The 56,772-nt window shown below is 61.6% G+C and carries 50 protein-coding genes, 2 tRNA genes and 1 pseudogene (1 of these 53 only partly in view); 20 read left to right on the top strand and 33 right to left on the bottom strand.

Annotation, left to right across the window (positions count from 1 at the left end):
* Positions 1-3,173, top strand: partial view of a PAS domain S-box protein gene (locus ACQ4W6_RS02045; RefSeq protein WP_436565753.1) — the 3' portion only. It extends 223 nt beyond the left edge of the window; only the last 3,173 of its 3,396 coding nucleotides appear in the window; the start codon falls outside the window, past its left edge; its stop codon occupies positions 3,171-3,173.
* A 145-nt stretch (positions 3,174-3,318) separates the two neighbouring features.
* On the opposite strand, the gene ACQ4W6_RS02040 is transcribed toward ACQ4W6_RS02045, so the two are convergent.
* From ACQ4W6_RS02040 to ACQ4W6_RS02020, 5 genes are all read right to left on the bottom strand, one after another.
* The gene (locus ACQ4W6_RS02040; RefSeq protein ID WP_436565516.1) at positions 3,319-3,783 is read right to left on the bottom strand and encodes a copper chaperone PCu(A)C; all 465 of its coding nucleotides are present in this window, start codon (positions 3,781-3,783) and stop codon (positions 3,319-3,321) included.
* Between the two features lie 20 nt (positions 3,784-3,803).
* Complete coding sequence (locus ACQ4W6_RS02035) at positions 3,804-4,400, bottom strand: SCO family protein (RefSeq protein ID WP_436565515.1); 597 nt, start codon at positions 4,398-4,400, stop codon at positions 3,804-3,806.
* 106 nt (positions 4,401-4,506) lie between these two features.
* Positions 4,507-4,902 carry a DUF2946 domain-containing protein gene (locus ACQ4W6_RS02030; protein ID WP_436565514.1) on the bottom strand — a complete coding sequence of 132 codons (396 nt, stop codon included), beginning with the start codon at positions 4,900-4,902 and terminating at the stop codon, positions 4,507-4,509.
* A gap of 36 nt (positions 4,903-4,938) precedes the next feature.
* A complete protein-coding gene (locus ACQ4W6_RS02025; protein WP_436565513.1) occupies positions 4,939-5,535 on the bottom strand; it encodes a helix-turn-helix transcriptional regulator in 597 nt (198 codons plus the stop codon).
* A 62-nt stretch (positions 5,536-5,597) separates the two neighbouring features.
* Positions 5,598-6,293: a Crp/Fnr family transcriptional regulator gene (locus tag ACQ4W6_RS02020; RefSeq protein ID WP_436565512.1), complete on the bottom strand. Its 696-nt coding sequence runs from the start codon at positions 6,291-6,293 to the stop codon at positions 5,598-5,600.
* Positions 6,294-6,434: 141 nt separating this feature from the next.
* Between ACQ4W6_RS02020 and ACQ4W6_RS02015 the strand changes: the two genes are divergently transcribed.
* Positions 6,435-8,069: an acyl-CoA synthetase gene (locus ACQ4W6_RS02015; protein ID WP_436565511.1), complete on the top strand. Its 1,635-nt coding sequence runs from the start codon at positions 6,435-6,437 to the stop codon at positions 8,067-8,069.
* Between the two features lie 35 nt (positions 8,070-8,104).
* Here ACQ4W6_RS02015 and ACQ4W6_RS02010 read toward each other — a convergent pair whose 3' ends face one another.
* From ACQ4W6_RS02010 to ACQ4W6_RS01995, 4 genes are all read right to left on the bottom strand, one after another.
* A complete protein-coding gene (locus ACQ4W6_RS02010; RefSeq protein ID WP_436565510.1) occupies positions 8,105-9,496 on the bottom strand; it encodes an MFS transporter in 1,392 nt (463 codons plus the stop codon).
* Between the two features lie 10 nt (positions 9,497-9,506).
* Entirely contained in the window at positions 9,507-10,217 is a 711-nt protein-coding gene (locus ACQ4W6_RS02005; protein WP_436565509.1) for a ribonuclease T2 family protein, read from the bottom strand.
* 79 nt (positions 10,218-10,296) lie between these two features.
* Complete coding sequence (locus tag ACQ4W6_RS02000) at positions 10,297-11,397, bottom strand: branched-chain amino acid aminotransferase (protein WP_436565508.1); 1,101 nt, start codon at positions 11,395-11,397, stop codon at positions 10,297-10,299.
* A 190-nt stretch (positions 11,398-11,587) separates the two neighbouring features.
* Positions 11,588-13,921 (bottom strand): TonB-dependent receptor, encoded by a 2,334-nt coding sequence (locus ACQ4W6_RS01995; RefSeq protein WP_436565507.1) that lies wholly within the window; start codon positions 13,919-13,921, stop codon positions 11,588-11,590.
* Between the two features lie 697 nt (positions 13,922-14,618).
* Here ACQ4W6_RS01995 and ACQ4W6_RS01990 point away from each other — a divergent pair.
* From ACQ4W6_RS01990 to ACQ4W6_RS01975, 4 genes are all read left to right on the top strand, one after another.
* Complete coding sequence (locus tag ACQ4W6_RS01990; protein ID WP_436565506.1) at positions 14,619-15,884, top strand: PepSY-associated TM helix domain-containing protein; 1,266 nt, start codon at positions 14,619-14,621, stop codon at positions 15,882-15,884.
* Positions 15,775-17,022, top strand: a complete 1,248-nt coding sequence (locus ACQ4W6_RS01985; RefSeq protein ID WP_436565505.1) for a sulfite reductase subunit alpha — start codon at positions 15,775-15,777, stop codon at positions 17,020-17,022. Before ACQ4W6_RS01990 ends, ACQ4W6_RS01985 begins: the two co-directional genes overlap by 110 nt.
* A 173-nt stretch (positions 17,023-17,195) precedes the next feature.
* Entirely contained in the window at positions 17,196-17,351 is a 156-nt protein-coding gene (locus ACQ4W6_RS01980) for a hypothetical protein (protein ID WP_161784137.1), read from the top strand.
* A gap of 305 nt (positions 17,352-17,656) precedes the next feature.
* Positions 17,657-18,055, top strand: coding sequence for a bacteriohemerythrin (locus tag ACQ4W6_RS01975; RefSeq protein ID WP_436565504.1), 399 nt, complete (start codon positions 17,657-17,659; stop codon positions 18,053-18,055).
* Between the two features lie 7 nt (positions 18,056-18,062).
* On the opposite strand, the gene ACQ4W6_RS01970 is transcribed toward ACQ4W6_RS01975, so the two are convergent.
* The gene (locus ACQ4W6_RS01970) at positions 18,063-18,905 is read right to left on the bottom strand and encodes a hypothetical protein (RefSeq protein ID WP_436565503.1); all 843 of its coding nucleotides are present in this window, start codon (positions 18,903-18,905) and stop codon (positions 18,063-18,065) included.
* 118 nt (positions 18,906-19,023) lie between these two features.
* Entirely contained in the window at positions 19,024-19,785 is a 762-nt protein-coding gene (locus ACQ4W6_RS01965; protein WP_436565502.1) for a nucleotidyltransferase domain-containing protein, read from the bottom strand.
* A gap of 136 nt (positions 19,786-19,921) precedes the next feature.
* Between ACQ4W6_RS01965 and ACQ4W6_RS01960 the strand changes: the two genes are divergently transcribed.
* On the top strand, positions 19,922-20,488 hold the full coding sequence (locus tag ACQ4W6_RS01960) for a methylated-DNA--[protein]-cysteine S-methyltransferase (protein WP_436565501.1): 567 nt from the start codon (positions 19,922-19,924) through the stop codon (positions 20,486-20,488).
* Positions 20,489-20,563: 75 nt separating this feature from the next.
* Positions 20,564-20,938: a DUF1294 domain-containing protein gene (locus ACQ4W6_RS01955; RefSeq protein WP_436565500.1), complete on the top strand. Its 375-nt coding sequence runs from the start codon at positions 20,564-20,566 to the stop codon at positions 20,936-20,938.
* A 31-nt stretch (positions 20,939-20,969) separates the two neighbouring features.
* Here ACQ4W6_RS01955 and ACQ4W6_RS01950 read toward each other — a convergent pair whose 3' ends face one another.
* Positions 20,970-21,707, bottom strand: coding sequence for a hypothetical protein (locus tag ACQ4W6_RS01950; RefSeq protein ID WP_436565499.1), 738 nt, complete (start codon positions 21,705-21,707; stop codon positions 20,970-20,972).
* A 178-nt stretch (positions 21,708-21,885) separates the two neighbouring features.
* On the opposite strand from ACQ4W6_RS01950, the gene ACQ4W6_RS01945 reads away from it, so the two are divergent.
* Together ACQ4W6_RS01945 and ACQ4W6_RS01940 are read left to right on the top strand one after the other, a co-directional pair.
* The gene (locus ACQ4W6_RS01945; protein ID WP_436565498.1) at positions 21,886-22,065 is read left to right on the top strand and encodes a hypothetical protein; all 180 of its coding nucleotides are present in this window, start codon (positions 21,886-21,888) and stop codon (positions 22,063-22,065) included.
* A 146-nt stretch (positions 22,066-22,211) separates the two neighbouring features.
* Positions 22,212-22,424, top strand: a complete 213-nt coding sequence (locus ACQ4W6_RS01940) for a hypothetical protein (protein WP_436565497.1) — start codon at positions 22,212-22,214, stop codon at positions 22,422-22,424.
* A 67-nt stretch (positions 22,425-22,491) separates the two neighbouring features.
* On the opposite strand, the gene cydX is transcribed toward ACQ4W6_RS01940, so the two are convergent.
* From cydX to cydD, 5 genes are all read right to left on the bottom strand, one after another.
* Entirely contained in the window at positions 22,492-22,617 is a 126-nt protein-coding gene (gene cydX, locus ACQ4W6_RS01935) for a cytochrome bd-I oxidase subunit CydX (RefSeq protein WP_436565496.1), read from the bottom strand.
* A 20-nt stretch (positions 22,618-22,637) separates the two neighbouring features.
* Positions 22,638-23,792, bottom strand: coding sequence for a cytochrome d ubiquinol oxidase subunit II (cydB, locus tag ACQ4W6_RS01930; protein WP_436565495.1), 1,155 nt, complete (start codon positions 23,790-23,792; stop codon positions 22,638-22,640).
* A 13-nt stretch (positions 23,793-23,805) separates the two neighbouring features.
* Positions 23,806-25,383, bottom strand: coding sequence for a cytochrome ubiquinol oxidase subunit I (locus ACQ4W6_RS01925; protein ID WP_436565494.1), 1,578 nt, complete (start codon positions 25,381-25,383; stop codon positions 23,806-23,808).
* Positions 25,384-25,503: 120 nt separating this feature from the next.
* Complete coding sequence (locus ACQ4W6_RS01920; RefSeq protein WP_436565493.1) at positions 25,504-27,186, bottom strand: amino acid ABC transporter ATP-binding/permease protein; 1,683 nt, start codon at positions 27,184-27,186, stop codon at positions 25,504-25,506.
* Entirely contained in the window at positions 27,183-28,895 is a 1,713-nt protein-coding gene (gene cydD / locus ACQ4W6_RS01915; RefSeq protein WP_436565492.1) for a thiol reductant ABC exporter subunit CydD, read from the bottom strand. Before cydD ends, ACQ4W6_RS01920 begins: the two co-directional genes overlap by 4 nt.
* Positions 28,896-29,012: 117 nt before the next feature.
* Between cydD and ACQ4W6_RS01910 the strand changes: the two genes are divergently transcribed.
* Positions 29,013-29,591, top strand: coding sequence for a GbsR/MarR family transcriptional regulator (locus tag ACQ4W6_RS01910; protein WP_436565491.1), 579 nt, complete (start codon positions 29,013-29,015; stop codon positions 29,589-29,591).
* Between the two features lie 150 nt (positions 29,592-29,741).
* On the top strand, positions 29,742-29,924 hold the full coding sequence (locus ACQ4W6_RS01905) for a hypothetical protein (protein ID WP_436565490.1): 183 nt from the start codon (positions 29,742-29,744) through the stop codon (positions 29,922-29,924).
* 76 nt (positions 29,925-30,000) lie between these two features.
* Here the strand turns inward: ACQ4W6_RS01905 and ACQ4W6_RS01900 are convergent.
* From ACQ4W6_RS01900 to ACQ4W6_RS01875, 6 genes are all read right to left on the bottom strand, one after another.
* Positions 30,001-30,075, bottom strand: a tRNA-Arg gene (locus ACQ4W6_RS01900).
* Between the two features lie 94 nt (positions 30,076-30,169).
* Positions 30,170-30,246: transfer RNA gene (locus ACQ4W6_RS01895), tRNA-Pro, on the bottom strand.
* A 127-nt stretch (positions 30,247-30,373) separates the two neighbouring features.
* Positions 30,374-31,711, bottom strand: coding sequence for a phosphoglucosamine mutase (gene glmM, locus ACQ4W6_RS01890; protein WP_436565489.1), 1,338 nt, complete (start codon positions 31,709-31,711; stop codon positions 30,374-30,376).
* A gap of 40 nt (positions 31,712-31,751) precedes the next feature.
* Entirely contained in the window at positions 31,752-32,585 is an 834-nt protein-coding gene (folP, locus tag ACQ4W6_RS01885; protein ID WP_436565488.1) for a dihydropteroate synthase, read from the bottom strand.
* 104 nt (positions 32,586-32,689) lie between these two features.
* Positions 32,690-34,570, bottom strand: a complete 1,881-nt coding sequence (ftsH, locus tag ACQ4W6_RS01880; protein WP_436565487.1) for an ATP-dependent zinc metalloprotease FtsH — start codon at positions 34,568-34,570, stop codon at positions 32,690-32,692.
* Positions 34,571-34,771: 201 nt separating this feature from the next.
* Positions 34,772-35,455 (bottom strand): RlmE family RNA methyltransferase, encoded by a 684-nt coding sequence (locus ACQ4W6_RS01875; protein WP_436565486.1) that lies wholly within the window; start codon positions 35,453-35,455, stop codon positions 34,772-34,774.
* 42 nt (positions 35,456-35,497) lie between these two features.
* Between ACQ4W6_RS01875 and ACQ4W6_RS01870 the strand changes: the two genes are divergently transcribed.
* Positions 35,498-35,968 (top strand): YhbY family RNA-binding protein, encoded by a 471-nt coding sequence (locus tag ACQ4W6_RS01870; RefSeq protein WP_010397237.1) that lies wholly within the window; start codon positions 35,498-35,500, stop codon positions 35,966-35,968.
* Between the two features lie 103 nt (positions 35,969-36,071).
* Here ACQ4W6_RS01870 and ACQ4W6_RS01865 read toward each other — a convergent pair whose 3' ends face one another.
* From ACQ4W6_RS01865 to carA, 4 genes are all read right to left on the bottom strand, one after another.
* Positions 36,072-36,521, bottom strand: coding sequence for a DUF4149 domain-containing protein (locus ACQ4W6_RS01865; protein WP_436565485.1), 450 nt, complete (start codon positions 36,519-36,521; stop codon positions 36,072-36,074).
* Entirely contained in the window at positions 36,521-36,997 is a 477-nt protein-coding gene (gene greA, locus ACQ4W6_RS01860) for a transcription elongation factor GreA (RefSeq protein ID WP_436565484.1), read from the bottom strand. The genes ACQ4W6_RS01865 and greA overlap by 1 nt, the downstream gene beginning before the upstream one ends.
* Before the next feature lie 166 nt (positions 36,998-37,163).
* Positions 37,164-40,394: a carbamoyl-phosphate synthase large subunit gene (gene carB, locus ACQ4W6_RS01855; RefSeq protein ID WP_436565483.1), complete on the bottom strand. Its 3,231-nt coding sequence runs from the start codon at positions 40,392-40,394 to the stop codon at positions 37,164-37,166.
* On the bottom strand, positions 40,387-41,565 hold the full coding sequence (gene carA, locus ACQ4W6_RS01850; protein WP_436565482.1) for a glutamine-hydrolyzing carbamoyl-phosphate synthase small subunit: 1,179 nt from the start codon (positions 41,563-41,565) through the stop codon (positions 40,387-40,389). Before carA ends, carB begins: the two co-directional genes overlap by 8 nt.
* Positions 41,566-41,847: 282 nt before the next feature.
* Here carA and ACQ4W6_RS01845 point away from each other — a divergent pair.
* A pseudogene (locus tag ACQ4W6_RS01845) lies at positions 41,848-42,579 on the top strand (ISNCY family transposase); the annotation flags it as partial.
* Positions 42,580-42,753: 174 nt separating this feature from the next.
* Here ACQ4W6_RS01845 and ACQ4W6_RS01840 read toward each other — a convergent pair.
* Both ACQ4W6_RS01840 and ACQ4W6_RS01835 read right to left on the bottom strand, forming a co-directional pair.
* Positions 42,754-43,161, bottom strand: a complete 408-nt coding sequence (locus tag ACQ4W6_RS01840) for a GlcG/HbpS family heme-binding protein (RefSeq protein ID WP_436565481.1) — start codon at positions 43,159-43,161, stop codon at positions 42,754-42,756.
* 59 nt (positions 43,162-43,220) lie between these two features.
* On the bottom strand, positions 43,221-44,132 hold the full coding sequence (locus tag ACQ4W6_RS01835; RefSeq protein WP_436565480.1) for a patatin-like phospholipase family protein: 912 nt from the start codon (positions 44,130-44,132) through the stop codon (positions 43,221-43,223).
* 90 nt (positions 44,133-44,222) lie between these two features.
* Between ACQ4W6_RS01835 and ACQ4W6_RS01830 the strand changes: the two genes are divergently transcribed.
* The 3 genes from ACQ4W6_RS01830 (at position 44,223) to ACQ4W6_RS01820 (ending at position 48,336) form a co-directional block, all read left to right on the top strand.
* Positions 44,223-44,483, top strand: a complete 261-nt coding sequence (locus ACQ4W6_RS01830; RefSeq protein WP_436565479.1) for a hypothetical protein — start codon at positions 44,223-44,225, stop codon at positions 44,481-44,483.
* Between the two features lie 379 nt (positions 44,484-44,862).
* Positions 44,863-46,569, top strand: coding sequence for a 2-isopropylmalate synthase (leuA, locus tag ACQ4W6_RS01825; protein WP_436565478.1), 1,707 nt, complete (start codon positions 44,863-44,865; stop codon positions 46,567-46,569).
* Positions 46,570-46,737: 168 nt separating this feature from the next.
* On the top strand, positions 46,738-48,336 hold the full coding sequence (locus ACQ4W6_RS01820) for a methyl-accepting chemotaxis protein (RefSeq protein WP_436565477.1): 1,599 nt from the start codon (positions 46,738-46,740) through the stop codon (positions 48,334-48,336).
* 3 nt (positions 48,337-48,339) lie between these two features.
* Here the strand turns inward: ACQ4W6_RS01820 and egtB are convergent, their stop codons facing one another.
* Positions 48,340-49,590, bottom strand: coding sequence for an ergothioneine biosynthesis protein EgtB (gene egtB, locus ACQ4W6_RS01815; RefSeq protein ID WP_436565752.1), 1,251 nt, complete (start codon positions 49,588-49,590; stop codon positions 48,340-48,342).
* A gap of 10 nt (positions 49,591-49,600) precedes the next feature.
* Positions 49,601-50,596 (bottom strand): L-histidine N(alpha)-methyltransferase, encoded by a 996-nt coding sequence (gene egtD, locus ACQ4W6_RS01810; RefSeq protein ID WP_436565476.1) that lies wholly within the window; start codon positions 50,594-50,596, stop codon positions 49,601-49,603.
* A 342-nt stretch (positions 50,597-50,938) separates the two neighbouring features.
* On the opposite strand from egtD, the gene ACQ4W6_RS01805 reads away from it, so the two are divergent.
* Together ACQ4W6_RS01805 and ACQ4W6_RS01800 are read left to right on the top strand one after the other, a co-directional pair.
* Complete coding sequence (locus tag ACQ4W6_RS01805; protein ID WP_436565751.1) at positions 50,939-51,631, top strand: ABC transporter ATP-binding protein; 693 nt, start codon at positions 50,939-50,941, stop codon at positions 51,629-51,631.
* Positions 51,632-51,811: 180 nt separating this feature from the next.
* Positions 51,812-52,099, top strand: coding sequence for a hypothetical protein (locus ACQ4W6_RS01800; RefSeq protein ID WP_436565475.1), 288 nt, complete (start codon positions 51,812-51,814; stop codon positions 52,097-52,099).
* Between the two features lie 401 nt (positions 52,100-52,500).
* Here ACQ4W6_RS01800 and ACQ4W6_RS01795 read toward each other — a convergent pair whose 3' ends face one another.
* Positions 52,501-53,265 carry a GNAT family N-acetyltransferase gene (locus ACQ4W6_RS01795; RefSeq protein WP_436565474.1) on the bottom strand — a complete coding sequence of 255 codons (765 nt, stop codon included), beginning with the start codon at positions 53,263-53,265 and terminating at the stop codon, positions 52,501-52,503.
* A gap of 143 nt (positions 53,266-53,408) precedes the next feature.
* On the opposite strand from ACQ4W6_RS01795, the gene ACQ4W6_RS01790 reads away from it, so the two are divergent.
* Complete coding sequence (locus tag ACQ4W6_RS01790; RefSeq protein WP_436565473.1) at positions 53,409-55,745, top strand: FdhF/YdeP family oxidoreductase; 2,337 nt, start codon at positions 53,409-53,411, stop codon at positions 55,743-55,745.
* Here ACQ4W6_RS01790 and fdhD read toward each other — a convergent pair.
* Positions 55,721-56,539, bottom strand: coding sequence for a formate dehydrogenase accessory sulfurtransferase FdhD (gene fdhD, locus ACQ4W6_RS01785; protein WP_436565472.1), 819 nt, complete (start codon positions 56,537-56,539; stop codon positions 55,721-55,723). The genes ACQ4W6_RS01790 and fdhD overlap by 25 nt on opposite strands.
* Positions 56,540-56,772 lie beyond the last annotated feature (233 nt).

Genomic DNA, 56,772 nt, shown 5'->3' with positions numbered 1-56,772 from the left:
CCGAAGCGCTGAGCGTCGAATTCGGGTCAAATATCACGCCAGGATTTGAAGCCTTGGTGTTCAAGGCCTCGCGCGGCATTGAAGACATCTATGAGCTCACTTACATCCGCAAGGACGGCAGCCGATTCCCGGCGGTCGTGTCAGTGACAGCATTGCGCGACGACCAGGACGCTATCATCGGCTATCTGCTGATCGGCACCGATAACACGGCGCGCAAGCTGGCTGAAGACGCTTTGCTCAAGGCTGGTGCCTTGCAGAATGCGATTTTCAACAGTGCCAATTTCTCCAGCATTGCCACGGACGCGAATGGCGTGATTCAGATTTTCAATGTTGGTGCAGAACGCATGCTGGGCTACACCGCAGCCGAAGTGATGAACAAGATCACGCCAGCTGATATTTCCGACCCGCAAGAAGTGATCGCGCGCGCGCAAGCGCTCAGCGTCGAACTCGGAACGTCCATCACGCCAGGCTTTGAGGCGTTGGTATTCAAGGCCTCGCGCGGCATCGAAGACATCTATGAGCTGACCTACTTCCGCAAGGATGGCACCCGTTTCCCGGCGGTCGTGTCGGTCACGGCTTTGCGCGACGCCAAGAACATCATCATCGGCTATTTGTTGATCGGCACCGACAATACGGCGCGCAAGCGGGCCGAAGAGGCGCTGTTAAAGGCCGGCGCCTTGCAGAGCGCCATTTTCAATAGCGCCAACTTCTCCAGTATCGCCACTGATGCCAATGGCGTCATTCAAATTTTCAACGTCGGCGCCGAACGCATGCTGGGCTACTTGGCCACCGACGTGATGAACAAGATCACGCCAGCCGACATATCCGATCCACAGGAAGTGATCGCGCGCGCGCAAGCGCTCAGTATCGAACTTGGAACGTCCATCACGCCAGGCTTTGAGGCGCTGGTATTCAAGGCTTCGCGCGGCATTGAAGACATCTATGAACTGACTTACATTCGCCAGGATGGCAGCCGCTTCCCGGCGGTCGTCTCGGTCACCGCATTGCGCGACGATCAGGATGCAATCATAGGCTATCTGTTGATCGGCACCGACAACACCGCGCGCAAGCTGGCGGAAGATGCCCTGTTAAAAGCTGGCGCCTTGCAGAACGCGATTTTCAACAGCGAGAACTTCTCCAGCATTGCCACCGACGCGAAGGGCGTCATCCAGATCTTCAACGTCGGCGCCGAACGCATGCTGGGCTACACCGCCGCCGAAGTGATGAACAAGATCACGCCGGCCGACATTTCCGATCCGCAGGAAGTGATCACGCGCGCCAAGGCACTCAGTGTCGAACTTGGAACGGCCATCCTGCCGGGATTTGAGGCGCTGGTGTTCAAGGCCTCGCGCGGCATCGAGGACATCTATGAACTGACCTACTTCCGAAAAGATGGCAGCCGTTTTCCCGCAGTCGTTTCAGTCACGGCACTGCGCGACGCCCAAAATACCATCATTGGATATCTGTTGATCGGTACCGACAACACCGCGCGCAAACGGGGCGAAGCCGAGCAATTGAAGACCGATCAACGTCTGCGCGATCAACAGTTCTACACGCGCTCCCTGATTGAATCGAACATCGATGCCTTGATGACGACGGACCCGCGCGGCATCATCAGCGATGTCAACAAGCAGATGGAAGCGCTGACCGGCTGCACCCGCGACGAACTGATTGGGGCGCCGTTCAAGAACTACTTTACCGATCCGGCGCGGGCCGAAGAGACCATCACTCGCGTGCTGCAAGAGGGAAAAGTGACCAACTACGAGTTGACGGCCCACGCAAGGGATGGCAAGGAAACGGTGGTCTCCTACAATGCGACCACTTTCTATGACCGTGACCGCAACTTGCAAGGCGTGTTTGCGGCGGCCCGTGACGTCACCGACCGCAAGCAATTCGAGAAAATGCTGCAGGAAAATAACCTCGAGCTGGTCAGCGCAAAGGCGACGGCCGAAAAAGCCAATCTGGCGAAGTCCGATTTCTTGTCCAGCATGAGCCATGAATTGCGTACCCCGCTCAATGCGATGCTCGGATTCGCCCAATTGATGGACGCCTCGGATCCCGCGCCCGAACCGAAGCAGAAGAAGGCGATCGGCCATATTTTGCACGCTGGCTGGTACCTGCTGCGCCTGATCAATGAAATTTTAGATCTGGCGACCATCGAATCGGGGAAAATGGCGATGTCACAGGAGTCGATGTCGCTAACCAGTGTGCTGAAAGACTGCCACGCAATGATCTTGCCTCAGGCGCAAAAACGCGACATCCAGATGGTGTTTCCTCGTTTCGACGAACCGTTCTCTATTTGTGGCGACAAGACCAGGGTCAAGCAAGTGATCATCAACTTGCTGTCGAATGCGATCAAGTACAACCAGGTCGGGGGCGTCGTCATTGTCCAATGCCTGATGATGCCCGACGTAGGCCGGGTGCGGATGAGCGTCAAGGATACCGGCGCCGGATTGACGCAGGAACAAATGACCCAGCTCTTCCAGCCGTTCAATCGCCTGGGCCAGGAGGCCAGCACCGAAGAAGGCACCGGCATCGGCCTGGTCGTGACCAAGCAGCTGGTGCAACTGATGGGTGGCACTATCGGCGTCGAAAGCAGCGTCGGCACCGGCAGCACATTCTGGATCGAGCTTCCGGCGTCGACAATACATGAGCCAGCATCGGACCAGCCTGGCGAACCTCTTGAGGAGGTCCACGACACGGCGGCGCATGCATTGCCGTCCCAGCGGACACTGCTGTATATCGAGGATAACGCGGCAAATCTGGAGCTGATCAAGGAATTGATTGAGCGCCGCACCGATCTGAAGTTGTTGACGGCAATTGAAGGACAGTTGGGTATCCAGTTGGCGCGCACCTATCAGCCGGACGTGATTTTGATGGATATAAATTTGCCCGGCATCAGTGGATATGACGCCTTGAAAATCTTGAACAAGGATCCTTTGACGGCCCACATTCCGGTCATGGCGCTGTCGGCCAACGCCGTTCCGCGTGACATCAAGAAGGGCATCGAGGCCGGGTTTTGCCGCTATCTGACCAAGCCGATCAACGTCGTCGAGTTCATGGATGCGCTCGATGTCGCGCTGAACTTTGCCAAAACGTCTCAGCTCGAGTCTGATTTTTGCGCCCTGCCTCCCTCAGCACTGCCGGGGGAGCAGCGTATCGAGCGGAGCTAGCCACTTGGCTTTCCACATAGCGCCAAGTGTCCGTCAAGCATTGGACAATGCCAGTCAAGCACCAGACAGCGCGACTTCGCACCGATCATCCCAAGCCGAGCTTCCGACATCGCGATGCGCAGCAGGTTTGATCGGTGTTGAGCGATCAGTGCTTCATCGCTGGCATGGACGTCGCACCCAGTGGACGGGCCACGGCCTGAACTTCGATGGTTTCACGGCGCTTGTCTTCCCCTTCCAGCACCAGGGTCAGGGGAATCTTGTCGCCAGCCTTCACCTGGCCTTTAAGTTCCAGTAGCATCACATGATAGCCGCCCGGCTTCAGTTCGACGGCCTTGCCGGCTGGCAAGGCGATTTCCTTGACCTGGCGCATGCGCATCATGTTATCGGCCATGCTCATTTCATGCATTTCCGCCACGCCGGCCACGGACGAACGCACTTCCAGCAAGCGCATGGCTTTCGGCGCCGTGATCTGCATGAAGGCGCCCGTGGCCTTTTGCTGCGGCACGGTGGCGCGCACCCACGGGTCGCTGACTTGCACGCCGCTCTGGGCAGCGGCGGAGAATGACAGCACGGCCAGGGCCGTGGCCAGCAGGGTTTTCAGATGGGTCATGATCATTCCTTCAATGGGTTTTATAAGGTGTATTTCGATTTCATCAAGGTCTGGATGTCTTGCACGCATTCATCCCCCGTCAATTGGTGTTTCAAGCCCAGGCGCATGCGTCCCTGCGGATCGAGCACATAGCTAATCGCCGTGTGATCCATCGTATACGAGCTGCCGCTGGGCACGCGGCGGTAAAAGACCTTGTAGTTGAAGGCCGTCTGCGCCGTGTTTTTCGGGTCGGTGCGCAAGCCCAGGAAGCTGGGATCGAAGGCGCGCATGTATTCCCCCAGCAACTCGGGCGTGTCGCGCTCGGGGTCGATGCTGATGAAGATCACTTGCAGCTTGTCGCCATCGCTGCCCAGCTTCTGGCGGATTTCCAGCGCACGCGACAGCGCCGTCGGGCACACGTCCGGGCATTGCGTAAAGCCAAAGAAAACCATCACATACTTGCCCTTGAAGTCGGCCAGGGTGTAGACCTTGCCGTCGGGGCCGCTCAGCTTGAAATCGGGCTTGTAGTCGCCGCCCGTCAGGTCGAGGCCGTTGTAATGGGGTTTCGGTGCCTGCTCGCAAGCGGCAAGCGACAGCAATCCCGCCGTACCGGCGAGAAGAAAAAAACGACGTTTCATGGCATTTCTGGCCCAAAGGGCGTAATTGCTACAAATTAGGGCGTCAGTACACGGCCGCAAGGCGGCAGGCGAAAAGTGTGACGAACGCGTGCGCGCAGGTTCAGGCTCAGGCCAGGGACGGCGGGCCGCGCGGGCTGGCGCCCAGCCACGCAAACTGCGTTTGCGGTGCCTGGTAGAACAGGGACGGATAGCGGTCGTGGCCGGCAATGACGGCCAGCGGCGATGACAACGGCGGCGGCAAGCCTGCGCTGCCCGCGTGGCTCATGCAAAACGGGCAATGCTCGATGTGGTGCAGCACGGAATCGGTAGTCGACTGCGCGGCCTTGAAAGCGGGTACCAGGTACGCTTGCGTATACACGGCGCCGCTGGCCGAGCAAATCTCGACGGCGGCGCCATTCGCATTCGCGTGCAGCGAGGCAAACGCGTACGACAGGGACGGCGACAGCGTGTTGAGCAGTATCGCCAGGCAGGCGAACCACATGTGCCAATGTTTGCGCTTCAATAAAGGTCCCATGCCAAGGATTATAGCGGAGTATGGCTATGCGGGTGTTGAGGCTTGCCCGCGCAGGAACAGGCTGGGCCGTACGCCGGCCACCTCCACGCAGGCGTCGCAAAACGCGGGGATCGACGCAAAACCGGAGCCAGCCGCCACTTGCGCCAGGTCGCGCGCGGCATCGCCGTCGCGATGCCCCTGCGCGGCCGTGTGCAGCGCATGCGCCAGGCGCTGTTCGCGCACCAGGCTCAGCAGCGCTTCACCCTCGGCAAACAGGCGCGCCCGCGCCTTGTGCGGCGTCACTTGCCACAGGGCAGCGAGGCGCGCCGCCGTCCACTTGCCTTGCGGCGTATCAAAGATATGCTGCGCCAGCGCCTGGCTCCAGCGCTTGCCGCCACCATGGCCCGTTTGCGCTTCATCGTGCTCCAGCGCCAGGGTAAACACGGCCGGCTTGCCCCGCCCCGGCATCACGTCGCAGGCGAAACGCAGGAAGGCGGGCACGACAAAGCTGTCGCCGCTGGCCAATTTCTTGGTCGTAATTTCGTTATGCAAGGTCACAGTACCCTGGCGCACGGTGACGCGCAGCCTGAGCGGAAAGCGCAAGCCCAGCATGTACAAGGGATGATCGGAAATGAATGCCATGCGTCAAGTAGATTCGGTGGGCGAGCCGCCAGCATGCCACACATCGCGCAGCGACTCTGTCATCACAGCGACGCCACGCCATAACGGAGCAAGCCGTCCAGGTCGACCACGCGGATGGACTGGTAGGCGATGCTGATGAGTTTTAATTCGGCGAGCCGGCCCAGCGCCAGGTTGACGCGCTGGCGCGAAATGCCGGTCAGCAAGCCGATTTCTTCCTGCGACAGCTCAAGCACGCTGGAGGTGCGCGGATATAGCATGGGGTGGAACAGCTGCGCAATGGCCTGCGCCACTTGCGCGTCGACTGCCAGCAGGCGCTGGTTCTGGATGGTGGCGATGAATTGCCCCATGCGCTCGTTCAACTGGCGGATCACGAAAGCATTAAAGGAAAGGCTTTCGGCCAGCAAGCGGTGAAACAGCTCGGCCGGCACGAGGATGATGCTGGAGGCGCGCACGGCCACCACGTCGTAGCGGCGCAATTCGCGCTTGAGCACGCTGCCCTCGCCGCACCAGCCGCCCGCCGGCACGCCGGAAAACGTGGCGCCGCGCCCGTCCGCGTTGTATACGGCCAGCTTGATCAAGCCCGTGTGCACGCCGATCCAGTGCTGCGACGGCTCGCCGCGCCGCGTGATGAACCCGCCGGCGGCAAAGTGCTTGAGCGTGCTGCCCGCACGCAGCAGCGCCTGGTGCCTGGCATCGAGGGCCATGAACCAGTCGTGGCTGTCGAGTTCCTGCATGCCGCTGAAATTATTGTTATCCATTCCATCCTTGCGTGGTCACTGCAGATACAGCTGTCTCCAAGATGACAGTGATTTCCCGGCACCGGTGCTATGCTTGCCGGCATCAATCCCGAAACAGGGAGCACCAGGCTTAGCACGACGATCATTCATCAGGAGACAAGCATGACACCCGATTTCAACACCGGCCTCGGCAAAAACAGCGCCAACTACACTGCCCTGACCCCGCTCGACTATATCGCCAGGGCAGCCGCAGTATATGGCAAGCGCCTAGCAATTGCACATGGTACCGTGCGCCAGAGCTGGCAGGAAACCTATGCGCGCACGCGCCGCCTGGCATCCGGCTTGATCAAGCTGGGCGTGGGCACGGGCGACACGGTGGCCGTGATGCTGCCCAATACGCCCGCCATGGTGGAAGCGAGCTTTGGCGTGCCCATGGCGGGCGCCGTCCTGAATGCCTTGAATATCCGCCTCGACCTGGCATCCCTGACCTTCATGCTGCGCCATGGCCAGGCGAAAGTCTTGCTGGCCGACACGGAATTTGCCGAGCTGGCGCGCCAGATGGCGGCGCAGATTCCCGGCTTGCGCGTGATCCAGGTCAATGATGTGCTGGGTCCGGAAGTGGAACCCTTCGCCGAGCTCGACTATGAAAGCTTGCTGGCCAGCGGCGACCCGGACTACGACTGGCAGCCCCCGGCGGACGAATGGGACGCCATCGCCCTCAACTACACTTCGGGCACCACGGGCGATCCGAAAGGGGTCGTCTACCACCACCGCGGCGCGGCCCTGAATGCCCTGTCGAACATATTAGAATGGGACATGCCCAAGCACGCCGTCTACCTGTGGACCTTGCCCATGTTCCACTGCAATGGCTGGTGCTTCCCGTGGACCATCGCCGCGCGCGCGGGCGTCAACGTGTGCCTGCGCAAGTTCGAGCCGAAGCTGGTATTCGACCTGATGCGCGAATTGCGCATCACCCACTATTGCGCCGCGCCCATCGTCCACGCGGCGCTGGCCAATGCGCCCGCCAGTTGGCGCGAGGGAATCGACTGGAGCGTGCGCGGCATGGTGGCTGGCGCGCCGCCGCCGGCAGCCATGGTGGCGAAGATCGAAGCCATGGGCTTTGACTTGATCCACTCGTATGGCTTGACGGAAGTGTATGGCCCGGCCGCCATCTGCGCCGAGCAGGAGGAATGGGCGGCGCTGCCGCAGGAAGAGCGGGCGGTATTAAAATCGCGCCAGGGCGTGCGCTACCACCTGCAAAGCGCTATCGCCGTGCTGGACCCGGAAACCATGCAGCCCGTGGCGGCCGACGGCGAACAGATCGGCGAGATTATGTTCCGGGGCAACATCTGCATGAAAGGCTACCTGAAAAATGAAAAGGCCACGCAGGAAGCGTTCGCCGGCGGCTGGTTCCACACGGGCGACCTGGGTGTGCAATATCCGGACGGCTATATCAAGCTGAAGGACCGCAGCAAGGACATCATCATTTCCGGCGGGGAAAATATTTCCAGCGTGGAAGTCGAAGACGCCCTGTACCACCACCCGCAAGTGCTGGCCGCCGCCGTCATCGCCCAGCCGGACGAGAAATGGGGCGAGACGCCGTGCGCGTTTGTCGAGCTGCGCGAAGGGGCGAGCGTGACGGAAGCGGAACTGATCGCTTTTTGCAAGAACAACCTGGCCGGCTTCAAGGTGCCGAAAGCCATCTACTTCGGCCCCCTGCCCCGCACCTCGACGGGCAAGATCCAGAAGTTCGAACTGCGCAAGCGCATGCAGTCGGACAAGGCCATCGATAACTGAGATCGATGGCGGGGTCAGTCGCGCTTGCCAGCAAGCTAGGCTGGCTGCGCCACCGCCAGGCGCGCAAAGCTGGCAATGCTGGCCACTGCGGCAAACCCGGCTGCCAGGCACAGCGCATACGTGGTGCCACTGGCGGCCGAGACCGTGAAGCAATACGCCACCAGCGCCGCGCCGCTGGCCTGGCCGATCAGGCGCGAGGTGGCGACCACGCCGCTGGCGCCGCCAGCCCGCTCGGGCGGCGCGCTGCCCATGATGGCTTTCAGGTTGGGCGCCTGGAAAAAACCGAAACCAACGCCGCACAGGGCCATGCGCCAGCCGATGTCGAACGCGCTGGGCTGCGCCGGTATGCATATCAAGGTCAGCAAACCGGCAGCGAGCGCCGCCAGGCCGATGCCGCCCAGCACACCAGGCGAATAACGGTCGCTGAGACGGCCGGCGACGGGCGCCATCACGGCCACCAGCACGGCCCATGGCGTCATCAGGAAACCCGTCTCGACGGGCGAACGTCCCAGCGTGACTTCAAAATAAAACGGCAGCGCGACGAACGCCAGCCCTTGCGCGGCAAACGTGCAGATGGCCGTCAGCGAGGACAGCAGGAACAGCGGACGGCGAAACAGGTCGATGGGCAGCATCGGCGCCTGGTGCCCCGCCTGGCGGCGCAGCAGCAAGACAAAGAAAATCACTACCGCCACCAGTTCCACCAGCAAGGTCGGCAGGGCCGCATGATGGGCGGCGTCGCCGAACAGCAGAATCAGCACGCCAAAGGCGCCCACGTTGTACAGCGCCGTGCGCGCGTCGAGTGTATGCCCGGAAAGTTTAGTGGCGGGCAGCATGCGGCTGGCCATGAAGAAGCCGATCACGCCCAGCGGCACATTGATGGCGAACAACCACGGCCACGAGGCCGTCGCCAGTATCAGCGAAGCGGCCGTGGGGCCAATGGCGAACGCCACGGCCACCACCAGCGCATTATTGCCGAAGGCGCGGCCCAGCAAATGCTTGGGGTACACGGCGCGCAACATCGCCGTATTGACGCACATCATGGCGCTGGCGCCGACGCCTTGAAGGAGCCTTGCCACCACCAGCGACGGCAGCGACCACGCCAGCGCGCAAGCCAGCGAAGCCAGGGTAAACAGCAACATTCCGGCGATAAATACGCGGCGGTAGCCGACGATTTCGCCCAGCGCCGAGAAAGGCAGCAGGGTCGCCACCATGGCCAGTTGATACACATTCACGATCCAGACGGATGCGGCCGGCGTCGTGTGCAGCTCGCTGGCGATGGCTGGCAAGGCCGTGTTGGCGATCGCCGTGTCCAGCGAAGCCATGCCCACGCCGATGGCCAGCGACAGCATGGCCCACAACCGCGCATTGGGCGGCAAACCATCCTCGCCCACCAGGACTGGCTTGGCTCTATTTTGCTGCTGGTTCATGCTGGCAGGCCTATTTCTGGCAATCGATCACTTTAAAATCTTTCGAATAGCAGATGCGCAATTCGCCCGACTGTTTTTCATAGCCCAGCCAGCGGCCTTTCAGCTGCGGGTTGTGCTGCTTCATCCACTGGAACAGCGCGTTTTTCGGCATAGTGGTGTCCGGTAACTTCAGGGCGTGGAACAGTTCGCGTTCCTTCTCGAAATATTGCTTTGCAGTATCAAAATCGCATGCGCCATGCTTTTCCCATTCGCCTTGCAGCAAGGCTTCGCCGGGCTGCATGCACATGTAGGGCAGGATTTCCGACGGTGCCAGTTTCGGCAAATTGCCCTTGCAGTAGCGCGGATGCAATTCTGTCTTGCGCGGCGGGGTCACGGAAATATCCTCGCAGCTGGCCGGATTATCCGACTGCGCCCACAAGCCATGCACGATCCAGCCGAAGTGGCTACTCTCGGCGCACTGGAAGGCGGCCTTCTTCGACACTGCGCCACGGCGGCGCTGGCTGTCGCAAAAACCGGGCGACCACGACAGCGCCAGCATGAAGGAATCCGTGGGCACGTTGGTGCTTTGCTTGTAGCAAGTGTTTTTCTCGTCCGACGGCTTGACGTCGTAATCGTAGTAGCTGATATTGCGCGGAATCGCGCACTGGGCGTCGGCTGCCTGGACAACGCCGGCAGACAAACTCAGGAACAAGGCGGCCAGCGCGGGTACGACACGATACATGGGGGTCTCCTTTACAACACGTAAAAACGCCGGCAACACAATGCCGGCGCGATAGCAGTCAATCAATTAACAAGCCAGCTTAGCAAACGGTGTGCATCCAGCCGTGCGTGTCTGGTGCCGTGCCGTGTTGCAAGCCCAGCAGGGCTTCGCGCAGGGCCAGGGTGACGGCGCCATTTTCGTTGTTGTTGATGGTCATGTCAAAACCATTGGCCTTGACCACGCCCACCGGCGTGATGACGGCGGCCGTGCCGCAGGCGAACACTTCGGTCATGCGGCCCGAGGCGATGTCGTCGCGCCATTGCTGGACGGACAATTTACGCTCTTGCGTAGCATAGCCCAGGTCCTTTGCCATTTCCAGCAGGCTGCGGCGGGTAATGCCTGGCAGCAAGGTGCCCGTCAATTCCGGCGTCACCACGGTGATCTTCTCGCCATCCTTGTAGACGAAAAACAGGTTCATGCCGCCCATTTCCTCGATGAATTCGCGGTGCACGGCGTCGAGCCAGACGACCTGGTCGCAGCCCTTTTCCTGCGCTTGCGACTGGGCCATCAGGCTAGCCGCGTAGTTGCCCGCGCACTTGGCTTCACCGGTGCCGCCCGGCGCGGCGCGCACGAAGTCTTCACTGATCCACACGGTGACCGGTTTCACGCCTTGCGGGAAGTAGGCGCCCGCAGGCGAGGCGAACAGCACGAACAGGTATTCTTCCGAAGGACGCACGCCCAGGTAAGGGTCAGTGGCGATCATCAGCGGACGCATGTACAGGCTCTCGCCCGTGTTCTTCGGCACCCAGTTGCGGTCTTGCGAGATGAGCGCATCGCCCGCTTCGAGGAACAGTTCGACGGGAATGGCCGGCATGGCCAGGCGCGCGGCGCTGCGGTTGAAGCGCGCGGCATTTTGTTCCGGACGGAAAGTCTTGATGCTGCCGTCCGGCTGGGCAAACGCCTTGTAGCCTTCAAAGATGGCCTGGCCGTAATGCAGCGACGACGCGGACGGATCCAGCATCAGCGGGCCGTAAGCCTTCAGTTCACCCTGCTGCCACTTGCCGTCGCGGTAAGGAATCACCACCATGTGGTCGGTGAAGATGCGGCCAAAGGCCGGGTTGACCATGCGCGCGGCGCGTTCTGCATCGGACAAAGGGTGGGCGGACGGGGTGACGGCGAGATTCGGTGTGGAAGTGGTCATGGCTGCAGGATACGAGTGAAGAGGTTGCCTATTGTAGCGCCTAATGGGGCAAATGAGGACGTCGATGCTCCCGGCCTTGGGCGTGCGGCAGATGCTGCACCGCAATAAAACCATCTCCAGGCTACGGAAAATGAAAAGCGCCGTTCCATCGCCTGGAACGGCGCCTTGCGCTACATCACACTGGCGAACGTCAGAACTTCATGTTGGCCGTCAGGGTTGCCGAGCGGCCGGGTGCCACGCCAGCGTAGTGCGGCGAGGAAACCTTGTCGAAATACAGCTTGTTCGTCAGGTTCTGTATGTTCAACTGCAAGGTCACGTTGCGGCTGACGACATAGCTGGCCATGGCGTCGAAGCGGGTGTAGCCCGGGGCATACTTGTTGTTGGCCACGTTCGCGTAGACTTTATCGACGTAGTTCACGCCGCCGCCGAGCGTGATGGCTGGCGTCACCAGGTAGGAAGTCCACAGCGACGCGCTGTTTTTCGGCGTGGTGGGGAACTGGTTGCCGTTGTATGGCGACGGTGCGTACTGCGTCACGCCATTGATGACGCCGTTCGTCACATAACCATTGTTTTCCACGATGGCGTTCAAATGCGTGTAGCCGCCGAAGACCGACCATTGCTTCGTGATATTGCCGCTCACGCCCAGTTCGATCCCCTTGACTTGCTTGTCGCCCACGTTTTGCGTGGTGCCGTCCGGTGCCGTCACGCGCGCATTGCTCATGTCGCTCTGGAAGTAGGCGCCGCTCAGGGACAAACGCCCACCCGGCAGCACTTCCCATTTCGTGCCCAGCTCGAAACTCTTGCTTTCCTGTGGTTTCAGGTTCTGGATCGCTGCCGTCAGGCCATCGAAGCCGTCGCCACCGTCATTGCCCGGTGGCGTGGACGACGTGCCGTAGGATACATACACGCTGCTGTTGGTCGATGGCTTGTACACCAGGCCCGCCTGATAGCTGGCAAACGTGGCGTGCACATTGGCGCTGCTGGCGGCAGTGACCTTGCCGTCGAGCGTGTATTGCGGCACGTTCAGCGCGCTCTTGTAGTCATCCCAGCGAATACCCACGTTGAGCAGCCATTGCGGCGTGAACTCGATAGTGTCGAAACCATACACGGAACGCGTGTCGGTGACCACGTTCGTGCGCGCTGGCGATACCGTGCGCGTATAGATCCAGGGATCATTGGCGTTCGGGTTGAGCAAGGGTGCGCAGTTGTAGCCGGTAGCGGCGCCCGAGGTCGGGCAGGCGGTGCCGCCGTTGAGCAGGTTATTCGTGCCCGGCTTGAAGATGTACGCGCTGCGGTCCGTTTCTTCACGGCTCAGTTCCATGCCCACAGTGTAGGTGTTCTTCACGCCGCCAGCCATGAATTCGCCGCCCAGGCTGGTCGCGTTCGCCAGCGCGTCCGTGTCGGTCAGGCGTGTGTTGGCGCGGCGCCAGACGGTGCCGTACAGCATGGTGTTGCCCTTGGAATCATCGGGCTGGGTCCACACATAATCGTTGCTGGTCTTGCCGTAGCGCGTGACGTTGCGCAGGACCAGTTTATTGCCGAAGTCGTGGCGCACGTCGATGGTGCCGATATCGCTCTGCGTGTCACGGAAATCGCGGTTGAGCAGGCCATAGAAGGTTTCGCGCGGCACGTTGACGGGCGTGCCGTTGCCGTTTTTCGACACATTCGCGCCGGACGAGAACGGGTTGTTGAACGGCAAGCCGGTGTCCGGCAGCTCGCTCGACTGCATGTGGTAGTAGCTCAGGGTGGCCTGCGTGTTTGATTTCAGGCCAAACGTGATCGATGGCGCGATGCCCCAGCGGTCGCCATTGATGTAGTCGCGGCCGGCAACGTGGGCGTCGTGCGCCATCACGTTGACGCGCACGGCCACGTCGTCGCTGACGACGCGGTTCGCATCCAACGTGGCGCGGCGGTACTTGGCGCTGCCCAGGCCGACGCTTGCATTCGTGAAATCATCCGCTTTCGGCGTCTTGCTGATCAGGTTGACACCGCCGCCGGCCGACGAGCGTCCACCGTAGGCCGAGTTCGGCCCCTTGACCACTTCGACTTGTTCCAACGCAAAGATTTCACGCGATTGCGAGCCCGTGTCGCGGATGCCATCGATATACGTGTCCGTTTGCGCGTTATAGCCGCGGATGAACAGATTATCGCCCACGGGGTTGCCGCCTTCGCCGGCGCCGATGGTGATGCCCGGCACGGTGCGCAGCGCATCCGTCAGCGAAACGGCGCCCGTTTGCGCAATGATTTCGGCAGGAATCACGGTCACCGATTTTGGTGTATCGAGCAAAGGCGCGGTCAGCTTGTCGTTCGCCGATTTGATCGGCGTCTGGATCAAGCGCTCAGCCGTGACCACCACCTTGACTTCCTGCAACTGTTGCGGCTTGTCGACCGTTTGCGCGTGCAGCGCCAGCGGCATGGCCAGGGTGGCAAAAGCGGCCAGTGCCGTGCCGTGCAGGCGCGGTGTGGACGTCATCTGGTGCTTGCGGCTGCGGATGGTGGCCCCCGCTTTGTCTTTCAATGTCATCGTTATCTTTCAATCTATCGGATGGGAACAAGTTGGCTGGCTATTGCGCACTGGCGCCTGGCTGGCTCGGTGTTGAATGGGACTGCAAAACTGGAACCGCCACGGTGCCGTCATGCGCGGAACCCGGGGCGGGCGAAAGACCGTAGCGTCTCCACAGCGACAGGCTGTGACGCGGCACATGCGCCACCCGCCCCCCTTCCAGGACCGAGGCCGATTGCGTGGCCGTCAGCAATGCCCAGCCATGATGGCTACTGTAGAGGTCGCTAAAAACGTCGGGGGAAGGAGAAATGGTGGACACGGGCAACGAGGAAAAGGACTGCCGAACTTGCCTGCCAAGTGGGTCAGCTTGTATTAAGGTTTCATGATCAAGGTTTCATGATCAAGCAGGCGTGGTCAAAACGCATGACTACGAATGAGAATGATTTTCATTTTTACACAATTTCACTGCGATGTAAATTATCAATTTGTCTTGCGTGGCGGTTTTGCGCCAGACATGCCTACCCAGACAGTATTTGCGAATGATTCTCGTTTGCGATACTATGTCCGCCTTCTCTCTTCCCTGCCCTGCCCTGCCATGACCACCTCTTCCTCCCTGCCCCTGCCGCGCGCCACCGTCGACGAGGCGCCGGACACCCGCCAGTAGCGCCAGCTTGCCGCCGCCCCCGCACTGCGGCGCTGGCACTGACGCTGGAAGCAGGTGTGGTTTCAATTGCACTGGTTCATCGGCATCACGGCCGGCACGGTGCGGGTAATCATCGGTCTGAGCGGCGCCACCCTGGCCTTCAAGGAGGAATTGCTCGATGTGATGAATCCCGGCGTGCGCCATGTCGCCGTGGAAACACGCGCCCCACTGACGCCGGCACAGTTGAGCCGCATCGCAGCAAAGGAACACGGCCAGCGCGTGGCCTCCATCACCATGTATGCGCAGGCGGGCGCTGCGCCGCGCCTGTTCTTCGCGCCAAAAGCGGGCCAGAGGCGCGGTGAATCGCTCTACCTGCACCCGTACACGGGCGCCACCCAGCCGGCGCTGGCCGGTGCCGGCTTTTTCGAGTGGATGGAATCCTTGCACCGCTGGCTGCTGCTGCCGCGCGATCCGGGCCGGCAAGTTGCGGGTGTGCTGGCGCTGTGCCTGCTGGGACTGGCATTGTCTGGCCTGTATTTGCGCTGGCCGCGTCGCCCGCTGGACTGGCGCACCTGGCTGACGTTCGATCCAGCCCTGAAAGGCCGCTCCTTGCTGTGGAATTTGCACGCCGTGGCCGACACCTGGTGCCTGCTTGTCTACGTGGCGCTGACCTTGACGGGCATCTACTGGAGCTATGACGTGGTGCGCGACCATATCGACGCCTGGGCCGGCAAGCCGCCGCGCGTGGCGCAAGTGCCGCCGAAAAAAGGGGGCGCCCAGGAACCGGCACCAGGCGTCGATATCGGCCTGGCCTGGAATGCCTTCCAACAACACGCCGCTGGCTGGACCCAGGCTAGCGCGCGCATGCCGACGCGCCCTGGCGAAGCCGTGCAAGTGACCTGGCTGGCCAGCGATGCGCCGCACGAGCGGGGGCGCAGCCGCATGTCCCTGCTGCCGAGCCACGGCAGCATCACGGAAAACGCACCGCACGGCCAGCAGGCGCTGGGCTCGCGCCTGGTCAACATCATTTATCCGCTGCACATGGGCACGTATTTTGGCTTGCCGGGCCGCATCATCGTCACCTTGGCTAGCCTGGGCTTGCCCCTGTTCGCCATCACGGGCTGGATGCTGTACCTGGGCCGCCGCAAGGCGAAACGCTCTGTGCAGGCGCAGCGCGCCATGCTGGGCGCCAACGCGCCGGGCAAGACGGCCACGGGCTTGCCCACCCCTGGTGGCCTACGCCAGCCAGTCGGGTCAGGCCGAGCGCCTGGCCCTGGAAAGCGCGCGCGCCCTGCAGCAGGCGAGCGTCGCCGTCGACGTGCAGTCGCTGGAGCAGTTTGATCCCGCGCAATTGCGCCAGTATGCACGGGCCCTGATCGTCGCCAGCACCTTTGGCGAAGGCGAGGCGCCGGACGGCACGCGGCGCTTCGCGCGCCTGTTGCAGCAAACGGCAGGCACGCCGCTGGCGGGCCTGGAAGTGGGCATGCTGGCCCTGGGCGACCGCCATTACAGCGAGTTCTGCGGCTTTGGCCATGCACTGGAACGCCAGTTGCGCGCACTGGGCGCGACGCCTTTGTTCCCGCTGATCGAAGTCGACAAGCATGACGTACAAGCGCTGGCCGACTGGTCGCAAGCGCTGGCGCGCTGCAGCGGCAGCGCCATCGACGCCATCGGCGTGCAGGAAACAGCGGCGTATGCCGACTGGCGCCTGACGCGCCGCGTGCTGCTCAACCCGGGCAGCGTCGGCGGCGAACTGTATGAAATCGCCCTGGCCGGCCCGGCAGGCGCAATATGGGAAGCGGGCGCGATCGCTGAAATCATCGCGTGCAATGCCGATGGCACTGACGCGCAACCGGTGCATGCGCCGCGCAGCTACTCGATCGCCTCGCTGCCATCGGATGGGGAGTTGCAGTTGCTGGTGCGCCAGGAGCGCCATGCGGGCGCAAGCAACGAAGGCCGTGGCCTGGCCTCGGGCTGGCTGACGCGCTTCGCGCCGCTGGGCGCCACCATCCGCCTGCGCCTGCAAGCCAATCCTGCCTTCGCGCCAGCCCTGGCGCAGGTGCCCTGCATTTACATCGGCAACGGTTCCGGCCTGGCCGGCCTGCGTTCGCACTTGCGCGCGCGCCAGCAGGCGGGACTGGGCCGCAACTGGCTGCTGTTTGGCGAACGCCAGCAAAGCGTGGACAGCATCTGCGGCGCCGAACTGGAAGGCTGGCTGGCCGATGGCCACCTAGCGCGCCTGGACCGCGTCCTCTCGCGCGATGGCGCTGATGGTGTCCAGCGCGAATACGTGCAGGAGCGCCTGCGCGCCTGCAGCGGCGAACTGCGCGACTGGCTGCAACAGGGCGCCATCGTGTATGTATGCGGCAGCCTGCAGGGCATGGCGGCAGGAATCGATGCTGTGCTGCAAGAAGTGCTGGGCCAGGCGGGACTCGACGCCCTGCTGGCGGCCCGGCGCTACCGGCGCGATGTGTATTGAGCCGCCTGACATGCCGTGGGCAGCCAAACTGGTGCAATGCATCACAGCAATGAGTTGAAGTTAGGACCAAGTGGGCTAAACTGCAAACATGGTAGTAAATATATGAGTACGCGATTGAAGTGACCGGCAGGCGCCGCATCCCCGCGCCGCCACCGGCTCATCAGGAGACGACCATGTTGACGCTCAAAGTGCTGGCCTGCCTTGCCCTGTCGGCCCTGTTGCTGGCCCCCCTCGTGCTGAGGGATGCCATGCAGACGTCAGCCGGCCAGCAAATGCAAGTGCCGAATGTCGATGCGCAAGCCTTGTGGGCTCGCTGGCCCAAGCATTGATACTAATATAATACGCGCGGCTGAGAAACATCGCTGGCTGCGTTGCTTTGACTTGCCGTACTAGCGTACTGTCTGCGTCAAAGACGCCTTGCCAGCAACGTTTTTCAGCGGCACTCGGTAACGGGTTGCACCGTTCAAACCGCTTTCTGGCGGAAAGGGCTTTGTTCGCTGCCCTTTTGCCTTTCCTTCTACTCCCCCTCCCTCTTCACCACACTCTTGATCCAGGTCATGGATTTCCACCTTCGCTGCGCCCACACTGAAACAGCCCGCTTCGCATCGGAACGGGCTTAACGGGGAGGATCGGCATGCACGATTCGCAGTGGAAAGAGGAGATGGCGCTGGGCGTGCCTGCCATCGACGAGGCGCATGAAGCGCTGTTCATGGCGCTGGCGCGGCTGTCGCAATTGGGCGACCACGATTTTAGCGTGGCATTTCGCGACCTGGTCGCGGCGGTCGAGCGCGATTTTCGCGAGGAGGAAGCGTTGATGGAGGACATAGGCTTTCCTTCGCTGGCGAACCACCGCGAACAGCATGCGCGCGTGCTGAGCGGCTTGCACCATGCCTGGGCCGCCGTCGATGAAGGCGACGTGGCGCAGGGACGCCATGCCCTGTCGCTGTTGCCGCAATGGCTGATTTTTCACCAGGCCACCATGGACCTGGCCCTGGCGGCAGCGCTGGAGCTACTGCAGCGCCAGCCCAGCTAAGCTGAGCTTACAGCAGCAAGACCGTGGCTTGCTCGGGCAGGACGACGCGGTAGTGTCCCGGGTATTTATCTTCGCCATCGAAAATCTTGCAAAACACGGCTTGATTGATGTCGTTGACGGCCGGCTCGTTCATGGGCAGGGTGGCGATCAATTGCTCGCCATCCATCAGGTGCAGCGCGCTGCCCGTCTCGGCCGCGCAAAAAGCCAGTGACTGCACCTCGTTGGCGAAGGGCCGCTTGTACCACGGCGTGATGGCCCGCACGGCGCGCCTGGCATCCTTCAAAACCTGGCCGATGCGCGTCACATTCCATGCGTCGCGCGCCACCGAAGGCTGGATGACGATGTTCGCCGTCAATTCTCCTGGTCCCTTGTTGACCAGAAAGCTGCCATCTTGCGCGGCGATATCGTCATTCAGGGGTACGACAAACACCCCGCCCTCCGACACCTTGATGGGTATCGGCGCGCCATTGCCTTGCAGGGCCACGCGCACATCGTCGATGGAAGCGCTGAGCTTGGCGGGGATCAGGCGCAAGGCCATGACCACATTACCGCTCGACACTTGCCACACTTTCCTGGCTGTCAGATAGCTTTCACGGTATGGCGTGAAGCGCACGCGCGGCGGCTTCACATCGCTGTTGGCCGTGATCGTCACCGTTTGCGAGGACTGCAGCTGCGCCTCGGACGCGGGTGCAGGGGCAGCCACGGCGGCCGGTGGCGGCACAGCGTCGGTCGTGGCCGGCACGCGGGTGCTTTGCTGCGGCGCGGGAACAGCCGGCGGCGGCACGTGCTCCTGGGCATGGCCCAGCGAGACGACGCACCACCATCCTGCACAGGCTATCCATGTACGCATGCATTTCTTTCAATGAGGAAAATATTTTATCAGCGCCTGCATTATCGCAGAAGCCCCGCCGGCATGCCGCTGGCACCTGCCTGCCATCGACGCCGATCCTGCCCTCACGCGCGGCGTGTCAAGCGGCCGGTGCGCTGCGCCAGTGCGCGGGCGCCCGCAGGCAGTATCCTTCGAGCAAGGGACCGCCGACTGGCTCCAGCACGGCGGCGGCTACTTGTTCAAACGCAAGCTGGCCGGCAGCCAAATCGCTGGCCACCAGGCGCAGCGCCCCGTCGAGCTGCACCGCGATGGCGGCGTCAAACGCCTGCAGGCGGCGAAACAGGTGCTTGCCGCCGCCGCTCCACTGGCCGGCGGCGCGCAAATGCAGGTCGGACAGCATGGCATACAGCTGGCAGGCCACGGCCAGCGCTTCGCCCGGCTGCCGGCTATCGACCAGGTCTTCCAGCAAGGTGGTGATGGCATAGCGGCGCCGCTGCAAGGCCTCCAACGCCAGCACTGGTGGCCCGGCTGCGTCAATGGCTTGCGCCAGCGCAAGCAACTGCGCGTACGCTGGAGTGGGCGCGACGATGTTTTCCCCTTCCAGCAGCATACGCGCCAGCGGCGCCGTGCCGCCGGGTGCGTCTATTTCACGGCAGAAATAAGTGAACGTGGCCAAGTCATGCGCGAACAATTCCACCGTGCGCCCTTCGGCGACGATGGTGGAACGCCAGGCGCAGTCGATATGGTCGAACAGCAGCAGCAAGTCGATATCGGAACTGGCCGTCTGGCGGCCGCTGGCAAACGAGCCGCCGATGATGGCCGCCACGGCCGTGGGATAGCGTTCCTGTACCAGCCGCACGGCAATCGCGCGGATGGCTGCGTAGGTGTGGATGGTCTTCAACGCCGATTCTCCATGCCAAAAAACTCTATCCTACGCGCAATGTGCAGCGCACTGCCATACCCCGCGCCATCCTGCTAAACTGGCGCTATCGAATTTGCCACGGCAGTCGCCACGGCGGCGCGTACAAGGAATAACCATGGAAACCGTTTGTATGGTAGTGCCCTCGCCCGTGGGCGAGCTGACCCTGGTGGCGCGCGGCGCGGCCCTGGCCGCCATCCTGTGGGAAAACGACAAGCCGAACCGCGTGCGCCTGGGCGAGATGCGCGTCGATGACGGCTGCGCCGTGCTGCAAGACACTGCAAAACAGCTGGCTGAGTATTTCGCCGGCACGCGTCAGCAATTCGACCTACCACTCGATTTTGCCGGCACCGCCTTCCAGCAGGAAGTCTGGCGGGCGCTGCTGACGATACCGTACGGCCAGACGCGCAGCTATGGCGAGATCGCGCGCCAGATCAAACGCCCCGCCGCCGTGCGCGCCGTAGGCGCGGCGAACGGCAAGAATCCCATCTCCATCATCGCCCCCTGCCACCGGGTCATCGGCGCCACGGGCGAGCTGACGGGCTTTGCGGGCGGCCTGCATGCCAAGGAAACCTTGCTGGCATTGGAAGGCATCGCCCTGTCCAGCGACCGCGAAGCCCTCAAGACGGGCCACGCCAGGCGCCGCGCCGTGCATATTGATACGGCGCAAGGCTGCCTTTTCTAATCGGCTGGATTCATTGGCTGTATTGATCACTTCTGGATGGCCGCGCCATCCCATCAAGCACACACATCACACAATATGCCCTACCTGTCCATCCTGCTGTTTGCTTTACTGTATTTACTGACGACCTTCTTTTTCCATATTCCCGTCCTCGTCGCCCTCGCCTATGGCGTGCTGAGCCTGGGCTGTTTCGTCGCCTATGCAATCGACAAGTCGGCAGCCAAAGAGGGCCGCTGGCGCACCTCGGAACGCACCTTGCTGCTGCTGGGACTGCTCTGCGGCTGGCCCGGCGCCGTGCTGGCGCAGCAATGGCTGCGCCACAAGTCCAGCAAGCGCTCGTTCCAGGTCCAGTTCTGGATCAGCGTTGCCCTCAATATCGCAGCCTTCGTGTATTTCAGCGTGCATTACTCGGCGCCCGATATCGGCACGCAAGTCGCGCCCATCGAACTGTAACAAGCAAGAGGCCAAGGCCGCGCCCGGCCAATCACTCGCCCAGCAAGCGCAGCGACTCCAGCCAATCCGCCTTCCACTCGCGCAGCAAGGGCTGGGTGGCAAACGCCTTCTTCAGGTGCGCCATCGGCACGCGGTGCACGTCGTGCAGGCCGAATGCCAGCGTGACAGGATGCCACAAATGGCTGTTCTTGCCGCCGCGCGAATTCTTGCGCACGCGGGCGCCATCGTCGCCAAAGATACCCACGCCAGCAGCCATGCCCTGCTCCAGGTCCACCTTGCCCACGCCGGCAAAGGCGATCAGTATCTGTTCGCGGCCCAAACCCTTCAAGGCGCTGGGCAGGACGAATGGCAGCTTTTCAGCGTCGGACTCGGACTCGCCAGGCTGGGGATGCTGCAACTCCTTGAGCAAGCGCAACAAGTCGCGCTCCTGGAAATGCAAGCCAGCGCTGGGCACGCGCAAGCCGGGCGCCTTCAGTTCGATGGCGATATTGCCTGAATCGCGCGTAAAACGCAGCCATACGTCATCAGGGCCGGCGCCGACGCCCGCGGCCAGGTGCTGCTTGTCGCCGATGAACACGATGGGCGCCGCATAGCGCGTGACGCCGTCATGGAACAGCTCGACCCACTCGACACTGTAATCGAGCCAGACGTAGGGCAAGCCGCCCTGCTCCAGCAGGCGCGCCAGGCTCCACGGCGTGCCTGTCTGTTCAGCCAGCCATGCACAGGCTTCGGTGACGGTGGCGCGGTATGGCAAAGTGAGGGAGGTCATGGCGGTTCCGTCGATAAAAGTGGAGCGCAGTGTAGCAGACCCTGCCATTGCCGCCGCACTTGCCTCCCCTCAGCCGGCGCATCGGGCGCACTATTTTTGCGCGATGTGCTAGGCTGGAATCATCAGAGCGCACCATGGCCAGCCCGGCCATGCGGCGCACCACTGCGAGGAAACCGCCATGCATTCCAGCACCAACGCCGCCACCACGCCTGCCCCACCCCCTGAGCGCGATTCGCCCACGCCGGCCAACGAAAGCCATGCCGAGGAAATCCTCGATGAAGCGCTGAAAGAAAGCTTTCCTGCCAGCGACCCGATCGCCGTAACCGTCCCGAAACCATCGAACAAGGCACCGGCCTGACGCTACGACCACCTCGACAGCAGATCAGCCACTCCTGCGGTGGCTTTTTTGTGCCTGAATGGTTCCTGATCTGAATCCAAACGGCCCGCCCGTGCGTACATGGCTATACCAGCACCAAGCCAAACCGCCACGTGGAAGGCAATGCCATGCAGCATTACAGCAAAAAGACAGACTCCATGGAGCAGCGCCTGTATCTTGCCCAGCGTATCGACCAGGCCGATGCGCGCTTGCAACAATTACACTGTGCTGCGGCGCGCCAGCGCTGCGCGCAATGGATCACGGCATGGGCTGTGGCGGCGGGCGCCGAAGCGCCACGCGGCATGACGCTGCGCATCCGGGGCGAATTCATTTTACTTTGACAAAGTAAAATGCCCCGCCCGGCGCATGAGCGCGGGGCGGGGCCAGCCAAGCCAAGCCAGCACGCGACTAGTCAGGCGTGTCGCGGTACTTTTCAGGCGTCGTGTCGCCATCGGCTATTTCGTACCACATCGCGTTGAGCACGGCGAACGTCGCCGCCAGCGGAAGGCCCAGTATCCAGGCGAAATACCACATAGTTATTTCCTTTCGTAAGCTTAGTAAGCGTGACCGCTGTCGTCCTCGATGGCCTTGCCGTCAACCTTACCCCACAGCACTTTATATACCCAGGTCGTGTATGCCACGATGAGGGGAATGAAGACGGCCGTGACGACCAGCATGATGAACAGGGTCAAATGGCTGGATGAGGAATCCCACACCGTCAGGCTGGCACGCGGGTCGATCGACGATGGCAAGATGAAGGGGAACATGGCCGCGCCCACGCTGAGGATGATGCCGGCGATGCCGGCCGCGCTGGCCAGCAAGGCAGGCACTTCGCGGCGCGCGCGCAGGAGGGCGAACGCCAGCAAGGGGCCCAGCAAGCCCAGCGCAGGCGCGATCCAGGTCCACGGATGGGCGGCAAAATTGAGGAACCAGGCGCCCACATGCACCTCCGCCGTTTTCAGCATGGGGTTCGACGGGCCATCGACGACGACGGCGCTGCTGATGCGGTAGCCATCGACCCACAGCCACAGGGCCACGCCGGCGGCCGCATACAGCGCCACGGTGGCGAGCGCCGCCACGCTGCCGTAGCGGCGCGAACGTTCGGCGACAAAGCCGTCCGTTTTCACTTGCAGCCAGGTGGCGCCGTGCATCACCAGCATGGCCACCGAGACCAGGCCGCACAGCAGCGCAAACGGGTTGAGCAGCGCAAAGAAGCTGCCATCATAGAAGATATGCATATCTGGCGAGAAACGGAATGGCACGCCTTGCAGCACGTTGCCGATGGCCACGCCGAAAATCAGGGCCGGCACGAAGCCACATACGAACAGGGCCGCATCCCAGCGCGCGCGCCAGCGGGGATCTTCGCGCTTGCTGCGAAATTTGAACGCCACGGGACGCACGATCAGGGCCACCAGGATGACGAACATGGCCAGGTAAAAGCCCGAAAACGAGACGGCGTACAACTGCGGCCAGGCGGCAAAGATGGCGCCGCCGCCGAGTATCAGCCACACCTGGTTGCCTTCCCAGACCGGACCGATGCTGTTGATGATGACGCGCCGTTCGAGGTCCGTCTTGCCGGCGAACGGCAGCAAGATGCCAGTACCCAGGTCGAAGCCATCGGTGATGGCGAAGCCCACCAGCAGCACGCCGATCAGCAGCCACCAGATCAGGCGCAGTGTTTCATAAGAAATCATTTCATGCAAAATCATGCTCAGGCCCTCCTTAGGCGCGTTGCGTACGTGTGGCTGCGGCCGCTGGCACGGGTGCCGGCGCCGTCTCTTCCGGACCCTTGCGGATCGCCTTGAGCATCAGCTTCATTTCGATAATCAACAGCACGGTGTAGATGGCGGCAAAGCCGGCGATGGTGATGAGCAAAGTTGCCGCGCCCAGGTTCGAGACGGCCACCGCCGTTGGCAGCACGCCCTCGATGACCCACGGCTGGCGGCCCACTTCGGCCACGATCCAGCCCGCTTCGGCAGCCACCCACGGCAACGGGATGGCAAACACGGCCAGCCTCAAAAGCCAGCGGTGCTTGTCCAGGGTGCGGCGCGTCGACAGCACGAAGAAAGTGCCAGTGAGCAAGATAAAGAACATGCCCAGGCCAACCATCACGCGAAACGACCAGAACAATGGCGCCACGGGCGGCACGGTATCGAGCGCGGCCTTGCGGATTTGCTCGGGCGTCGCCTGGCGCGGATCGTCCACATAGCGCTTGAGCAGCAAGGCATAGCCCATGGACTGGCCCTTCGACTCGAAGATATCTTTTGCGTCCTGCGGAATCGGGCCGCCCGGCGGTACGCTGCGGATGGTTTGCAGCGCGTCATACGCCTTGATGCCGTCGCGTATCAGCAGCTCGCCACGCTCGACCAGCTGCTCGATGCCGGGGATTTCCGTCGTCAGCGAACGCGTGCCGATCAAACCCATGACCATCGGAATGTGCACCGCGTAATGCGTTTCGCGCGCTTCCTGGTCGGGGAAACCGAAGGCCGTGAAGGCGGCCGGGGCCGGCTCAGTGGTCCACATGGCTTCAATTGCCGCCAGTTTCATCTTTTGATGTTCGGACGACAAATAACCGCTTTCATCGCCCAGCACCACCACCGACAGCGAAGCGGCCAGGCCGAACGCGGCGGCCACCGTCATCGAGCGCTTGGCCAGCTGCACGTGGCGGCCCTTGAGCAAGTACCAGGCGGAAACACCGAGCACGAAGATGGCGGCCACCGTGTAGCCGGCCGACACCGTGTGCACGAACTTCGCCTGGGCAACCGGATTGGTCAGCACGGCGCCGAAATCGGTCACTTCCATGCGCATGGTCTGCGCATTGAAGGCCGCGCCGACGGGATTTTGCATCCAGCCATTGGCGATCAATATCCACAGGGCCGAGAAGTTCGAGCCGATAGCCACCAGCCAGGTGGTGGCCAGGTGGCCCCGCTTCGACAATTTGTCCCAGCCGAAGAAGAACAGGCCGACGAAGGTCGCTTCCAGGAAAAAAGCCATGAGGCCTTCGATGGCCAGCGGCGCGCCGAAAATGTCGCCCACATAATGGCTGTAGTAGCTCCAGTTCATACCGAACTGGAATTCCATGACGATGCCCGTCGCCACGCCCATGGCGAAGTTGATGCCGAACAAGACACCCCAGAACTTGGTCATGTCGCGCCAGATGATGCGGCCCGTCATCACGTAGACAGTCTCCATGATGGCGAGGATCACCGACAGGCCGATCGTCAGAGGAACGAATAGAAAGTGGTAGAGGGCTGTCAGCGCGAACTGCAGTCTGGATAAAGCGACAATATCGAAGTCCATATGATTTCCTTGGTATTTCCCTGCTGTAATTGTAAACTTGATATCAACATGATGCTGTTTCGTTTGGCACGCTTGTTGTAACGTTGTCAGGACGCGCCGCCAGCGTCTGCGCTTTCCTTGTCAATCGCCGCGCAAACCGGCCAGCGCCGCCTCGAAGGCGCGCGTGCCCCGGCGCAGGTCGCCCACGATGCGTCCGTCGCGGATGCTCAGCAAGCGGTCCGCCAGCGCCGCTTCGCGCCGCAAATGGGTTGCGATCAGCAAACTGCGCCCCTCGCAACGCGCGCGCAGGCGCTGCAAGACGTCCATCGCCGCCTGTGCATTGAGCGCCTCGGTCGCCTCGTCGAGCAGCCATACAGTCGATTCGTGCAAGAACAGACGCGCCAGCGCCAGGCGCCGCGCCTGCCCGCCGGACAAGCCCAGGCCACCTTCGCCCAGCAGCGTATCGAGGCCGCCCGTCAAGGCCCGCACCTCGTCGTCCAGGCCGGCCGCGTGCAGCGCCTCCCACAGGCGCGCATCGTCGGCGGTGGGGTCGGCCAGGCGCAGGTTGTCGCGCAAGCTGTCCTGGAACAATTCGGTGCGCTGGGTAAACAAACAGGCGCGCGGCGCATGCACGCTGCCCGCCAGCGGCGCCAGCTCGCGCGCGGCGATGGCCAGCAAGGTGGACTTGCCCGCGCCGCTGGGGCCGATCAAGGCCACGCGTTCGCCCTGCCCGATGTGCAGGGAAATATCATGCAAAACGGCAATATGACTGCCCGCATGCGCGGCGCTGACGTGCTCCAGGCGCAAGCCGGGCGCTGTATCAACGGACGGCGGCGCCAGTTCCTTGCCATCGAGGCGCGGCGCCAGGCGGCGCAGCGCCAGCAGCATGCGCCCCGCTTCGAGCGCGCCACGGCGCAGGCCGGCAAATGGTTCGACGGCCGTCAGCGCGATCAAGAGGGCCAGCACCGCCAGCGGCACGTTCATCGCCTGCTGCTGCACCAGCGCGGCCACGGCCAGCAGCACGCCGGCCAGGGTCACGCTGCCAGCCACGCCATACGCGGCGCCGGCGGTCGTCTCCAGGCGCTGCAAGGCGACATCGGCTTGCGCCAGGGAAACGTCAATGCGCGCCAGCGCCGCGCACTGGGCGTCGATGCGGCCCGCCATCACCAGGTCGGTCTGGCCCGCCACCAGGTCGATGGTGCTTGAACGCAATTTTTCGATGCCGCGCGAGCGCACGATGGCAGGCCGGCGCGCGCGGCGCGCGACGACCCAGCTGATGCCGCCACCGGCTGCCAGCAGCCAGATTGCCAGGCCGAGACCCAGTTGCCACTGCATGACGCCGAGCGCCACGCCAGCCAGCAGGGCCGCGCACACGGCCGTGAAGGCAGGCACCAGCAGGCGCAAATACAGCGCTTCGAGCGCGTCGATATCGGCCGTCAATCGGAACAGCAGCCTGGCGGGCTGGCGCAGCAAGCGGCTTGCCGCCTCGGGACGCGACCAGCCGCGAAACAGCTGCACGCGGATACTCGCCAGCGCGGCAAACGTGGCGTCATGCGTGACCAGCCGCTCCGCGTAGCGCGAACCCGTGCGGCCGATGGCCAGCAGGCGGATGCCGGCCGACGGGCCGAACACGTCGAACAGCATGGCCGTCGAGGCATGCAAGCCGGCAATCGAGGTGGCAGTGATGAACCAGCCGGACAAGCCCAGCAAGGCCATGCCGGCCACCACCGTCAGGGCCGCCAGCGCGGCGCCTGCGATCAGCTTGCCGGGCTGGGCCAGTAGCAATTGCCGCAAGACCGGATTCAATGTGGATGAATTTTTCATGCGCGCCGCCCCTGCTCCTGAGCCTGTGCCTGGGCATCGACGCGCACCGTGCGCTGCAGCCGGCTGGCCAGCACGGGGTCATGCGTGGCCACCAGCATGGTCTTGCCCTTGGCCAGGGCCAGCAAGGCGTCCGTCACGCGCGCCGCCGTTTCACTGTCGAGGTGGGCCGTCGGTTCATCGACCAGCAGCAGATCGGCATGCGGATGCAGGGCCACGCGGGCCAGCGCCAGGCGCACGGCTTCGCCGCCCGACAAGCCCTGGCCGCCGTCGCTGAGCATGACGGCCGGTTGCGCCTGCGCCACGCTGGCCAGGTCGGCCAGGTGCAGCGCCTGCGTGACTTCTTGCGCGACTTGCGCGGCGCTGGCGCCAGCGCCGACACGTCCGAGCGTGACATTCTGGCTGACCGAGGCGGCAAATACGTGGGGCCGCTGACCCATCCAAGCCATGCGCTGGCGCAAGGTATTCACACTGCTATCGTTCAGGCGGACGCCGCCGATGCGTATCTCGCCGCCGCTGGCGGGCAGCAAGCCGGCCAGCAGGGACAGCAAGGTAGTCTTGCCGGCGCCGCTGGCGCCCAGCAGGGCCACGTGTTCGCCGGGCCGCACGTTCAAGTCGAATTGCGCGAACACGGGCGCTTCGCCGGGATGGGCAAAGCGCAGTTGATGGATCTCAACGGCGGGCGGCGCCACCTGGGCGATGGCGGCAGCAGAGACAGCAGCAGAAACCACATCGGCGCCGGGCAATGGCACGCCATCCTTGGCCAGGTCGTGCATGCCGGCCAAGCCCGCTTCGCCGGCCGCCTTGTCATGCCAGACGGCGGCCAGTTCGCGCAACGGCTCGAAAAACGCGGGCGCCAATAACAGGATGAACAAGCCCTGCCCAAGGCTCAGTTGCCTGCCCCAGGTGCCAAAATTGATGCTGCCCAGCAAGGAAAATCCGATGAAGGCGGCCACCATGGCCACGCCCAGCGCGGAAAACAGTTCCAGCACGGCGGACGATAAAAAGGCGATGCGCAGCACCAGCATCGTGCGCCTGCGCACCGATTGCGACGACGCTGCCAGCCGTTCGGCGGTGGCATCGACGGCGCCCAGCGCGCGCAAGGTGGCCAGGCCGCGCAGGCGGTCCAGCAAAAAGGCGTTCATGCTGCCCATTTCCACCATCTGCGCGCGGCTGGCCGCCTGCGCACCGATGCCCACCAGGGCCATGAAGACGGGAATCAGGGGCGCGGCGATGAGCAGGATCAGGGTGGCGATCCACGACAGGGGCGTCACCACGGCGAGGATCACGAGCGGGACGAGCATCACTTTCCAGCGCGCGGGCCGGTAGCGCACCAGGTAGGGCACGATCGCTTCGGCCTGTTCGGCCATGACGCTGGCCGCCTGCCCCGACTGGGCGCGCTGGCGGTCCAGTGGCGAGCGGCGCGCCAGGGCTTGCGCCACATGGGCGCGCAAGGTCGACAGGTGTTCACGCGCGGCCATGTACATGCGCCTCGCGCCCCACGCTTCGCCCCAGGCGCGCAGCACGCCCAGCAGCAGCACCCCGGATGCCGGCACCAGCGCCGCGCGCCAGAGCGCGCCGTCGAGCATGGCTTGCACGGCCCAGGCCAGCAAAGCCGCTTGTGGCAGCCACAGCAAGGCGGCGCCCCCTTGCACCAAGCTGGCAAGACGGGGAAGGACAAAGCGTGGCAAAGATAGTGGCGTGGTCGGCATTTTTACACTTCTTGAGTTTTCAGAATTTTCTGTAAATTCGATATTTTGTATAATACTGCGAAACTTGATATATATCAATTGACCTCACCAGTATGCCGTGAAAAAATTCAAATACTTATGAAAACTCAACATATCCAAATGACGCCGCTGATCCTGACCTTCGTCAGCCATTTCGGCGAGATGGGCAGCCGCTGGGGCTTTAACCGCACGGTGGGGCAAGTGTACGCGCTGTTGTTTGTCGCAGAGCATCCTTTGCACGCGGACGACATTGCGGAACATCTGGGTTTTTCCCGCTCGAACGTGAGCATCGGCCTGAAGGAATTGCAGGGCTGGGGCCTGATCCGCCAGTCGCGCATTCCCGGCGACCGGCGCGAGTATTTTTCCTCGCTGGGTGATGTGTGGCAAATCTTCCGCGTGGTAGCTGCCGAGCGCCGCCGCCGCGAGGTGGCGCCCACCCTGACCGTGCTGCGCGAAGCGCTGCTGGCGCCGGCAACGGAAGCCGTGGATCAATATGCGCAGGAGCGCATGCGCGAAATGTATGAACTGGTCGACCTGGCCAACACCTGGTTCGACGACTTGCAGCGCTTGTCGCCCGAATCGATGGCGCAGCTGATGAAGATGGGCGCCAAGGTGCAAAAATTACTCAATGCCAAAGACCGGCTGTTTGGCAAGAGTCCGGAAGAAAAAGAAGAGTAGACCCTCGCCTGAGGGCTTTTTTATGACGCAACGTTTTATGACGCAACATTTACGCCGCGCATACACGCTGCGCCCGATTCTTTACCCTGCATTGATATCGTCCCCGCTATGCTCGCTGGCATCATCGACCATCGCAGCGAAGGAACTATCATGCATGAAGAAGCACCTTTCCAGCCACGCACGCGCGGCGTGATCCGCCAGCACCTGCCCGCACGCGAACGGCTGCACCTGGCGCGTATGGCCAGCAGGAAGATGTTGTCGCTATGCACTGCGCTGCTGTGCGCGGCGCCGCTGCTGTATTTGCTGAGGGAAGTGCTGTTTGCGCAGCCGTGAAGCGGTGCAAAGAGGAGAGAGAGAAAGTGATGCGTTGCGGCAGCTTGCCGCAGCATGATCATGACCAGTATGAAACTGGTCCGCCCAGAGGGAATCGAACCCCCATTCACGGTTTAGAAGACCGTTGTCCTATCCGTTGAACGATGGGCGGAGAGGTGCAGTATTTTAATCCATGCGCGCCAGCAATGACATGGCTGCGCAGAATAGAAAACGGGCTGTCATTTCTGACAGCCCGTTTATGACTTTGGTCGGAGTACAAGGATTCGAACCTTGGACCCCCTGGTCCCAAACCAGGTGCGCTACCGGGCTGCGCCACACTCCGAAGACAAGATAATACCGCCCCCACACAATTTCGTCAATTGCCCCAGACGAATTAGATGGAAATAACTATCGACCCTTCTCCAAAACGCTTGCTGAAATCGTTCAGTGCAACGCCGCCATGGACGCTGTCAGCTGCCAACCTTGTCCGCGATACGGCGCGCCATGCTCTCTGCGTTGGCAGCATCCTTGGCCTCGACCATCACGCGGATCAGCGGTTCGGTGCCGGAAGCGCGGATCAGCACGCGGCCAGTATCGCCCAGCTCGGCTTCCACCTGCTCTTTTTCCGCCACCATGGCGGCGTTTTTCTGCCAGTCGAAACCGGGCGCCACGCGCAGGTTGATCAGGGTTTGCGGGAACAGCACTAGTTCGGCCAGGCATTGCTGCAAGCTGAGTCCGCTGCGCTTGAGTGCCGACAATACTTGCAGCGCCGACACGATGCCGTCGCCCGTCGTGTGCTTGTCCAGGCACAACAAATGGCCCGAGCCTTCGCCGCCCAGCATCCAGCCCTTTTCCTTCATGATTTCCAGCACATAGCGGTCGCCCACCTTGGCGCGCGCAAAACCGATGCCCTGCTCCTTGAACAGAACTTCCAGCGCCATGTTGGTCATCAGCGTGCCCACGGCGCCAGGCACGGGGCCCGTCGCCAGGCGGTCCTTGACCATGACATATAACAACTCGTCGCCGTTATACAGGCGGCCCGTGGCATCGCACATGATCAGGCGGTCGGCGTCGCCATCGAGCGCGATGCCCAGGTCGGCGCCGTGTTCCACCACGGCCGCAGCCATGGCAGCCGTGGCCGTGGCGCCAAAGCCCGCATTGATATTAAAGCCATCGGGCTTGTTGCCGATGGAGATGACTTCCGCGCCCAGCTCATGGAAGACGTGGGGCGCGATATGGTAGGCGGCGCCGTGGGCGCAATCGACGACAAGCTTCAGGCCACGCAGGTCCAGCTCGTTCGGGAAGGTGCTCTTGCAAAACTCGATGTAGCGGCCCTGGGCATCGTCGAGGCGCTTGGCGCGGCCCAGTTTGTCCGACGGCACGCACTCCATCGGTGTATCGAGCGCCGCTTCGATTTCCTCCTCCACGCTGTCGGGCAATTTGGTGCCCTGGCCGGAAAAAAACTTGATGCCGTTGTCATGATACGGATTGTGCGAAGCGGAAATGACCACGCCAGCGGCCAGGCGCAGCGCCCGCGTCAGGTAGGCGATCGCCGGCGTCGGCATGGGGCCGGCCAGCATCACATCCACGCCAGCGGCCGAGAAGCCCGCTTCCAGTGCCGCTTCCAGCATGTAGCCGGAAATGCGCGTGTCCTTGCCGATCAGCACCGTCGGGCGCGTCTTGCTGCCCTGCGATTGGGCCAGTACTTTGCCTGCCGCATAACCGAGACGCATGACGAAATCGGGAGTGATCGGGGCGATGCCCACCAGGCCGCGGATGCCATCGGTACCAAAATATTTACGCGTCATAGTATTTCTCTTTTATTGTTTATATTAAAATTTTACAGTGTCAGTGCGCCATGCGCCAGACCTTCATTGCATCGACCGTTTCTGCCACGTCATGCACACGAATAATTTCCGCGCCCTGCGCTACTGCAGCAAGGGCGCCGGCAACGCTGCCGGCCAGGCGCTGCTCGACGGCACGCCCCGTGACGGCGCCGATCATCGACTTGCGCGACAGGCCGGCCAGCACGGGCAAGCCCAGTTCGCTGCGCAACTGGCGCGTGGCGCGCAGCAAGGCATAGTTCTGCTCCACCGTCTTGCCGAAACCGAAACCGGGATCGATGCACAGGCGTTCGCGCTCGATGCCGGCCGCCGTCATGGTATCGATGCGCTCGCGCAGGAATGCGATGACTTCGCCTACCACATCGTCATAGTCGGGCTGATGCTGCATGGTTTCAGGCACGTTTTGCATGTGCATGATGCACAGCGCGCAGTCGCTGCCCTGCACTGCCTCGATGGCGCCCGGGGCGCGAAAAGCATTGATATCGTTGATCATGTCGGCGCCGGCCAGGATGGCTTCGCGCATCACTTCTGGCTTGTAGGTATCGACGGAGAGTGGCTTGCCGCAATCACGCAAGGCGTACAGTACCGGCATGACGCGCTGCAACTCGTCTTGCAGCGGCAGTGGCGGCGCGCCGGGGCGGCTCGATTCGCCGCCGATGTCGATGATGTCGGCGCCGTCGGCGATCATCTGCTCGGCGCGCGACAGGGCAAATTCCAGGTGTTGATATTGCCCGGCATCGGAAAACGAGTCAGGCGTGATGTTCAGGATACCCATCACCAGCGCCTGCGTGCCCTGCAGGTTGAAGCCGAAACGGCCGAATTGCAAATAATGTCGCATGTGAATCTTTTTAGTCGTCAGGGAAATCTGGCGCGCCAACGCAAAAGGGCAAGGATTGCTCCTTACCCTTTTATTGCACGCCACCAGTCAGGGGGCGGCCACTATCAGGCTGGTGCCGTCACGTTTGGCGAGATGCCGCCCGTGCCGCTGTCGCCCGCATTGCGGCGTGGCGGGATGACTTTCGGTGGACGCGGCTCCAGGCCGGCCATGATGTCATTGATTTGCTCTGCATCAATGGTTTCCCATTCCAGCAAGGCCTTGGTCATCTTTTCGACCTTGTCACGGTTGCCTTCCAGCAACTTGCGCGACAGTGCGTATTGCGTGTCGAGAATGTTGCGGATTTCAGCATCGACCTTTTGCTGGGTCGCTTCCGAGATCGTCTTGGTCGCACCACCGAAGAAACCTTCGTTTTCACTGTCTTCGTAGACCATCACGCCCATGCTGTCGGACATGCCGAAGCGGGTCACCATGGAACGGGCCAGCTTGGTGGCACGCGAGAAGTCGTTCGAGGCGCCGGTGGACATTTGCCCAACGAAAATCTCTTCGGCGATACGGCCACCGAACAGGATGGAAATTTCTTCCAGCATCTTGTCCTTGTAAGCGGACAAGTTGTCGTGTTCCGGCAACTGCCAGGTCAGGCCCAAAGCCCAGCCGCGCGGCATGATCGTGACCTTGTGTACGGGATCAGCCTTCGGCAGCAGCTTCGCTACCACCGCGTGACCGGACTCATGGTAAGCCGTATTGCGACGCTCTTCCTCGCGGATGATCATCGATTTACGCTCAGGGCCCATGTAGATCTTGTCTTTCGCGTCTTCGAAGTCAGCCATTTCCACCACGCGCTTGCTGCGGCGGGCGGCAAACAGGGCTGCCTCGTTGACCAGGTTGGCCAGATCAGCGCCCGAGAAACCAGGCGTGCCACGGGCCAGAATGTCAGCTTTCACGTCGGTGCTGATAGGTACTTTACGCATGTGCACGTTCAAGATCTGTTCGCGGCCGCGGATATCGGGCAAGCCGACGGTGACCTGGCGGTCAAAACGGCCTGGACGCAACAGTGCCTTGTCGAGCACGTCGGCGCGGTTGGTGGCGGCCACGACGATCACGCCGGAGTTCGCTTCAAAACCGTCCATCTCGACCAGCAACTGGTTCAAGGTCTGTTCGCGCTCGTCGTTGCCGCCGCCCATGCCGGCACCACGGTGACGACCGACAGCGTCGATCTCATCGATGAAGATGATGCACGGCGAATGTTTTTTCGCGTTTTCGAACATGTCGCGCACGCGGGAGGCGCCCACGCCGACGAACATTTCAACGAAGTCGGAGCCGGAAATCGAGAAGAATGGCACCTTGGCTTCGCCGGCGATGGCGCGCGCCAGCAGGGTTTTACCCGTGCCTGGAGGGCCGACCATCAGCACGCCGCGGGGAATGCGGCCACCCAGTTTCTGGAATTTGCTCGGATCCTTGAGGAAATCGACCACTTCGTTGACTTCTTCTTTCGCTTCGTCGCAACCGGCGACATCGGCGAAGGTGACGGTGTTGCTGGCCTCATCCATCATGCGCGCCTTCGACTTGCCGAACGAGAATGCCCCGCCCTTGCCGCCGCCTTGCATCTGACGCATGAAGAATACCCAGACGCCGATCAACAGCAGCATGGGGAACCAGGAAACAAAAATGGTTTGCAGGAACGATGCTTCCTCTGGCGGACGCACATCGAAATGTACGCCATTGTCGCGCAAGTCGCCGATCAGGCCCTTGTCGAGACTGGTGGCGGTGGTACGTACCTTGCTATCATCCATCAGCTTGGCGGTGATCGACGAACCTTCGATCACGACATCCTTGACGCGCTTGGCTTTGACTTCATCCAGCAAATCGGAATAAGCGATGGCCTTGCTGCCGCCTGTGGCGCCATGACTGTCGAATTGCTTGAACAGCATGAACAACAGCAGCAATACGACTACCCAGATGGCAGATTTGGAAAACATGTTATTCACGAAGACTCCTTGGATGCAGTGCGCATCTCTTTACCTATAGCTAGAAACACGATTTTACTCGCAATAAGCGGGCCGTGCCAAAGCCCGCCGATCCGTGCGCGCGAAAAAACCGCGTTCACGCAAAAAAATGCAGTATAAACAATTTAGGCTTTTAAACCATCAGCGCTACCGCACTTCTCGTTCCCATGTGCGGATTACGCCTTAAATATCAAGAGGGGAATCATCTTCTTGCACGGCATTTTTCAGCGGATTCTTGAGGCCACGCCCCATCAGGAAGATTTCTGACGATTTATCGCGGCTGGCCTTGGGCTTCTTCTGCACCACGACCTTGAATTCGGCGCGGAATTTCTCCACGATCTGGCTGAAACCCATGTCTTTGAAACATTTCACCAGCAACACGCCAGACGGTTTCAAATGCAATTGCGAAAATTCGATGGACAGGTCGATCAGATGCTCCATGCGCGCAGCGTCCGCCGTGGCGATGCCCGACAGGTTAGGCGCCATGTCCGACAGGACCACGTCGACCTTGCGTCCTTGCAACACCACTTCGAGCTGGCGCAGCACGCGCGCTTCGCGGAAGTCGCCCTGGATGAAGTGGAAATCGGCAATTGGCTCCATTTCCAGCATGTCCAGGCCAATCAGGGTACCATTGACCCCGCCGCCGTCCTTGCCGGCCAGCTTGCGCCGCAGGTACTGGGCCCAGCTACCAGGAGTGCAACCAAGGTCGACAATCACCTGGCCATGTTTGATCAGTTTTTCGTCTTCATCGATTTCTTTGAGCTTGTATGCTGCCCGGGCGCGGTAGCCCTCTTTTTGCGCCAACTTCACATAAGGATCATTTATGTGGTCGTGCAACCAGTTTTTGTTTAATTTCTTCTTTGCCATTCGCGTAGAATACTGCTTTTAAGGGAAATACTAAATATTATTATGCTAAAACTTACACCCGTAGAGCGCAGCGCACTGCGCGCCGAAGCACACGCGCTGAAGCCTATCGTCATCATTGGCGAAGCGGGCTTGACACCTGCTGTACTCAAAGAGATCGACCTTGGCCTGGATTCGCACGGTCTGATTAAAGTCCGCGTGTTCGGCGACGACCGCGAAGCCCGCGTCGGAATGTACGATACGATTTGCGGCAATCTCGGCGCCGCCCCGGTACAACATATTGGCAAACTGCTGGTAATTTACCGTCCGAAAAAAGAAGTGGTTAAGGAGAAGGTCAGCGCCGGCAAAGGCATGCGCGAAGTGACCATCGTCAAGGCCAGCGCCAGCGGCACCAAGCGCCCGAGCGTGACGAAAGTCATGATCAAGGGCAATGAGCGCGTTACCGAAGGCGGTTCCATCAAGCGTGCCAAGCCACGTCAGAAGAGCGCCAAGAAAAGCGCACTGGGCAGCAAGTAAGCCTACTGTCCGGCAACCGCAAGGCTGCCGGGCTTGAAACAAGAAGCGGAGCACGGGTTCATCCCTGCTCCGCTTTTTTTATGCACTACTTTATCTACACCAATTACTGCTGCTTCCAGATCAACACACCGGCCAGCAAGCTCTGCACGGCAAAGATCAGGGTCGACACGCCATGCAGCATGCCGAAGCGGCTGCGCATGGCCTCGTCCATGAGGCCCGATGAACCCTGCGCCTGCGCCTTGATCTCGGCCATCAGGGGCGCAATGCCGAAGTGGCTGAGCAACGCGCACACCAGCATGGACAGCACCAGCGCGCCCAAGAGGCGGCGCCGTTTCAGCTCCATCGCACCCGCACCCCATTGCAGCAAGGCCAGCAGCACTAAAGCACAAGCAATTGACAGCCACGCCTCGACACGAAACAGGCTGCCGGCGATGTTGCCAGCGAGCACACGGTCGCTCAGGGTAGCAAACAGGGTGGGCGCCACGATGAAGCCGATGGTCCACAAGCTGCCCGCCCACAGGGTAGCGACGAGAATGCGCAGGCGGTTTTGCATCAGATGTACTGTACTTCGAGGATTTCGTATTCGCGCGGGCCGGACGGCGCCTGCACTTCCACCACGTCGCCGGCATACTTGCCGATCAGCGCGCGGGCAATCGGCGAGGTGACGGAGACTTTGTTCTTTTTCAGGTCGGCTTCATCGAGGCCAACGATCTGGTACGTGACTTTCTGGCCCGATTCCAGGTCTTCCAGGTTCACGGTCGCGGCAAATACCACGCGGCCTTCCGCGTCGAGCGTGGTCGGATCGATGATTTGCGCTGCGCCCAGTTTGCCTTCGAGTTCGGCGATGCGGCCTTCGACGAACGCCTGGCGCTCCTTGGCGGCGTCGTATTCGGCGTTTTCCGACAGGTCGCCGTGCGAACGCGCTTCGGCGATCGCATCGATGACGATGCGGCGTTCCTTGGTCTTCAAATGGTGCAACTCTGCTTTCAAGAGTTCGGCGCCGTATTTGGTCAATGGGACTGAGGTCATGTTATCTCTACTATCTACTAGTTATCGGCGCCGTTGTCAGTGTTTTGGCAGTGTTAACGGGTGCACCAAGTGAAAACCACAGAGACCGCGCGCTGTTCTGCACGGAACTCTGTGGTTAGTAAGCTTGCAGTGTACCGCCTAACGGCAGCGACTGCAAATAACACGCTTAGTTCAAGGTCTTGTGCAGACCCTGCAAATCATACACACGCAACTCATCGAGGTGGCGGATGCCTTCGACGGCCGCTTCCGCGCCGGCGATGGTGGTGTAGGTCGTCACGCGCGAGGCCAGGGCCGAGGTGCGGATGGCCCGCGAATCGACGATGGCGCTGCGTTTTTCTTCCACGGTGTTGATCACCAGCACGATTTCATGGTTTTTGATCATGTCGACGATGTGCGGACGGCCTTCGATCACCTTGTTGACTGGCGTGACGGCGATGCCGGCAGCCGAGATCACGGCAGCCGTGCCCTTGGTGGCAACCACGGTGAAGCCGGACTCGACCAGGTCACGCGCCACTTGCACGGCGCGCGGCTTGTCCGACGCTTTGACGCTGATGAAGACCTTGCCCGATTTTGGCAGGTTCACGCCAGCGCCCAGTTGCGATTTCACAAACGCTTCGCCGAAGGTCAGGCCGACGCCCATGACTTCGCCCGTCGATTTCATTTCAGGGCCCAGGATGGTATCGACGCCCGGGAACTTGACGAACGGGAAGACGGCTTCCTTGACGCTGAAGTATGGCGGCACGACTTCCTGCGTGATGCCTTGCGACGCCAGCGATTGGCCGACCATGCAGCGCGCGGCGATCTTCGCCAGTTGCAGACCTGTGGCTTTCGACACGAAAGGCACGGTACGCGAGGCGCGTGGGTTCACTTCCAGCACGAACACGACATCTTTCAGTTCACCATCGATTTCCTGCTTCTGGATCGCAAATTGCACGTTCATCAGGCCGACCACGTTCAAGCCTTTGGCCATCAGCGCCGTCTGGCGCTTCAGTTCATCAATGGTGTCGGTCGACAGCGAGTAAGGTGGCAAGGAGCAAGCCGAGTCGCCCGAATGGACGCCTGCCTGTTCGATGTGTTCCATCACGCCGCCGATGAAGGTGGTTTCGCCATCGGAGATGCAATCGACGTCGCACTCGATGGCGTCGTTCAGGAAGCGGTCCAGCAGCACTGGCGAATCGTGCGATACCTTGACCGCTTCGCGCATGTAGCGTTCCAGGTCGCGCTGTTCGTGCACGATTTCCATGGCGCGGCCACCCAGCACGTACGAAGGACGCACGACCAGCGGATAACCGATTTCCTGCGCCAGACGCAGCGCGTCCTCTTCGGTGCGCGCGGTGCGGTTAGGCGGCTGGCGCAGTTCCAGCTTGTGCAGCATTTGCTGGAAACGCTCGCGGTCTTCGGCCGCGTCGATCATGTCGGGCGAGGTGCCGATGATCGGCACGCCATTCGCTTCCAGGTCCAGCGCCAGCTTCAAAGGCGTCTGGCCGCCGTACTGTACGATCACGCCCACCGGTTTTTCGATGGCGACGATTTCCAGCACGTCTTCCAGCGTCAACGATTCGAAGTACAGACGGTCCGAGGTATCGTAGTCGGTCGAAACTGTTTCTGGATTGCAATTGACCATGATGGTCTCGTAGCCATCTTCGCGCATGGCGAGAGCGGCGTGGACGCAGCAATAGTCAAATTCGATACCCTGGCCGATACGGTTCGGGCCACCGCCCAGCACCATGATTTTTTTCTTGTCGGTCGGATTCGATTCGCACTCTTCGTCATACGTCGAATACATGTATGCCGTGTCGGTGGAAAACTCGGCCGCGCAAGTATCGACGCGCTTGTAGACGGGACGGATGCCCAGCGCATGGCGCTGCACGCGCACGGCCGTGTCGGTCGTCTGCAGCAAGAAGCCCAGGCGGCGGTCCGAGAAGCCTTTTTGTTTCAGCTTGTACAGCGTGTTCTTGTCCAGGCTTTCCAGCTTCTGCGTGTCGAGCCACAGTTCCAGGTCGACGATTTCCTTGATCTGGATCAGGAACCACGGGTCGATCTTGGTCAGGTTGTGCACTTCTTCCAGGGTGAAGCCCTGGGCAAACGCGTCGCCCACGTACCAGATGCGCTCAGGACCAGGCTCGCCCAGTTCTTCTTCGATCTTTTCGCGATCCTTGGTCTTCTCGTTCATGCCGTCCACGCCCACTTCCAGGCCACGCAAGGCTTTCTGGAACGATTCCTGGAACGTACGGCCGATGGCCATCACTTCGCCGACGGACTTCATCTGCGTCGTCAGGTGATGGTCGGCGGTGGGGAATTTCTCGAACGTGAAACGGGGGATTTTCGTGACGACGTAATCGATCGACGGTTCGAACGATGCCGGCGTGGCGCCGCCCGTGATTTCATTGCGCAGCTCGTCCAGGGTGTAACCCACGGCCAGCTTGGCGGCAATTTTTGCAATCGGGAAACCCGTCGCTTTCGATGCCAGGGCCGAGGAACGCGACACGCGCGGGTTCATCTCGATGACGATCATGCGGCCATCGGCCGGGTTGATCGAAAATTGCACGTTCGAGCCACCGGTGTCGACGCCGATCTCGCGCAGCACTGCCAGACTGGCATTGCGCATGATCTGGTATTCCTTGTCCGTCAGCGTTTGGGCTGGCGCAACCGTGATGGAGTCGCCAGTGTGCACGCCCATCGGGTCGAGGTTTTCGATCGAGCAAATGATGATGCAGTTGTCCGCCTTGTCGCGTACCACTTCCATCTCGTACTCTTTCCAGCCCAGCAACGATTCTTCGATCAGCAGCTCTTTCGTCGGCGAGGCTTCCAGGCCGCGCTTGCAGATGGTTTCGAATTCTTCTTCGTTGTAGGCAATACCGCCGCCACTGCCGCCCATGGTAAACGATGGACGGATGATGGTCGGGAAGCCCAGCGTACGCTGCACGGTCCAGGCTTCATCCATCGAGTGCGCCACGCCGGAACGGGCCGAACCGAGGCCGATCTTGGTCATGGCGTCCTTGAACTTCGAACGGTCTTCGGCCTTGTCGATGGCTTCCGGCGACGCGCCGATCAGCTCGACGTTGTATTTTGCCAGCACGCCATTGTTGAACAGATCCAGCGCGCAGTTCAGCGCCGTCTGGCCGCCCATCGTCGGCAAGATTGCGTCAGGACGCTCCTTGGCGATGATACGTTCGACCACCGACCAGGTGATTGGTTCGATGTACGTCACATCGGCCATTTCCGGGTCCGTCATGATGGTCGCAGGATTGCTGTTGACCAGGATGACTTTGTAGCCCTCTTCGCGCAGGGCCTTGCACGCTTGCGCGCCGGAATAGTCGAATTCGCAGGCCTGGCCGATCACGATCGGGCCAGCGCCAATAATCAGAATACTTTTAATATCTAAACGTTTAGGCATTTTTCTTTTTCTCCTCCGCAGCCATCAAGTTGATGAAGCGGTCAAACAGGTAAGCAACATCCATCGGGCCCGGCGACGCTTCAGGGTGGCCCTGGAAGCAGAAGGCCGGCTTGTCCGTGCGGGCAAAGCCCTGCAGGGAGCCGTCGAACAGCGATTCATGGGTCACGCGGCAATTCGCGGGCAAAGTTGCCGCGTCGACTGCGAAACCGTGGTTTTGCGAGGTAATCAGGACTTGGCGGGTTTCCAGGTCTTGTACCGGATGGTTGGCGCCGTGGTGGCCGAACTTCATCTTCAGCGTTTTTGCGCCGGAAGCGATGGCCATGATCTGGTGACCGAGGCAGATGCCGAACGTCGGGATGCCTTTTTCGATCAGTTCGCGGGTAGCCGCAATGGCGTAGTCGCATGGTTCCGGGTCGCCAGGACCGTTCGACAGGAAGATGCCGTCCGGGTTCAGTGCCAGCGCGTCGGCAGCGCTGGCTTGCGCCGGCAGCACGGTGACCTTGCAGCCGCGTGACGTCAGCATGCGCAAGATATTGCGCTTGACGCCATAGTCGAAGGCGACGACGTGGTATTTCGCGTCAGCGTCCGCCAGCTGGCCGTAGCCCTCGCCCAGTGTCCATTCCGTTTCGCGGTACTCGTAGGCAGCCTTGCTTGACACCACCTTGGCCAGGTCCATGCCGGCCAGGCCGGGGAAGGAACGGGCCAGTTCCAGCGCTTGCGCGCTTGACGGCTCATTGCCTTGCGTGCCAACCAGGATGGCGCCGCCCTGCGCACCTTTTTCACGCAGGATGCGCGTGAGCTTGCGTGTATCGATGCCGGCAATGGCGACGATATTTTCAGCCTTGAGGTAGTCGGACAGGGAAAGGGTAGAACGGAAGTTCGATGCCAGCAATGGCAGATCACGGATGATGAGGCCAGCGGCGTGAACCTTGAAAGATTCGACATCTTCCGGATTGACACCCGTATTGCCGATATGCGGATAGGTCAGGGTGACCATCTGGCGGCAATAGCTTGGGTCAGTAAGGATTTCCTGATACCCGGTCATGGAGGTATTGAAAACAACCTCGCCCGTGGTATGACCGGCGGCACCGATCGAAAAACCTTTGAAAATCGTTCCATCAGCAAGCGCTAATATGGCTGGAACGGCAGGGCCAGAAAAAAATGGCGGCAAGGGCAACTCCTGATAAAGTTACCGTAGCTGCGCCACGTCAGACCGACCGCCAAGATACCCGAGCTGCCTGCTCTCAGGGTGTTTCAACGGTCATTTTGAATGAGGGGATGGGTAGTCGCTACGGTATATGTGTGATTGGCTAAACCTTTGAATTATAACCAAAAGGAAGCTTTTCCACAAGGACGAAAATGTAGGTGTTAGCCCAAAGTAGTAATGTCCCCTTCGTGCAAAGTAGTAATGTCCCCTTTTGGGATAATCGGGCACGAAATCATGGTGGTGCAGATGAGCGGCAAGGAAGTGCTGAGATCCCAGCTGATGGCGCAGCTGGTTGAGGGCAAGCTGAGTCAGAAAGAGGCATCCGAGCGGCTCGGCGTCACCGTACGCCAGATCAAGCGACTTAAGCGTCGCTACGTTGTTGCAGGCTCTGCTGGCTTGGTGAGCGCGAAGCGGGGTCAGCCGTCGAAGCGGCGCATCGATGCCGCGTTGCTGGGCCAAGCCATGGCTCTGGTTGGCGCGCACTATGCCGACTTTGGTCCGACGCTGGCAGCGGAGAAGCTGCGCGAAGTCCATGGCGTGACACTCTCGGTCGAAACCGTACGCCAGCAGATGGTGCTGCATGGCTACTGGAAGACGCGACGCAAAACAGTGGCCAGATCTCATCCGATGCGCGAGCGACGCTTGCGACGCGGAGAGCTCATCCAGATCGACGGTTCCCCGCATGACTGGTTTGAGGGGCGAGCCCCGCGCTGCACCCTGCTGGTGTTCATTGACGATGCCACGGGCGAATTGACGCACCTGCAATTTGTCGATACAGAAACCACGCTGGGCTACATGGCGGCCTTGCAACGCCACATTGCACTGCATGGACTGCCCGTAGCGCTGTACAGCGACCGGCATAGCGTCTTCCGGATCAATCAGAAGGAACCTGCTGCCGAGGCGCAAACCCAATTTACGCGTGCGCTCAAGGAATTGGGCGTGGAAGCCATTCATGCCAGCAGCCCGCAAGCCAAGGGGACATTTCTAATTGGGACAAAAGGGGACATTTCTATTTAGCGTTGACAGGACGAAAATGTGGATGAAAATGTGGCAGGCGCGGCATATTTTTGCACGGCAACATAAAACCCCCGCCCCATGAAAAAAGCCGCCCAGCTTGCGCGGGGCGGCTTGCTCTGCAACTTCGGATAGTACTTAGGCTGTCAACGCGGCGATGCCGGCTTTCGCGATTTGCGCGTCTTCGGCCGACTTCACGCCCGAGACACCAACGGCGCCCACGTAATGGCCTTCAAACACGATGGGCACACCGCCCTCTAACAAGCCGTCGATTTCCGGTGCGCTCAGGAACGAGACGCGGCCGCCATTGATCATCTCTTCATAGATGCGCGATTCGCGGCGGCCCAGCGCGGCCGTCTTCGCTTTCGATGGAGCGATGTGCGACGAGATCGGCGCCACGCCGTCCATGCGCTGCAGCCACACGAGGTGGCCGCCGTCGTCGACGATGGCGATGGCGACCGCCCAGTTATTCTTGAGCGCTTCCGCTTCGGCAGCAGCAGCGATTTTCTTTACGTCATCTAGGGTCAAAACCGGTTTCGATTGCATGAGACATCCTTGTTATGTTGAATCAAAATTGTATACGAAATGCAGGCCGACACCGGCCCTTACTGCTCGCGTTTGGCTTTCAGCTTTTGCTTCAGTTGTGCCATCACCGCAAAGGTCGCCTGCTCGCCCGCCAGGATCGCTTGGTTGCGGCTATTGAAATCGTTGCCCTTCATGGTGCCCAGGCTGGGCTGGATGACCACGTCCGCATCTTTCAGTTCAAACTGGTTGATGCGCTGGCCCATGATGGCGAACGTTTGCATCAGCACCTCCATCGAACTGATGGCTTTTTGCGTATCCGTTTGCGATGAGATATTCACGGCAATGATGAAATCGGCGCCCATGTCACGCGCAAAGCGCACGGGCACGGGGGCCACCAAGCCGCCATCGACATAGGTGTGGCCGGAAATCGTCACGGGCTGGAACACGCCCGGCACGGCCGACGACGCGCGCACGGCCATGCCAGTGTTGCCGCGCTGAAACAAGATCGGCTGGCCATTCTTCAGGTCGGTCGCCACTACGCCAAATGGTATTTTGAGCTTTTCCAGTGGCACGTTGTTGACGGCCTTGTTGACATAGCTTTGCAACGCCTCGCCCTTGAGCACGCCGGATGACTTGCCGAACAAGGGCAAGGCCCAGTCGGAAATGGCCGCCTCATCCATGTCAAAGGCCATCTTTTGCAAGGCAAAACCGGAATTGCCCGCCGCATATAAGGCGCCCACCACGCTGCCAGCGCTGGTGCCCGTGACGATGTCGGCGACGATGCCCTGCGATTCGAGCGCCTTGATCACGCCGATATGCGCGAAGCCGCGCGCCGCGCCGCCGCCCAGCGCCAGACCGATCTTGATCTTGCGCGGCGTGACGACCATCGGCTCGGGCGGCGTCAATACTTGCACTGGTTTCGGGGAAGAGGTGTCGCAACCGGCCAGCGCAAAGGCGGCCAGGGCAAGCAAGGTCAGGCGTTTAGGGAACATGGTAGCTAGGGGAAACCGCGCGCGGCAGTGGCAACAAAAGAGAACCGATTGTAGCGCAAGCGGCGGCGCCAGCACTGAAGGCAGTCTTAAATGTTTACAAATGACAATGTTAATCAGAAACGTGCACCCTGCCCTGCTACTAGATTGGCGCTTGACTTCCTCCACCTTCCGAGCACGCCAGAACAATATCAATTTACCAACAGCCTCGCCCTGCACTCGCCGCTTGCGCAACAGCTATCGAACAATCTGCCCGACGGCGCCATCGACTGGATCGACGCCAACGTCGGTTCGCCTGTGGCGGGCCATTGGGGCGTAGCGGCGGCAGTGCTGGGCATGCCTTGGCCGCGCTGACCGCGCAGGCACATTGTCTGTGAGGCGAAATATGCTTGACAGCCCAGCCTAACTTCCCTTACATTAAGTGCATGTCCTCCTTCAACCATCCATCCCCTTCCCTGCTGTCGCTACCGCGACTACTACTAGCACGCGCATAAGTTTGCCGCATTGCTTCGCCTGGCCACACGCCGGCGTGTTTTAAAAACCCTGGAAGGTTTGATGATGTTTGCACCATCCCCACAAGTACACGATTCTTTCTCTGCGACCGCCCCCGCTGGCGCCGCCGCACTGCATTTGCTATCGCTACCGATCGCTTGCCTGGCCTAGTGTTTCGTGGCCGCCCGGCAAGCTTGCGCCACAACCATTGATTTCCCCCTATCTTCAGGAGTACCCGATCATGATGTTGCAGAATCCAGCTTCCAAATACCGCGCCTTCCCTCCCGTCAAATTGACCGACCGTCAATGGCCGAACCAGATCATCAGCAAACCGCCGATCTGGATGAGCACCGACTTGCGCGACGGCAACCAGTCGCTGATCGAGCCGATGAGCGCGGAAAAGAAACTGCGGTTCTTCGAGATGCTGATCGCCATCGGTCTGAAAGAAATCGAAGTGGGTTTCCCCTCGGCATCGCAGACGGATTTCGACTTCGTGCGCAAACTCGTCGATGAAGGCCGCATCCCGGACGACGTCACCATCATCGTGCTGACCCAGTCGCGCGAAGAGCTGATCCGCCGTACAGTGGAATCGGTGGCTGGCGCCAAGCGCGCCATCGTCCACCTGTACAACTCGGTGGCGCCCGTGTTCCGCAAGGTTGTGTTCGGCATGTCGCGCGAAGAAATCACGCAGATCGCCACCACCGGCACCACCTTGGTGAAACAACTGGTGGCGCAGCACCCGCAAACGCAATGGGGCTTTGAATACACGCCGGAATCGTTTTCCACGACGGAACTTGATTTCTCCAAGCATATCTGCGACGCCGTCAGCGCCATCTGGAAGCCGACGCCGGCCAACAAGATGATCATCAACTTGCCGTCGACGGTGGAATGCAGCACGCCGAACGTGTATGCCGACCAGATCGAATGGATGTCGCGCAAGCTGGCGCGCCGCGACTCCATCATCATCAGCGTGCATCCGCACAACGACCGCGGCACGGCCGTCGCCTCGGCAGAACTGGCCGTGATGGCGGGCGCCGACCGCGTGGAAGGCTGTTTGTTCGGCAATGGCGAGCGCACCGGCAACGTCGACCTGGTGACCCTGGCGATGAATTTGTACACGCAGGGCGTGCACCCGGGCCTGGATTTCTCCGACATCGATACCGTGCGCAAGTGCGTGGAAGAGTGCAACCAGTTGCCCGTCCACCCGCGCCACCCGTATGCGGGCGACCTGGTGTTTACGGCATTCTCCGGCTCGCACCAGGATGCGATCAAGAAAGGTTTTGCCAAACAGCAACCGGACAGCATCTGGGAAGTGCCGTACTTGCCGATCGACCCGGCCGACCTGGGCCGCAGCTACGACGCCGTGATCCGCGTCAACAGCCAGTCCGGCAAAGGCGGCATGGCGTATTTGCTGGAACAGGAATATGGCCTGGTCTTGCCGCGCCGCCTGCAGATCGAATTCTCGCGCGCCGTGCAAGCCGTGGCCGACGCCACCGGCCGCGAAATCGCCGCGCAGGACATCCATGACATTTTCCAGCGCGAATACCTGGAGCAGACGACGCCGTACGCCTACACCTCGCACCGCATGGTGGAAGACACCAGCAGCGATGAATCCGTGCAGATCGACATCAGCCTGTCGCACCGCCAGGCGCCATTGGCCCTGCAAGGCGGCGGCAACGGCCCGATTGACGCCTTCGTCAATGCGCTGGGCCTCGACATCAAGCTGATGGACTACCATGAGCACTCGATCGGTTCCGGCGCCAATGCGCAAGCCGCCTGCTATGTCGAATTGCGCCTCGACAATGGTCCGACCCTGTTCGGCGCCGCCATCGACAGCAATATCGTCACTGCCTCGTTCAAGGCCGTGCTGTCGGCAGTGAACCGCCGCATCGGGCAGACTGACGCCGAAAAAACAACAGCGGCCGACGTCGCTGCCAGCGCCGCCTAAATCTTTTCAGGCAACTCTCATAGAGAGAAAAAGCGGTACGGCTTGATCGCCGTGCCGCTTTTTCATTTCTACTGGGAAATTATTGGTATAAATCAGGTATCGCCGACCGTATAATCAATGCAGAACAAGACCACCGGAGACAGAACATTAGCTACCGAGGGAATCAGCATGAAATTGACGGATATGAAGATAGGTGCGCGCCTGGGCGCGGCTTTTGGTGTGGTACTGCTGCTGATGGCGGTACTGGTCGGCACGGGTTTATTGCGTTTGGACAAGATCGGCGCCATCAGCGATTCCATCATCGAGCGCGACTGGCCTAAGGCCGACGCCGTCGCTACCATCCGCAGCACCACCCGCTCGAACGCGGCTCTGGTACTGGAACTGTTCATCCATGAAGATCCGGCCAGGGCAAGCGCCATCCACACGGAGATCGAGGCCAATAAAGTCACCATCACGCAAGCGCTGGAGGTACTCGACCGCCTGGTCATCCTGCCTGAGGCCAAAAACCTGCTGGCCACACTGAAACAGCAACGCAAGGCCTATGTGGTCTCGTTCAGCCAGGCCGACAAGCTGCTGGTGGCTGGCCAGCGCGCCGAAGCGGCCGTGCATGTACGCGACAATACCCTGCCGGCTTTGAGCCGCCTGCAGCAAACCGTGAATCGCCTCAACGAATTGCAACGCGAGGTGGTCGTGCATGGCGGCGTCCAAATACGCGACAATATTGCCACGGCGAATATATTGATGGTCAGCTTAAGCGCCGCCGCCTTGCTGCTGGGTGTGCTCTTTGCCTGGCGCGTCACGCGTTCGATCACCACGCCCGTCGCGTATGCGGTGCGCGTGGCGCAAGCCGTGGCCGCAGGCGATTTGAGCAGCAAGATCGTGGCCGAAGGCCGCGATGAAACGGCCCAGTTGCTGCATGCACTGCGCCACATGAACGACAACCTGGCCACCCTGGTGGGGCAGGTGCGCGGCGGCACGGGCACGATTGCCGTGGCGTCGAGCCAGATTTCCAGCGGCAATGCCGACCTGTCGGCCCGCACCGAGGCGCAGGCGAGCGCATTGGAAGAGACGGCGTCTGCCATGATCGAACTGACGGGGACCGTGCGCAGCAATAGCGATAATGCGCGCCAGGCGGACAGCCTGGCCCGCTCGGCGTCGGCCATCGCCCAGCGCGGCGGCGCGGCCATGGCCCAGGTGGTCGATACCATGGACGCCATCAATGCGTCGTCGCGCAAGATCGTCGACATCATCGCCGTCATCGATGGCATCGCCTTCCAGACCAACATTTTGGCCTTGAACGCGGCCGTGGAAGCGGCGCGCGCGGGCGAACAGGGGCGCGGTTTTGCGGTGGTGGCGTCCGAAGTGCGCAACCTGGCGCAACGCTCGGCCGCAGCGGCCAGGGAGATCAAGGAACTCATCGCCGATTCCGTCAGCCGGGTCGGCCAGGGAGCGCAACTGGTCAGCCAGGCGGGTGCCACGATGGATGACGTGGTAGCCAGCGTGGGCCGGGTCAGCGACATCGTCGGCGAAATCAGCGTCGCCAACCACGAGCAAAGCGAAGGCATCGAGCAGATCAATGCCGCCATCATGCAGATGGATCAGACTACACAGCAAAATGCGGCCCTGGTCGAGCAGGCGGCGGCCGCCGCCGCGGCCATGCATGAACAGGCGGGCGAGCTGGAAACCCTGGTCAGCCAGTTCAAGCTGGAGCACGGCGATAGCGCCCAGGCGCCGTCGCCTGCCGTCCTGCGCCTGACGCGCAGCTGAGTTTTAATCGATCTGGCGCGCCAGGCGGATGCCCGCAAACTGCCAGCGCGCCCCAGCGGGGAAGAAATTGCGGTAGCTGGCGCGCGCATGGCCCGCCGGCGTGGCGCACGACGAGCCGCGCAGCACATACTGGTTCAGCATGAACTTGCCGTTGTATTCGCCGAGCGCACCGGGCGCCGGGCGGTAGCCCGGATACGGCGCATAGCTGCTGCTGGTCCACTGCCAGCAGTGGCCAAACATTTGCCGCAGCCCAGCGCCCGGCGCGCCAGCACCCGGAGGCAACGGACCCACCGCCACCCCGATGCCTTGCGCGGCCACCTCCCACTCCGCTTCCGTCGGCAGGCGCGCACCGGCCCAATGGGCATAGGCATCCGCTTCGAACAGCGACAAGTGCGTGGCCGGCGCCAGCACGTCGAGCGGCCGCAAGCCATATAAAGTGAATTCCTGCCAGTGCCCCGCCGCATCGCGCTGCCAGTACAGCGGACACTGCAGGCCCTGGCTGCGCACCCAGTCCCAGCCTTCGGCCAGCCACAGGTGGGCCGTGCAGTAGCCGCCCGCCTCGATGAAGGCCAGGTACTCGCCATTCGTCACCAGCGCGCAAGCGAGCTGGAACGGCGCCACGTATTGCGGGTGGCGCGGCAATTCATTGTCGAAACAAAAACCATCGCCCGCGTGTCCGATCTGCGCCAGGCCGCCATCGAAGGCAATCCAGGCAGCGCCCTGTTCATGCTGCGGCACTGGAGCCGCCGCGCTGCTGGCGTCCAGGTAGGCGGGAAACAAGGGACTTTGCGCCAGCAGATGCTTGACATCGGTCAACAACAATTCCTGGTGCTGCTGCTCGTGTTCGAGGCCCAGCGCCAGCAGTATGCTCAGCCGCTCATACTCACGCTCATGCTCGGGGCGCGCCAGTTCGCTGGCCAGCAAGCCGCTGATGCGCGCATCGACGTCGGCCCGGTAGGCACGCACGGCCGCCATGCCGGGCCGCGTCAGCAAGCCCCGCTGCGCACGCGGGTGCTTCTCGCCCACGCCGTTGTAGTAAGAGTTGAACAGCACGCGAAAGGCAGGATGGAATGGCGCGAACGCCGCTTCCATTGTTTCCAGAATAAACGTTTCGAAAAACCAGGTGGTATGCGCCAGATGCCATTTGACGGGACTGGCATCGAGCATCGATTGCGCGCCGCAATCCTCGTCGGACAATGGCTCGGCCAGCAGCAGCGAATGCTGGCGCACCTTGTTGTAATGATCGATCAGCATCATGCCCCTTTTAGTCCCTGATGACACGCGCATACATCACCGCAAACCACTGCTGCGGGTCCGTCCAGACTTGCACTGTGGCAAAGCCGGCCTGCTCCAGCAAGCCGACGAATCCGGCGCGCGTGTATTTATAGCTGTCTTCTGTGTGGATGCGTTCGCCTTTTGCAAAGCGCCGCTGCCCGCCTTGCCAATGCACGACTTGATCGCTGCGCGCTTCCAGGTGCATCTCGACGCGGCTCTCGCCGGCATTGAAAAAGCCGTGGTGGCGCCAGGCGCGCACGTCGAAATCGGCACCGATCAAGCCATTCACGTGGCGCAGCATGTTCAGGTTGAAGGCGGCCGTGACGCCCAGCGCGTCGTCGTAGGCGGCGTCGAGGATGGCGTCGTCCTTGACCAGGTCGACGCCGATCAGCAGGCCGCCGCCGTCACTGTCGGCATTGGCGCGCAAACGGCGCAAGAAGGCGATAGCTTGCTCAGGAGCAAAATTGCCGATCGACGAGCCGGGATAAAAAAACACCCGCCGCGCGTCGCGCACGCTGGCCGGCAAGTCGAGGCGGCTGGAAAAATCCAGGCCCAGGCCGCTCATTTCGATATGCGGGAAGCGCTGCTGCAAGCGGTTCAATGATTCGCTGAGGAAATCATACGAAATATCCACGGCCACATATTGTGCCGGATGCAGCAAGGGAAACAGGCTGGCAGCCTTGGCGCAATTGCCCGCTCCCAGGTCGATCAAGGTGCTGCCCGGCCCCACCGCGTGCGCAATATCGGCGCCGTGGCGCGCAAAAATGGCCGCCTCTGTGCGCGTCGGATAATACTCGGGCAAGGCGCAAATGGCTTCGAACAGCTTCGAGCCGAGGGTGTCGTACAGATACTTGGGCGAGGTCCAGGCCGCGCGTGCCAGCAAGCCGCTGCTGATTTCGGCTATCGTGGCAGGAGCGGCGCTGGCCGCTGACGGATTGGCCAGGCGGTGAAAGTCAGACAGGTGCTGCGCGAGTGGCATGGTCATGGGCTGGCTCGTCAATGAAGTGAGTGGCGACAGGTGCTTGCACGGGCTGTCATCTGGCATGCACGTCCTTGCATGCGGGCTTGCTGGCCTGCAGGCTTGCGGGTACCGTTACCGATGACTTTTTCCCATCATAGCCGAATCCGCATCTGCCAATCGTGCGGCAGGTAACTTAAGGTCAAAACCCGCTCGCCAGGGGTCCCACGCACGCATAAGTGGTATTGCCAAGCAAAAATGATAAGCCTGTCGTATACTCCACATTGCCGGCCAAACAATCCGCGCGCCATTGCAGTCCCAGGCCCCCCTCTCCCCCGCGTGCCTCCCTTGACGATAATTGCTAACACCATGCTCGAATTGCGCCATCTGTCGAAGTCCTATGCCCATGCACGGCCCGTGCTGGCTAACCTTTCCTGCCGCTTCCAGGCGGGAGAATTCATCGCCATCATGGGCGACTCCGGCGTCGGCAAGTCGACCTTGCTGAACCTGATCGCCGGCCTCGATACGCCCGATGCGGGTGCCGAAGCACACCCTATCCTGGTGGACGGCATCGCCATGTCCAGCCTCGATGACGCCGCCGCGACACGGCTGCGTCGCGCCCGCATGGGCTTTATCTTCCAGGCCTTCCACGTCTTGCCGCACCTGACCCTGCTGCAAAACGTGGCCCTGCCGCTGCTGCTCAACGGCTTGCCCCAGGAGCGCGCTGCCAGCATGCTCGATGCAGTTGGCCTGGGCGGACGCGGCGGCGACTTTCCGCAGCAATTGTCGGGCGGCGAAATGCAGCGCGTGGCGATCGCCCGTGCGCTCGTGCACAAGCCGGCGCTGGTGCTGGCCGATGAGCCGACCGGCAATCTCGACCCGGATACGGCGCACAGCATCCTGCAATTGCTGCGAGCCGAAATCAAGGCCAACGGCAGTTGCGCCATCATGGTCACGCATTCGCTGGCAGCCGCTGAAATGGCGGACAGGACCATGATATTGACCAAGACTGGCTTACAAAATACAACAAACGTCAAGCCAATTAATCAAACAATCAGTTAATTTAGCTGACCATGTATCACAAGTTTTGTTATCGTAGTATTATTGAAAACACTTGCCTGGTTATTAATGTTGCAACGCAAATGTTGTACTACGTCACACAGACAGCCGTACTGCGATGACTAACTATAGCCGGGACCGCCAAAGTGGTCCCGTCCCTTGCATAACCTGAAGGAGGAGTAAATGAACGTTCGGCAAAAGAAGCTGGAAATGATTGAAGCGATGAACCGGGCGCGGGCGCTCGAACCATCGAGTTTTGTGCCCAACAAGCTGCTCGATACCCTGATCGAGAAGATGAACCTGAAAAATGATGCAGAACTGTGCCGTGTGCTGGAAGTGCAGCCTCCCATCATCAGCAAGATACGGCACGGCAAGCTGTCGGTCGGTGCGACGATTTTGCTGCGCATGCATGAGAAATCAGAGATCGCCATCCGCGAACTGAAGGAACTGTCCGCCATGCCAGCCCATTGAAACGGCACGCTGTTGTATTGCCCTGCCAGGCACTCAGGTTCCCGGCGCCATAAACTTTTGCCCTGAAATTCGCGTAGTTCGCTCACCGCAGAGCAGCCGAGCACGATAGCGAAGAAGCCCAGCCCAAACCTTGCTGCCCGTTTCGCCGCCCAACACCGCATCGCCCCCTCTTCCTGTCCTGCCGCATCCCTTGCAGTGCCCTGCGCCAGCAACCATTTCCATCTCTATTTGATTTGACGCTTGATCTGACGCAACATGCATTGCCGCTATCGGCATGCATGCCCATCCCCGCCAGCGTGCAGCAGCCACACCGGAGCCAGCCCAAACGCGCAAAAAAACAGCTGGTACAGCACCACCGTACAGGCGCTGACCAGCTGCTTGCTGCGATGCCGTGGATTGACTTAATTGGCCGGCACCACGCCGTAATGGCGCGCATAGCGTTCATCGAGATTTGCCAGCGGCATCATCATGAACATGTCGGCGCTTTCGAAATCAGGGTCCCAGGCCGGTTCGCCGCAAATCCAGGCGCCCGAACGCAGATACCCCTTGATCAGCGGCGGCACTTGCGGCTTGTGCGCCGCTTCCAACTGGTGGATAGGGAAAGGCAGGTGCGGCGTGACGCGGTATTCGGCCGGCGCCATGTGCTTTTCAGCCAGCGCCTGGTACACGGCGACGGCATTGTGGCCGCCATCGGCCAGGCTGATGCTGGCGCAACCCACCAGGTAGTCGCAGCGTTCGCGGCGCATGTACTCGGCGAGGCCCGACCACAGCAGCATGATCACGCTGCCGCCCCGGTATTTGGGATGGATGCAGGCGCGCCCCGCTTCGACCATGCGTCCGCGCAAATTATTCAGGCGGCTCAGGTCGAATTCATTTTCGGAGTACAAACGGCCGATCTTCGCCGCCCTGGCCGCGCTCAGCACGCGGTAGGTACCCACCACCTTCAGGGTGTCGGCGTCGCGCACGATCAGATGATCGCAATGGGCATCGAATTCATCGCTGTCGAGGCCATTGGCATTGGCCAGCGACGTCAGGCCCATGGTCTCGATAAACACCTTGTAACGCAGACGCTGCACTTCGCGCAACTCAGCGGCCGTGGTGGCCTGGCTGAGCACCAGTTGAACTGGCCGGGCCTTGGCTTCGTTTGACGCGATTATGTTTTGCATGGTTTCATCCCCTGTGATCAAGACAACTCCAGCGTACTTGTCTAATATGTCAGGAAAATGACAGCCGAATGTCATTTGCGTGACGCACGTCAATGCCCGGGAGATCGTGCATAATTACCACACTCGCCCAGCCGAAAGAGTCCATGAAAAATGCAGACGCCAGCACGGAAGCCATCCATATCACGCCCTACACCAAGCCCGCCGCCGGCTGGGATGCGCTGAAACACGTGGCCATCAGCCTGCACCAGGAGCGGGTCGCGCCCGGCAATTTAAAGGCGTTGCTGGCGCAAAACCAGCCGGACGGCTTCGACTGCCCCGGCTGTGCCTGGCCCGACCGCGACCACGGCTCCACGTTTGCCTTTTGTGAAAACGGCGCCAAGGCCGTCGCCGCCGAAGCCACCAGCCGCCGCGCCGGCCCCGAGCTGTTTGCCAGCACCACCGTGACGCAACTACTGGCGCAATCCGATTACGCGCTGGAACAGCACGGCCGCCTGACACAGCCGATGGTCTACGACGCCGCCAGCGACCGCTATGTGCCGATCGCCTGGGAAGAAGCCTACGCCCTGGTGGGGCGCCACCTGCGCGCCCTGCCCGAGCCGAACCAGGCCGCGTTCTATACCTCGGGCCGCGCCAGCAACGAAGCGGCATTCCTGTTCCAGCTGATGGCGCGCCTGTATGGCACCAACAACTTCCCCGATTGCTCGAACATGTGCCACGAGGCGACCAGCCGCGGCTTGCCCGCCACGGTGGGCATCGGCAAGGGTACGGTCACGCTGGACGATTTCGACCTGGCCGACACCATCCTCATTTTCGGCCAGAACCCGGCCACCAACCATCCGCGCATGCTGGCAGAACTGCGCGGCTGCGCGCGCCGCGGCGGCAGCATCGTCTCCATCAATCCCCTGCGCGAGCGGGGCCTGGAGCGTTTCATGGATCCGCAAAGCGCGCTGGAAATGGCCACCCTGGGCAGCACGCGCTTAGCCGGCCTGTTCGTGCAGCCGACCCTGGGCGGCGACTTCTCCCTGATCAAGGCCGTCGCCAAGCGCGTCGTCGAGCATGACGATGCAGCGCAGGCCGCCGGCGCACCCGCCGTCATCGAGCATGATTTCATCGTTGAGCACTGCAGCGGCTTCGAGGCCTTTCGCGACGACTTGCGCGCAGAGAATTGGCAACTGCTGGTGGCCGAGTCGGGCGTGGCGCGCGCGCAGATCGAAGCCCTGAGCGTCATCTTCATCAAAGGCCAGCGCATCATCGCCACCTGGGGCATGGGCTTGACGCAGCACAAGCACAGCGTGGCCGCCATCCGCATGCTGTCGAACCTGATGATGCTGCGCGGGCAGATCGGCAAGCCGGGCGCCGGCCTGTGCCCCGTACGCGGCCACTCCAACGTGCAGGGCGACCGCACCATGGGCATCGAGGAACAGCCAACAAACGCCTTTCTCGACCGTCTGGGCCAGGTGTATGGCTTCAAACCGCCGCGCGCGCACGGCTACGACGTGGTGGCCACCATCGAAGCCATGCAGCGCGGCGACGTCAAGGTGTTCATCGCCCTGGGCGGCAATTTCGCCGCCGCCACGCCCGACACGCCGCTGACCTGCGCCGCACTGCGCCAGTGCGCGCTGACGGTGCAGGTGGCCACCAAGCTCAATCGCAGCCACCTGGTGATCGGCAAGGAGGCGCTGCTGCTGCCCACCCTGGGCCGCACGGAGATCGACCTGCAGGGCGCCGTGGCGCAGGGCGTGACGGTGGAAGACTCGATGAGCATGGTGCATATCTCGTACGGCCGCAATGCGCCCGCCTCGCCGCAGCTGCGCTCGGAAGTGGCCATCGTGGCCGGCATGGCCGAAGCGACGGTCGGCAGCGCGCTGGTCGACTGGCGTGCCTACGCGGCCGACTACGCGCGCATCCGCGACGATATCGAGAAAGTGTTCGACGATTTTCATGACTACAACGCCAGGGTGGGGCGGCCGGGCGGCTTTCATTTGACGGTAGCCTCGCGCGAGCGCGTGTGGAAGACGCCCAGCGGCAAGGCCAGCTTCATCGTCGCCCCGCTGGAGCTGGACACGCCGCTGCACCGCGCACGAAAGCGCCATGGCGAGCGCCTGATGGTCTTGATGAGCACCCGCTCGCACGACCAGTACAACACCACCATCTACGGCATGGATGACCGCTACCGTGGCGTGTACGGCACGCGCCGCGTGGTCTTCGCCAACGGTGACGATATTGCCATGCTGGGCTTTGCCGACGGTGAGACGGTGGACTTGATCGGCGCCTGGGACGATGGCGTGGCGCGCCGCGCCGACGGTTTCAGGCTGGTGGCCTACGACATCCCGCGCGGCTGCCTGGGCGCATATTACCCCGAGACGAACGCCCTGGTGCCGCTGGCCAGCACGGCCGATGGCGCCGGCACGCCAACGTCAAAATCCGTTCCCGTGCTGCTGCAGCGCAGTGCGGCTTACATGCCGATGTCGGGCGTGTAGTCGACGAAGCCATCCTGGCGGCAGAAGCCCACCAGCTTCATGCCGGCCTGCGTGGCGATGTTGATCGCCAGCGAACTGGGGGCGGAAATCGTTGCCAGCAACGGAATCTGCATGCGCGCCGCCTTGCGCGCCAGCTCGTAGCTGCCGCGGCTGGACAAGAACACGAAGCCGCGCCGCATGTCGACGCCGTTCAGCGCCAGATGGCCAATCAATTTATCCAGGCCGTTGTGGCGGCCGATATCCTCGCATACCTGCACGATATCGCCGTCGGGGGTACACCACGCGGCGGCATGCACGCCACCAGTTTCCCGCATCAGCGCCTGCTGCTCGCGCAGGCCGTTTGCTGCGCGTGCCAGCGCGGCGGGCAGGTTGACCTGGATCAGCGCCGGCGGCAGCGCTTCCGGCTGCAAATCGAGCATTTCCAGGCTGTCGATGCCGCACACGCCGCAGCCGCTGCGGCCCGTCAGCGCGCGGCGCCTGTCCTTCAGGCGCGCGAAATCCTCCTGGGCGATGGTCAGCGCCACTTCGGCGGAGTCAAAGCGCAGGAACACGTCGCAGTCGAAGATGGCGGCGGCCGACTTGACCACGCCTTCGGTCAGCGCGAAGCCATAGGCAAATGCTTCCAGGTCGCGCGGGGTGGCCATCATGACGACGTGGGAAATGCCATTGAAGACCAGCGCGACGGGGATTTCCTCGGCAACGTGGTCGATGGCGGCAGTGGCAGCGCCCGCGCGGTGGCGGACGATGGCGCGCTCGACAAAGCCGGCGCGTTCGATATGGGTATCTTCTGACATGGCAACCATGGGGGAAACTATCACAGGCCCCATGGTAAACCAGAATGGCAAGCCGGGGGCTGCCCTGCTGCCAGGGCGATTGCATGAAGGATAAGTGGTCGGTTAGGCCATAGGGCAAAAATATTGCTTGTAAACCTGCCAAGAAAGGCGTTTACTTTCGATATTTGGACGCGCAAATGGCAAACGAACCGATCTCGCTGGTGGCAGCATTCGATGACTTGAACGACCCGCGT

The sequence above is a fragment of the Janthinobacterium woesei genome, from assembly GCF_051380875.1.
Lineage (GTDB): Bacteria > Pseudomonadota > Gammaproteobacteria > Burkholderiales > Burkholderiaceae_D > Janthinobacterium.
Note: the sequence above shows the minus strand (reverse complement) of the source record. Positions and strands in the feature narration are given on the sequence as shown.

What these genes read in the sequence shown, in the direction of transcription:
- ACQ4W6_RS02040 (WP_436565516.1), bottom strand. Translation starts at nt 3,783, where the DNA reads ATGACCCATCTGAAAACCCTGCTGGCCACGGCCCTGGCCGTGCTGTCA.
- ACQ4W6_RS02035 (WP_436565515.1), bottom strand. Translation starts at nt 4,400, where the DNA reads ATGAAACGTCGTTTTTTTCTTCTCGCCGGTACGGCGGGATTGCTGTCG.
- ACQ4W6_RS02025 (WP_436565513.1), bottom strand. Translation starts at nt 5,535, where the DNA reads ATGGCATTCATTTCCGATCATCCCTTGTACATGCTGGGCTTGCGCTTT.
- ACQ4W6_RS02020 (WP_436565512.1), bottom strand. Translation starts at nt 6,293, where the DNA reads ATGGATAACAATAATTTCAGCGGCATGCAGGAACTCGACAGCCACGAC.
- ACQ4W6_RS02015 (WP_436565511.1), top strand. Translation starts at nt 6,435, where the DNA reads ATGACACCCGATTTCAACACCGGCCTCGGCAAAAACAGCGCCAACTAC.
- ACQ4W6_RS02010 (WP_436565510.1), bottom strand. Translation starts at nt 9,496, where the DNA reads ATGAACCAGCAGCAAAATAGAGCCAAGCCAGTCCTGGTGGGCGAGGAT.
- ACQ4W6_RS02005 (WP_436565509.1), bottom strand. Translation starts at nt 10,217, where the DNA reads ATGTATCGTGTCGTACCCGCGCTGGCCGCCTTGTTCCTGAGTTTGTCT.
- ACQ4W6_RS02000 (WP_436565508.1), bottom strand. Translation starts at nt 11,397, where the DNA reads ATGACCACTTCCACACCGAATCTCGCCGTCACCCCGTCCGCCCACCCT.
- ACQ4W6_RS01995 (WP_436565507.1), bottom strand. Translation starts at nt 13,921, where the DNA reads ATGACATTGAAAGACAAAGCGGGGGCCACCATCCGCAGCCGCAAGCAC.
- ACQ4W6_RS01980 (WP_161784137.1), top strand. Translation starts at nt 17,196, where the DNA reads ATGTTGACGCTCAAAGTGCTGGCCTGCCTTGCCCTGTCGGCCCTGTTG.
- ACQ4W6_RS01975 (WP_436565504.1), top strand. Translation starts at nt 17,657, where the DNA reads ATGCACGATTCGCAGTGGAAAGAGGAGATGGCGCTGGGCGTGCCTGCC.
- ACQ4W6_RS01970 (WP_436565503.1), bottom strand. Translation starts at nt 18,905, where the DNA reads ATGCGTACATGGATAGCCTGTGCAGGATGGTGGTGCGTCGTCTCGCTG.
- ACQ4W6_RS01960 (WP_436565501.1), top strand. Translation starts at nt 19,922, where the DNA reads ATGGAAACCGTTTGTATGGTAGTGCCCTCGCCCGTGGGCGAGCTGACC.
- ACQ4W6_RS01955 (WP_436565500.1), top strand. Translation starts at nt 20,564, where the DNA reads ATGCCCTACCTGTCCATCCTGCTGTTTGCTTTACTGTATTTACTGACG.
- ACQ4W6_RS01950 (WP_436565499.1), bottom strand. Translation starts at nt 21,707, where the DNA reads ATGACCTCCCTCACTTTGCCATACCGCGCCACCGTCACCGAAGCCTGT.
- ACQ4W6_RS01945 (WP_436565498.1), top strand. Translation starts at nt 21,886, where the DNA reads ATGCATTCCAGCACCAACGCCGCCACCACGCCTGCCCCACCCCCTGAG.
- ACQ4W6_RS01940 (WP_436565497.1), top strand. Translation starts at nt 22,212, where the DNA reads ATGCAGCATTACAGCAAAAAGACAGACTCCATGGAGCAGCGCCTGTAT.
- cydX (WP_436565496.1), bottom strand. Translation starts at nt 22,617, where the DNA reads ATGTGGTATTTCGCCTGGATACTGGGCCTTCCGCTGGCGGCGACGTTC.
- cydB (WP_436565495.1), bottom strand. Translation starts at nt 23,792, where the DNA reads ATGATTTTGCATGAAATGATTTCTTATGAAACACTGCGCCTGATCTGG.
- ACQ4W6_RS01925 (WP_436565494.1), bottom strand. Translation starts at nt 25,383, where the DNA reads ATGGACTTCGATATTGTCGCTTTATCCAGACTGCAGTTCGCGCTGACA.
- ACQ4W6_RS01920 (WP_436565493.1), bottom strand. Translation starts at nt 27,186, where the DNA reads ATGAAAAATTCATCCACATTGAATCCGGTCTTGCGGCAATTGCTACTG.
- cydD (WP_436565492.1), bottom strand. Translation starts at nt 28,895, where the DNA reads ATGCCGACCACGCCACTATCTTTGCCACGCTTTGTCCTTCCCCGTCTT.
- ACQ4W6_RS01910 (WP_436565491.1), top strand. Translation starts at nt 29,013, where the DNA reads ATGAAAACTCAACATATCCAAATGACGCCGCTGATCCTGACCTTCGTC.
- ACQ4W6_RS01905 (WP_436565490.1), top strand. Translation starts at nt 29,742, where the DNA reads ATGCATGAAGAAGCACCTTTCCAGCCACGCACGCGCGGCGTGATCCGC.
- glmM (WP_436565489.1), bottom strand. Translation starts at nt 31,711, where the DNA reads ATGACGCGTAAATATTTTGGTACCGATGGCATCCGCGGCCTGGTGGGC.
- folP (WP_436565488.1), bottom strand. Translation starts at nt 32,585, where the DNA reads ATGCGACATTATTTGCAATTCGGCCGTTTCGGCTTCAACCTGCAGGGC.
- ACQ4W6_RS01875 (WP_436565486.1), bottom strand. Translation starts at nt 35,455, where the DNA reads ATGGCAAAGAAGAAATTAAACAAAAACTGGTTGCACGACCACATAAAT.
- ACQ4W6_RS01870 (WP_010397237.1), top strand. Translation starts at nt 35,498, where the DNA reads ATGCTAAAACTTACACCCGTAGAGCGCAGCGCACTGCGCGCCGAAGCA.
- ACQ4W6_RS01865 (WP_436565485.1), bottom strand. Translation starts at nt 36,521, where the DNA reads ATGCAAAACCGCCTGCGCATTCTCGTCGCTACCCTGTGGGCGGGCAGC.
- greA (WP_436565484.1), bottom strand. Translation starts at nt 36,997, where the DNA reads ATGACCTCAGTCCCATTGACCAAATACGGCGCCGAACTCTTGAAAGCA.
- carB (WP_436565483.1), bottom strand. Translation starts at nt 40,394, where the DNA reads ATGCCTAAACGTTTAGATATTAAAAGTATTCTGATTATTGGCGCTGGC.
- ACQ4W6_RS01840 (WP_436565481.1), bottom strand. Translation starts at nt 43,161, where the DNA reads ATGCAATCGAAACCGGTTTTGACCCTAGATGACGTAAAGAAAATCGCT.
- ACQ4W6_RS01835 (WP_436565480.1), bottom strand. Translation starts at nt 44,132, where the DNA reads ATGTTCCCTAAACGCCTGACCTTGCTTGCCCTGGCCGCCTTTGCGCTG.
- ACQ4W6_RS01830 (WP_436565479.1), top strand. Translation starts at nt 44,223, where the DNA reads ATGTTTACAAATGACAATGTTAATCAGAAACGTGCACCCTGCCCTGCT.
- leuA (WP_436565478.1), top strand. Translation starts at nt 44,863, where the DNA reads ATGATGTTGCAGAATCCAGCTTCCAAATACCGCGCCTTCCCTCCCGTC.
- ACQ4W6_RS01820 (WP_436565477.1), top strand. Translation starts at nt 46,738, where the DNA reads ATGAAATTGACGGATATGAAGATAGGTGCGCGCCTGGGCGCGGCTTTT.
- egtB (WP_436565752.1), bottom strand. Translation starts at nt 49,590, where the DNA reads ATGCTGATCGATCATTACAACAAGGTGCGCCAGCATTCGCTGCTGCTG.
- egtD (WP_436565476.1), bottom strand. Translation starts at nt 50,596, where the DNA reads ATGACCATGCCACTCGCGCAGCACCTGTCTGACTTTCACCGCCTGGCC.
- ACQ4W6_RS01805 (WP_436565751.1), top strand. Translation starts at nt 50,939, where the DNA reads ATGCTCGAATTGCGCCATCTGTCGAAGTCCTATGCCCATGCACGGCCC.
- ACQ4W6_RS01800 (WP_436565475.1), top strand. Translation starts at nt 51,812, where the DNA reads ATGAACGTTCGGCAAAAGAAGCTGGAAATGATTGAAGCGATGAACCGG.
- ACQ4W6_RS01795 (WP_436565474.1), bottom strand. Translation starts at nt 53,265, where the DNA reads ATGCAAAACATAATCGCGTCAAACGAAGCCAAGGCCCGGCCAGTTCAA.
- ACQ4W6_RS01790 (WP_436565473.1), top strand. Translation starts at nt 53,409, where the DNA reads ATGAAAAATGCAGACGCCAGCACGGAAGCCATCCATATCACGCCCTAC.
- fdhD (WP_436565472.1), bottom strand. Translation starts at nt 56,539, where the DNA reads ATGTCAGAAGATACCCATATCGAACGCGCCGGCTTTGTCGAGCGCGCC.